This window comes from Streptomyces sp. CB02056, assembly GCF_001905545.1.
Lineage (GTDB): Bacteria > Actinomycetota > Actinomycetes > Streptomycetales > Streptomycetaceae > Kitasatospora.
Map to the genome: position 1 here is coordinate 1 of NZ_LIPD01000014.1, position 54,935 is coordinate 54,935.

At 74.4% G+C, this 54,935-nt stretch carries 55 protein-coding genes and 1 riboswitch (1 of these 56 running past the window's edge); of the genes, 31 read left to right on the plus strand and 24 right to left on the minus strand.

Annotation, left to right across the window (positions count from 1 at the left end; translation table 11 throughout):
- Window positions 1-1,073 precede the first annotated feature (1,073 nt).
- Complete coding sequence (locus tag AMK13_RS31810) at window positions 1,074-2,537, minus strand: MFS transporter (RefSeq protein ID WP_074005159.1); 1,464 nt, start codon at window positions 2,535-2,537, stop codon at window positions 1,074-1,076.
- Between the two features lie 122 nt (window positions 2,538-2,659).
- On the opposite strand from AMK13_RS31810, the gene AMK13_RS31815 reads away from it, so the two are divergent.
- Entirely contained in the window at window positions 2,660-3,205 is a 546-nt protein-coding gene (locus AMK13_RS31815; protein ID WP_074005160.1) for a winged helix-turn-helix transcriptional regulator, read from the plus strand.
- Between the two features lie 106 nt (window positions 3,206-3,311).
- On the opposite strand, the gene AMK13_RS31820 is transcribed toward AMK13_RS31815, so the two are convergent.
- The 4 genes from AMK13_RS31820 to AMK13_RS31840 all read right to left on the minus strand — a co-directional run bounded on the left by AMK13_RS31820 (window position 3,312) and on the right by AMK13_RS31840 (window position 7,556).
- Entirely contained in the window at window positions 3,312-4,502 is a 1,191-nt protein-coding gene (locus AMK13_RS31820; RefSeq protein WP_074005161.1) for an alpha/beta hydrolase family protein, read from the minus strand.
- A gap of 159 nt (window positions 4,503-4,661) precedes the next feature.
- Window positions 4,662-5,402, minus strand: coding sequence for a hypothetical protein (locus AMK13_RS31825; RefSeq protein ID WP_198959478.1), 741 nt, complete (start codon window positions 5,400-5,402; stop codon window positions 4,662-4,664).
- A gap of 498 nt (window positions 5,403-5,900) precedes the next feature.
- On the minus strand, window positions 5,901-6,965 hold the full coding sequence (locus tag AMK13_RS31835) for a serine hydrolase domain-containing protein (protein ID WP_074005164.1): 1,065 nt from the start codon (window positions 6,963-6,965) through the stop codon (window positions 5,901-5,903).
- Between the two features lie 177 nt (window positions 6,966-7,142).
- A complete protein-coding gene (locus tag AMK13_RS31840; protein ID WP_074005165.1) occupies window positions 7,143-7,556 on the minus strand; it encodes an HIT family protein in 414 nt (137 codons plus the stop codon).
- Window positions 7,557-7,739: 183 nt separating this feature from the next.
- Here AMK13_RS31840 and AMK13_RS31845 point away from each other — a divergent pair, with 183 nt between their 5' ends.
- Complete coding sequence (locus AMK13_RS31845) at window positions 7,740-7,928, plus strand: YegP family protein (RefSeq protein WP_049651337.1); 189 nt, start codon at window positions 7,740-7,742, stop codon at window positions 7,926-7,928.
- A 234-nt stretch (window positions 7,929-8,162) separates the two neighbouring features.
- Here AMK13_RS31845 and AMK13_RS31850 read toward each other — a convergent pair whose 3' ends face one another.
- Entirely contained in the window at window positions 8,163-8,867 is a 705-nt protein-coding gene (locus AMK13_RS31850; RefSeq protein WP_079272680.1) for an MSMEG_1061 family FMN-dependent PPOX-type flavoprotein, read from the minus strand.
- Between the two features lie 195 nt (window positions 8,868-9,062).
- On the opposite strand from AMK13_RS31850, the gene AMK13_RS31855 reads away from it, so the two are divergent.
- The 11 genes from AMK13_RS31855 (at window position 9,063) to AMK13_RS31905 (ending at window position 18,832) form a co-directional block, all read left to right on the plus strand.
- On the plus strand, window positions 9,063-9,410 hold the full coding sequence (locus AMK13_RS31855; RefSeq protein ID WP_049651338.1) for an antibiotic biosynthesis monooxygenase family protein: 348 nt from the start codon (window positions 9,063-9,065) through the stop codon (window positions 9,408-9,410).
- Between the two features lie 202 nt (window positions 9,411-9,612).
- Window positions 9,613-9,740, plus strand: a riboswitch (FMN riboswitch).
- A gap of 222 nt (window positions 9,741-9,962) precedes the next feature.
- The gene (locus AMK13_RS31860; RefSeq protein WP_079272681.1) at window positions 9,963-10,709 is read left to right on the plus strand and encodes a riboflavin synthase; all 747 of its coding nucleotides are present in this window, start codon (window positions 9,963-9,965) and stop codon (window positions 10,707-10,709) included.
- Window positions 10,706-11,353: a nicotinamide mononucleotide transporter family protein gene (locus AMK13_RS31865; protein ID WP_049651339.1), complete on the plus strand. Its 648-nt coding sequence runs from the start codon at window positions 10,706-10,708 to the stop codon at window positions 11,351-11,353. Before AMK13_RS31860 ends, AMK13_RS31865 begins: the two co-directional genes overlap by 4 nt.
- Before the next feature lie 5 nt (window positions 11,354-11,358).
- Window positions 11,359-12,642, plus strand: a complete 1,284-nt coding sequence (locus AMK13_RS31870; protein ID WP_049651350.1) for a bifunctional 3,4-dihydroxy-2-butanone-4-phosphate synthase/GTP cyclohydrolase II — start codon at window positions 11,359-11,361, stop codon at window positions 12,640-12,642.
- Between the two features lie 48 nt (window positions 12,643-12,690).
- Window positions 12,691-13,164 (plus strand): 6,7-dimethyl-8-ribityllumazine synthase, encoded by a 474-nt coding sequence (gene ribH, locus AMK13_RS31875; RefSeq protein ID WP_049651340.1) that lies wholly within the window; start codon window positions 12,691-12,693, stop codon window positions 13,162-13,164.
- A 112-nt stretch (window positions 13,165-13,276) separates the two neighbouring features.
- The gene (locus AMK13_RS31880; protein ID WP_049651341.1) at window positions 13,277-13,549 is read left to right on the plus strand and encodes a phosphoribosyl-ATP diphosphatase; all 273 of its coding nucleotides are present in this window, start codon (window positions 13,277-13,279) and stop codon (window positions 13,547-13,549) included.
- A gap of 57 nt (window positions 13,550-13,606) precedes the next feature.
- Window positions 13,607-14,455: an ATP phosphoribosyltransferase gene (gene hisG / locus AMK13_RS31885; RefSeq protein ID WP_049651342.1), complete on the plus strand. Its 849-nt coding sequence runs from the start codon at window positions 13,607-13,609 to the stop codon at window positions 14,453-14,455.
- A gap of 108 nt (window positions 14,456-14,563) precedes the next feature.
- Window positions 14,564-15,004, plus strand: a complete 441-nt coding sequence (locus AMK13_RS31890) for a PH domain-containing protein (protein ID WP_049651343.1) — start codon at window positions 14,564-14,566, stop codon at window positions 15,002-15,004.
- 321 nt (window positions 15,005-15,325) lie between these two features.
- Window positions 15,326-16,669: a hemolysin family protein gene (locus tag AMK13_RS31895; protein WP_049651344.1), complete on the plus strand. Its 1,344-nt coding sequence runs from the start codon at window positions 15,326-15,328 to the stop codon at window positions 16,667-16,669.
- Window positions 16,666-17,712, plus strand: a complete 1,047-nt coding sequence (locus AMK13_RS31900) for a hemolysin family protein (protein WP_049651345.1) — start codon at window positions 16,666-16,668, stop codon at window positions 17,710-17,712. The genes AMK13_RS31895 and AMK13_RS31900 overlap by 4 nt, the downstream gene beginning before the upstream one ends.
- Before the next feature lie 133 nt (window positions 17,713-17,845).
- On the plus strand, window positions 17,846-18,832 hold the full coding sequence (locus AMK13_RS31905; protein WP_074005166.1) for an NAD-dependent epimerase/dehydratase family protein: 987 nt from the start codon (window positions 17,846-17,848) through the stop codon (window positions 18,830-18,832).
- A 20-nt stretch (window positions 18,833-18,852) separates the two neighbouring features.
- Here the strand turns inward: AMK13_RS31905 and AMK13_RS31910 are convergent, their stop codons facing one another.
- Both AMK13_RS31910 and AMK13_RS31915 read right to left on the minus strand, forming a co-directional pair.
- On the minus strand, window positions 18,853-20,964 hold the full coding sequence (locus AMK13_RS31910; RefSeq protein WP_079272700.1) for an AAA family ATPase: 2,112 nt from the start codon (window positions 20,962-20,964) through the stop codon (window positions 18,853-18,855).
- 389 nt (window positions 20,965-21,353) lie between these two features.
- Window positions 21,354-22,010 (minus strand): uridine kinase family protein, encoded by a 657-nt coding sequence (locus AMK13_RS31915; protein ID WP_074005168.1) that lies wholly within the window; start codon window positions 22,008-22,010, stop codon window positions 21,354-21,356.
- A gap of 212 nt (window positions 22,011-22,222) precedes the next feature.
- Between AMK13_RS31915 and AMK13_RS31920 the strand changes: the two genes are divergently transcribed.
- On the plus strand, window positions 22,223-23,386 hold the full coding sequence (locus AMK13_RS31920; RefSeq protein ID WP_074005169.1) for an acyl-CoA dehydrogenase family protein: 1,164 nt from the start codon (window positions 22,223-22,225) through the stop codon (window positions 23,384-23,386).
- A 76-nt stretch (window positions 23,387-23,462) separates the two neighbouring features.
- Here AMK13_RS31920 and AMK13_RS44300 read toward each other — a convergent pair whose 3' ends face one another.
- Window positions 23,463-23,984, minus strand: a complete 522-nt coding sequence (locus AMK13_RS44300; RefSeq protein ID WP_181970507.1) for a hypothetical protein — start codon at window positions 23,982-23,984, stop codon at window positions 23,463-23,465.
- 229 nt (window positions 23,985-24,213) lie between these two features.
- Between AMK13_RS44300 and AMK13_RS31930 the strand changes: the two genes are divergently transcribed.
- From AMK13_RS31930 to fxsA, 5 genes are all read left to right on the plus strand, one after another.
- The gene (locus AMK13_RS31930; RefSeq protein ID WP_045694655.1) at window positions 24,214-24,654 is read left to right on the plus strand and encodes an Lrp/AsnC family transcriptional regulator; all 441 of its coding nucleotides are present in this window, start codon (window positions 24,214-24,216) and stop codon (window positions 24,652-24,654) included.
- Between the two features lie 31 nt (window positions 24,655-24,685).
- Window positions 24,686-26,293 (plus strand): amidohydrolase, encoded by a 1,608-nt coding sequence (locus AMK13_RS31935; protein WP_074005171.1) that lies wholly within the window; start codon window positions 24,686-24,688, stop codon window positions 26,291-26,293.
- A 42-nt stretch (window positions 26,294-26,335) separates the two neighbouring features.
- Complete coding sequence (locus AMK13_RS46110; protein ID WP_074005172.1) at window positions 26,336-26,788, plus strand: twin-arginine translocation pathway signal protein; 453 nt, start codon at window positions 26,336-26,338, stop codon at window positions 26,786-26,788.
- Window positions 26,789-26,883: 95 nt separating this feature from the next.
- Window positions 26,884-28,530, plus strand: coding sequence for an apolipoprotein N-acyltransferase (gene lnt, locus AMK13_RS31945; protein ID WP_074005173.1), 1,647 nt, complete (start codon window positions 26,884-26,886; stop codon window positions 28,528-28,530).
- Between the two features lie 55 nt (window positions 28,531-28,585).
- Window positions 28,586-29,164: an FxsA family membrane protein gene (fxsA, locus tag AMK13_RS31950; protein ID WP_074005174.1), complete on the plus strand. Its 579-nt coding sequence runs from the start codon at window positions 28,586-28,588 to the stop codon at window positions 29,162-29,164.
- 162 nt (window positions 29,165-29,326) lie between these two features.
- Here fxsA and AMK13_RS31955 read toward each other — a convergent pair whose 3' ends face one another.
- The 3 genes from AMK13_RS31955 to AMK13_RS31965 form a co-directional block, all read right to left on the minus strand.
- Window positions 29,327-29,701 (minus strand): RNA polymerase-binding protein RbpA, encoded by a 375-nt coding sequence (locus tag AMK13_RS31955; protein ID WP_049655293.1) that lies wholly within the window; start codon window positions 29,699-29,701, stop codon window positions 29,327-29,329.
- Between the two features lie 311 nt (window positions 29,702-30,012).
- Window positions 30,013-31,629 carry a hypothetical protein gene (locus tag AMK13_RS31960; protein ID WP_074005175.1) on the minus strand — a complete coding sequence of 539 codons (1,617 nt, stop codon included), beginning with the start codon at window positions 31,627-31,629 and terminating at the stop codon, window positions 30,013-30,015.
- Between the two features lie 114 nt (window positions 31,630-31,743).
- Window positions 31,744-31,938 (minus strand): hypothetical protein, encoded by a 195-nt coding sequence (locus AMK13_RS31965; RefSeq protein ID WP_049660046.1) that lies wholly within the window; start codon window positions 31,936-31,938, stop codon window positions 31,744-31,746.
- A gap of 398 nt (window positions 31,939-32,336) precedes the next feature.
- Between AMK13_RS31965 and AMK13_RS31970 the strand changes: the two genes are divergently transcribed.
- From AMK13_RS31970 to AMK13_RS31985, 4 genes are all read left to right on the plus strand, one after another.
- The gene (locus AMK13_RS31970) at window positions 32,337-32,753 is read left to right on the plus strand and encodes an ankyrin repeat domain-containing protein (protein ID WP_049660049.1); all 417 of its coding nucleotides are present in this window, start codon (window positions 32,337-32,339) and stop codon (window positions 32,751-32,753) included.
- Window positions 32,754-32,777: 24 nt separating this feature from the next.
- Complete coding sequence (locus AMK13_RS42430; RefSeq protein WP_049660050.1) at window positions 32,778-33,293, plus strand: GNAT family N-acetyltransferase; 516 nt, start codon at window positions 32,778-32,780, stop codon at window positions 33,291-33,293.
- 48 nt (window positions 33,294-33,341) lie between these two features.
- On the plus strand, window positions 33,342-34,430 hold the full coding sequence (locus tag AMK13_RS41380) for a serine hydrolase domain-containing protein (protein ID WP_107418912.1): 1,089 nt from the start codon (window positions 33,342-33,344) through the stop codon (window positions 34,428-34,430).
- Between the two features lie 106 nt (window positions 34,431-34,536).
- Window positions 34,537-35,037: an NUDIX domain-containing protein gene (locus AMK13_RS31985; RefSeq protein WP_074005176.1), complete on the plus strand. Its 501-nt coding sequence runs from the start codon at window positions 34,537-34,539 to the stop codon at window positions 35,035-35,037.
- A 7-nt stretch (window positions 35,038-35,044) separates the two neighbouring features.
- Here the strand turns inward: AMK13_RS31985 and AMK13_RS31990 are convergent, their stop codons facing one another.
- The 3 genes from AMK13_RS31990 to AMK13_RS32000 all read right to left on the minus strand — a co-directional run bounded on the left by AMK13_RS31990 (window position 35,045) and on the right by AMK13_RS32000 (window position 37,439).
- Entirely contained in the window at window positions 35,045-35,701 is a 657-nt protein-coding gene (locus tag AMK13_RS31990; RefSeq protein ID WP_074005177.1) for a vitamin K epoxide reductase family protein, read from the minus strand.
- A 106-nt stretch (window positions 35,702-35,807) separates the two neighbouring features.
- The gene (locus AMK13_RS31995) at window positions 35,808-36,611 is read right to left on the minus strand and encodes a DsbA family protein (protein ID WP_049659252.1); all 804 of its coding nucleotides are present in this window, start codon (window positions 36,609-36,611) and stop codon (window positions 35,808-35,810) included.
- Window positions 36,612-36,764: 153 nt separating this feature from the next.
- Window positions 36,765-37,439 (minus strand): hypothetical protein, encoded by a 675-nt coding sequence (locus AMK13_RS32000; protein WP_074005178.1) that lies wholly within the window; start codon window positions 37,437-37,439, stop codon window positions 36,765-36,767.
- A 167-nt stretch (window positions 37,440-37,606) separates the two neighbouring features.
- Between AMK13_RS32000 and AMK13_RS32005 the strand changes: the two genes are divergently transcribed.
- Window positions 37,607-38,485 (plus strand): CHAD domain-containing protein, encoded by an 879-nt coding sequence (locus AMK13_RS32005; protein ID WP_074005179.1) that lies wholly within the window; start codon window positions 37,607-37,609, stop codon window positions 38,483-38,485.
- 111 nt (window positions 38,486-38,596) lie between these two features.
- Here AMK13_RS32005 and AMK13_RS32010 read toward each other — a convergent pair whose 3' ends face one another.
- A complete protein-coding gene (locus tag AMK13_RS32010; protein ID WP_079272682.1) occupies window positions 38,597-39,433 on the minus strand; it encodes a uracil-DNA glycosylase in 837 nt (278 codons plus the stop codon).
- Window positions 39,434-39,588: 155 nt separating this feature from the next.
- Between AMK13_RS32010 and AMK13_RS32015 the strand changes: the two genes are divergently transcribed.
- Window positions 39,589-40,581: a slipin family protein gene (locus AMK13_RS32015; RefSeq protein WP_079272701.1), complete on the plus strand. Its 993-nt coding sequence runs from the start codon at window positions 39,589-39,591 to the stop codon at window positions 40,579-40,581.
- An 82-nt stretch (window positions 40,582-40,663) separates the two neighbouring features.
- The gene (locus tag AMK13_RS32020) at window positions 40,664-41,113 is read left to right on the plus strand and encodes a CBS domain-containing protein (RefSeq protein ID WP_074005180.1); all 450 of its coding nucleotides are present in this window, start codon (window positions 40,664-40,666) and stop codon (window positions 41,111-41,113) included.
- A 178-nt stretch (window positions 41,114-41,291) separates the two neighbouring features.
- Here the strand turns inward: AMK13_RS32020 and AMK13_RS32025 are convergent, their stop codons facing one another.
- Entirely contained in the window at window positions 41,292-41,921 is a 630-nt protein-coding gene (locus AMK13_RS32025) for a TetR/AcrR family transcriptional regulator (protein WP_074005181.1), read from the minus strand.
- A 74-nt stretch (window positions 41,922-41,995) separates the two neighbouring features.
- Here AMK13_RS32025 and AMK13_RS32030 point away from each other — a divergent pair, with 74 nt between their 5' ends.
- Complete coding sequence (locus AMK13_RS32030) at window positions 41,996-42,499, plus strand: DUF1453 domain-containing protein (RefSeq protein ID WP_074005182.1); 504 nt, start codon at window positions 41,996-41,998, stop codon at window positions 42,497-42,499.
- 42 nt (window positions 42,500-42,541) lie between these two features.
- Complete coding sequence (locus tag AMK13_RS32035) at window positions 42,542-43,054, plus strand: hypothetical protein (protein ID WP_074005183.1); 513 nt, start codon at window positions 42,542-42,544, stop codon at window positions 43,052-43,054.
- Here AMK13_RS32035 and AMK13_RS32040 read toward each other — a convergent pair.
- The 3 genes from AMK13_RS32040 to AMK13_RS32050 form a co-directional block, all read right to left on the minus strand.
- Entirely contained in the window at window positions 43,045-45,951 is a 2,907-nt protein-coding gene (locus tag AMK13_RS32040) for an FAD-binding and (Fe-S)-binding domain-containing protein (protein WP_074005184.1), read from the minus strand. The genes AMK13_RS32035 and AMK13_RS32040 overlap by 10 nt on opposite strands.
- A 99-nt stretch (window positions 45,952-46,050) precedes the next feature.
- Window positions 46,051-47,055, minus strand: a complete 1,005-nt coding sequence (locus AMK13_RS32045; RefSeq protein ID WP_074005185.1) for a glycosyltransferase family 2 protein — start codon at window positions 47,053-47,055, stop codon at window positions 46,051-46,053.
- 221 nt (window positions 47,056-47,276) lie between these two features.
- Window positions 47,277-47,927, minus strand: coding sequence for a transglycosylase SLT domain-containing protein (locus AMK13_RS32050; protein WP_053112595.1), 651 nt, complete (start codon window positions 47,925-47,927; stop codon window positions 47,277-47,279).
- 730 nt (window positions 47,928-48,657) lie between these two features.
- On the opposite strand from AMK13_RS32050, the gene AMK13_RS32055 reads away from it, so the two are divergent.
- Window positions 48,658-49,446, plus strand: a complete 789-nt coding sequence (locus AMK13_RS32055) for a S1 family peptidase (protein ID WP_074005186.1) — start codon at window positions 48,658-48,660, stop codon at window positions 49,444-49,446.
- 156 nt (window positions 49,447-49,602) lie between these two features.
- On the opposite strand, the gene AMK13_RS44305 is transcribed toward AMK13_RS32055, so the two are convergent.
- The 3 genes from AMK13_RS44305 to AMK13_RS32070 all read right to left on the minus strand — a co-directional run bounded on the left by AMK13_RS44305 (window position 49,603) and on the right by AMK13_RS32070 (window position 53,014).
- Complete coding sequence (locus AMK13_RS44305; protein WP_074005187.1) at window positions 49,603-50,826, minus strand: helix-turn-helix domain-containing protein; 1,224 nt, start codon at window positions 50,824-50,826, stop codon at window positions 49,603-49,605.
- 223 nt (window positions 50,827-51,049) lie between these two features.
- Window positions 51,050-52,495 (minus strand): amino acid permease, encoded by a 1,446-nt coding sequence (locus AMK13_RS32065; protein WP_049658990.1) that lies wholly within the window; start codon window positions 52,493-52,495, stop codon window positions 51,050-51,052.
- Between the two features lie 264 nt (window positions 52,496-52,759).
- A complete protein-coding gene (locus tag AMK13_RS32070) occupies window positions 52,760-53,014 on the minus strand; it encodes a hypothetical protein (protein WP_074005188.1) in 255 nt (84 codons plus the stop codon).
- A gap of 146 nt (window positions 53,015-53,160) precedes the next feature.
- Between AMK13_RS32070 and ku the strand changes: the two genes are divergently transcribed.
- Window positions 53,161-54,156: a non-homologous end joining protein Ku gene (gene ku / locus AMK13_RS32075; protein ID WP_074005189.1), complete on the plus strand. Its 996-nt coding sequence runs from the start codon at window positions 53,161-53,163 to the stop codon at window positions 54,154-54,156.
- Between the two features lie 57 nt (window positions 54,157-54,213).
- A complete protein-coding gene (locus tag AMK13_RS32080; protein WP_049658984.1) occupies window positions 54,214-54,519 on the plus strand; it encodes a hypothetical protein in 306 nt (101 codons plus the stop codon).
- A gap of 48 nt (window positions 54,520-54,567) precedes the next feature.
- Here the strand turns inward: AMK13_RS32080 and AMK13_RS32085 are convergent, their stop codons facing one another.
- Window positions 54,568-54,935 carry the 3' portion of an NADP-dependent succinic semialdehyde dehydrogenase gene (locus AMK13_RS32085; protein WP_074005190.1) on the minus strand. Its footprint extends 1,021 nt past the window's final position, so the window shows 368 of its 1,389 coding nt (coding positions 1,022-1,389); the start codon falls outside the window, past its right edge; its stop codon occupies window positions 54,568-54,570.

Below are 54,935 nucleotides of genomic sequence, written 5' to 3' on the forward strand. Positions count from 1 at the left end.
ACCCCCACAGACAGCCAACCCGCCCCGACCGGCACACACTTACTGTCCCACGCCCAACCCAACCGACTTCGCCAGCAGAGTCATCCAGCCGACTTTCCGTGCTTCGAGTCCGAGTGCGGTTCCTGCCGGCGAGGCTTCCAGCACGCCCCCCAAGCGGTGCCCGCGCAGGAAGTCGGCCTGGCTGACTTCTCATGTCCTGCTCCAGTGACCCTGCTCGCCAGGCAGCGTATTGCCAGGGCTTGCTTCGCTTGTGCCGCGCTATCTGTTTGGCCTCGGCGCGAGCGTCCGGAAGCAGCCCACCCCGGCTGCGCGCAGGAAGTCGACCGCGCCGACTTCCTGCACCCCATTCCCAGGTGTTGTCCATGGCGGTGTGGCCCCCGCTGCCGCGACGAACCGGCGAGTAGCGCGCGGGAAGTCGATCCAGCCGACTTTCCGTGCTTCCTGCCCGAGCGCGGTTCCTGTCGTTCCGGCCTCCGCCAGGGCACCGAGCCGGTGTGTGCGCGAGAAGTCGGCCCAGTCGACTTCTTGCGCCTCGCCCAGTGACGCTATTCAGTACGGGGCGTTTGGTTGGGGGCCCGCTTCGCTGGTGTCCGGCTCGCACTTCAGGCGGGCGAGCCCCGGTTGATGTCGGCGGAGCCGGGGAGGGTCCTTCCGCCTGGGTGTGCGTGGGAAGTCGATTGAGCCGACTTCTCGTGCGCTTGGAGGGTGGGATTTCCGTGTGTGGGCTCCCGGTCTGCTCGCGAATTGTCCGTCGGCCTCGGCGCGGTCGTCCGGAGGCCTGCCGCGTATGCCTTGGGGTGGTGGTTCGGGCGGACCGGTTGCGCGGTGCTGGCGCCTGGATCGGCCCCGGCGGCTCCGGGGTTCGCTGCTTCAGGCCACATGTTGCGGCAAATGGCATCGGCAGCGGCTCAATTTGGGTTCTGGGTCACGGAAAGTCGTCCAGAACCTCAACCGTTGGCCGACAAAACCGGTGCCTGTGTTGCCACAGGTGGGGAGCCGTTTCAGCTGCCGCGGCGGAAGTCGGCTGGCCCGACTTCTGGTGTCTCGCGGGGGTGGGAGGGGGTCGCTGCGGCTCACGGGACGGGGGTGGGGTCCGGGGCTGGTGTGGGGTGGGTGGTGCGGGATTCGGTGGTGTGGGCGGCGAGGGCGAGGAGGGCGCCGAGGAGGCAGAGGGCGGCGGCGGTGAGGGTGGCCCGGTCGGTGCCTGCGGCGAGGGTGTGGGCGGTGGGGTGGGGGGAGCCGGTGACGGTGACGGTGAGGGCCACGCCGAGGGCCGAACCCAGGTAGCGGGAGGTGTTGTTGGCGCCGGAGCCCATGGCGGCCCGGTGTGCGGGGACGCTGCTGACCGCGAGCCGGGCGAGCGCCGCGTTGAGGATGCCGCTGCCGATGCCCGCGACGGCGAGCCCCGGGGCCAGTCGCAGCCAGGACGAGCCGGGGGTGAGCCCGTACAGCGCGGCCTCGCCGGTGCCGCAGACGAGCAGGCCGAGGGCGACCTGGGCGGTGGCGGGCAGGCGGGTGGCCAGGTGGCGGGCCTGGAGCGCGGAGACCACCGAGAGGCCCGACCACAGGGCCAGCACGCCGGCCGCGGCCGGGCCGGACAGGCCGAGCACGCCCTGGAGCAGGGTGGGCAGGTAGCTCATGAAGCCGACCAGGGCCAGCCCGGTGAACAGCGCCCCGCCGGTGGCCGCGATGAAGCCGGGGCTGCGGAACAGGGCGAGGTCCAGCATCGGCTCCCGGACCTTCGCCTCGACCACGGCGAACGCCGCCAGCAGCAGCACCCCGCCCGCCAGCAGCGCCACCACGGCGGGCTGTCCCCAGCCGCCGCGGCCTTCGGCCAGTCCGGCGATCAGGCAGGAGGTGCCGGCGGCGAGGGTGAGCACCCCGTACGGGTCGAGGGCACGCGGGCGTTCGGCCCGTGACTCGGTGAGGACCCCGGCGGCGCAGCCGGCCACCACGGCGGCGGCCACCGCGATCCCGCCGCTGACCGCGCGCCATCCGGCCCACTGCTGGACCAGGGCGCCGTACACCGGCCCGATCGCGATGCCCAGCCCGACCGCCGCGCCCCAGATGCCGAGCGCCCGGATCCGGCCGGGACCGGGCGGGTGGGCGTGGCTGATCAGGCCGAGCGCGGGGGCCAGGACGGCGGCCGAGGCGGCGCCGAGGAGTACCCGGGAGGCCAGGTAGACGGCGCCGCCGGGGGCGAGGGCGGCCAGCGCCTCGGCGGCGGCGAACAGCAGCACGCCGAAGGTGAAGACCCGCTTGCGGCCGTGGTCGTCGGCGGCGCTCCCGGCGGTGAGCAGCAGCGCCGAGATGCCGACCAGGGTGCCGGTGAGGATCCAGGTGCGGCCGGAGGCGCCCAGGTGGGCGGCCTGGGCGGTGGCGGCGAGCGAGGCGGTGGGGGCGGTGTACGCGACGGTGGTCAGGGCGGTCGCCGCCGCGGTGGTCGCCAGCGTGGCCCCGGGCCGGACGCGCGGGCCTGGGGTGGTGGGGGTGGTGGGGGAGGAGGCGGGTGAGGAGCCAGGTGGTGCGGGGGGCATGGGTGTTCCCTCCGAGGGCCGGACCCTAATGGTCTGGTGAATGAACCTTCGTCTCGGACGGCACGCTACCACCGCTGGTCTGTTCATTGAACCCACAAGGGGGGTGGACTAGGCTGACGCCCATGGCCCTGGGAACCGACTACGAACTGCAGGAGTGCGCGCTGGCCCGCGCCCTGGAGGTGGTCGGCGAGCGCTGGAGCCTGCTGATCGTGCGCGACGCGTTCTACGGTGTGCAGCGCTTCAACGACTTCCTCGCCCACCTCGGCATCCCGCGCGCCGTCCTCACCTCGCGCCTCAACGCCCTGGTCGCGGCCGGGGTGCTGCGCAAGGAGCCGTACCAGCGGGCGCCGCTGCGCCACGGCTACCTGCTGACCAGTGCCGGCCTCGAACTCTGGGGCCCGCTCTACCAGTTGAGTCGCTGGGGCGGCCGGCACGCCACCGAGGGGGGTCCGTACCACCTCTTCGCGCACGCCGTCTGCGGCACCGACCTCGACCTCGTCGGCGTCTGCCCGGCCTGCGGCGGCGGGCCCGTCCCGCCGACCGCGGTCGTCATGCGCCCCAACCCCGCCCGGGCCGGCGGCCACCGCGAGGACCGGGTCTCCCGCGCCCTGGTCCGCCCCCACCCGCTGCTCGAACCGATCGCCTCGGCGGCGGTGCTGCCCGGCTGACTGTAGGCAGAGCGCCCGTACGCCGACGGGGCCGCCGGCGCGCTGCCGACGGCCCCGCCCCGGGAACCGCTGTCACTCGGAAATCGCTGTCATTCGGGGACGGCCGTCAGGGGGTGAACCGCACCTCCGGGTTGGCGGCGCTCGGCCCGTCGAGCAGCGGCTGCGGGACGCCCTTCAGCTGGAGGTCGAAGAACGCCCCGACGTACTGCCGGGTGAGGGCGACGGCCCGCTGGCTGCCGATGGTGGTGTCCGGGCCCTTGGGGAGGCCGAGCCCGTCGAAGAAGAGCGGGAAGTCGGTGAAGCTGCCGTGGTCGGTGCCGTCGACGGTCAGCCAGCGCTTCCAGCCGTCCAGCCGGGGCCAGCTCCTGAGCCAGCTCTCGTCCTCGCCGCCGCCGGGCAGCGGGTGGCCGATCATCAGGTACGGCTTGCCCTTGATGCCGGACTCGGGCACCAGGTAGTCCATGGTGCCGTCCAGGTCGACCCCGGCCCGGAGCCGGTCGTCGGTGAGCAGGGCCGGGACGGTGGCGGCGCCACCGGCGGAGTGTCCGGCCATGGCGATCCGGTCGCGATCGATCAGCCGGGCGTAGCGCCAGGCCGGGTGCGGGCGGTCGGTCAACTGGTCGATGACGAAGGAGACGTCCTTCGCCCGGCTCGCGTCCAGGGCCTCCCAGGCCTCCTGGGTCCTCAGCGTCCCGCACACCTCGCAGGGGAGCGTCCGGCCGTCGGGGAAGGTGGTCCCGGTGTTCTCGTAGGTGTGGTCGACCAGCGCGACGACGTAGCCGCGGCTGGTCAGGTCCTCGGCGAGGCTGCTGAGTGTGGCACGCGGCATGGTGAAGCCGGGCGACAGGACCACCAGCGGGTAGTGGCCGCCCTGGGGGCGGGCCCCGGACTCCGCCCACGTCCGGGTGCCGGACACCGCCTCGGTCGGGATGGTGTTGCCCGGCAGCTTCCCGTCCAGCAGCGCGCGGGCCGCGGCGGGCGTCATGTACGGGGCGGGGGTGCCCGTCCCGGCGTGCGCGGGGTAGTACATCGAGACCATCAGCTGGCGCGGACCGGCGGCGGGCACCCACGGGTCCGGACGGTTCTGGTCCACGAGGTGCAGGACCTCCTGCCCGACCGCGTACGGCCCGGTCGGGCGGGGGAGTTCGACCTGGGCGGCGGCCCGGGTGGTCGGGTTCGCGGGAGCGGTGGCGGAGTCGGCGGGCGCGGCCGCCAGGGCCGGCGCGGCGGCGGCGACGGACAGCGGCAGCGCGAGCAGCAGGGCCGCAGCGGCGGCGGTCGTACGGAGTCGGCTCATGTCAGCGACCGTAGGCCGCCCGCCACGGAACTGACGTCCACTCAGCGGCGTACTGATCCCTTCCGGAAGGCACTGTGGCGCCCCCTAGGGGGCGGGCCCGGGCGGGCCTGTGCGAACCTGCGGGAACCTGCACCGGGGCTGCTCGGCCCGGGCGGGCCGTCAGCCGGTGGAGGCCGTCCGGAGGTCCTCCAGGAAGCCTGCGGCCGCACGGGCGTTGGGCACCGGGAAGGTGAGCGGGAGACCGGCCGAGTGCGTCCGGACCTCCAGCTCGCCGAGGGCGGAGGCCCGGGCCGAGTGCACCTCCGGCCACCGGTAGGCCTCCGTCGCGGCGAGCGGGTGCGGCGGCCGGTGCACCAGCCCGCCGGCCGTCACCGTCAGTCGCCCCCGGACGAAGCGGACGCTCCCCTCCGCGCGCAGCGTCTCGTGCAGGGCGGCCCGGAGCCCGGGGGAGAGACGCTCCTCCAGCTCCCGGAACAGCCTGCCCAGCCCGCCCAGGTGTGCCAGCACCAGCGGCTCGTCCGCGCCCGCCGGCCATATTCGCCCGTGCTCGTACTCCCCGTGCGGCCCTCCCGGGGAGTACTCGGTGGCCTCCATCGCGCGCCAGGGCAGCGGCTCCTCGCCGCCGCCGGCCGAGACCAGCACCAGCCCGCCCTCGTGGACCCGTACGGAGCGCAGCCCAGGTGTGGGCCGCAGCCGCTCGTACCCGCTCACCGCCACCACCGCGGCGGCGGCCAGTACGGGCGCGGGCCACCACTCGCCGAGCGCCAGACAGACCACCACGGAGACGGCCACCCCGCAGGAGTGCAGCCACACCCGCGCCGGCCAGGACAGCGGCCGGAACCGTCTGTGCACCCGCAGCACCGGGCCCAGTCGACCGGCAGCGCCGGCCACATCGGCCACGCCGGCCGCACCAGCCACGCCGGCCGCACCGGCAGAAGCGGCCAGGTCGGCAGAACCGGTCGCACCCGCCGACCGCACCCGCGTCGGCGACCACGTCACCGCCACGTCGGCCCCCTTTCACTCGGCTCAGTCGGAGGGCTCCCCCAACGGAACCGCGACTTCCAGAACCCCAGCATCGACCGCGCGCCGCCCCCGGCGACAGTGCCAATCAGCACCTTTTGGCCTGGTTCGGCCCCGCCATCATCGCGCCCCGGCCCAAGCCGCCCGCCATGGGGGTGGGGACGAACGGCCCAGGTGCCCCCGGGCGGGGCCGCAACGCCCGCCCGGGCGCCCGCACCACCGTCATGCCGAGCTCCCTCCGCTCCGCGGCAACCCCTCGGGAGGGCCGCAACCATCGGATGCCCAGGATCGACTCCTCACCGCGCCCGCCGACAGTGCCGATCGGCACATTCCGATCGAAATCCCCCCCCGTCACCGCCGGAACCCCCGTCACCGCCCTCACCCCGTCGTCGCGAACCCGATCTGCAGCCCGCGCAGCAGCGCCGTGCCCGCCGGATCGACCGACCGGCGGGTGTTGGCCAGCACCACGGCGCCGACCCGCTTCTCCGGGTCGAAGGCCACGAACGAACGGAACCCGCCGGTGCCCCCGTTGTGCCAGATCTGGAGGTGCCCGCCCTGCTGGGTGTGCAGCCGGTGCCCGAGCCAGCCCAGGTGCGTCCAGGCGAAGGGGTTGACCCGGTGGCGGGTCTCCCGGGTGAGGGCGATCGCGGCCGACAGCGGCGCCTCCGGCTCGCGCCCGGCGGCGAGTTGGGCCCGCAGGAACACCACCAGGTCGGCGGCGGTCGACCGGAGCCCGCCCATGCCGGGCACGGCCCCGAAGCTCCAGTGCGGCACCGGGCGGCCGCCCGGCGTGTGCCCGTGCGCCAGCCGCGCGGACTGCTCCTCGTCCGACCGCACGCAGGTGTCCACCAGGCCCAGCGGTGCGCAGACCTCGCGCGCCACCAACTCCTCGTACCCGACGCCGGACCGCTGCGCGAGGGCCAGGCCGAGCAGCCCCGCGCCGAGGTTGGAGTAGCGGAAGCCGCGCCCGGGCGCGGTCCGCAGCCGCGTCCGCGCGAGCCCGTCGAGCACCCGCTCGGTGGTGCAACCGGCGTACGGATCGGGCTTGTTGGGGGACAGCAGTGACTGCGCCAGCATGCCCCGGGGCAGCCGGGGGAGCCCCGAGGTGTGAGTGGCGAGGTGCCGCAGGGTGATCGGCTGCGCGCCCCTGGCCGGGACGACGGCCCGACCGCCCGAGGCCCCCGTGAGCACCTCGGCGAGCGGCTCGTCCAGCCGGACCGCGCCGTCGAGCGCCAGCCGTGCGAGCACGAGCGAGGTGAACACCTTGGTGACGGAGCCTATGTCGAACAGCGTGTGCGGCCCGGGTATCCCACCGCCCGGACCGGTCCGCCCGGCACCCCGGATCTCCACGTCGTCGCCGGCCAGCCCGGCGACCACCGCGCCGACGTGTCGGCCCGCGAGCCGGTCGGCCGTCTGCTGCACGAGACAGGCGAGTTCGTTCATGCTCGCGAGCCTAGGCGCCCCGTTCGGCCGGATCGTCCGCCCGGAAAACGATATCGACCCCGCCGATGCTCCTGCGGAGGTACGACCCCAATCGGCCCCCAGCCGACCTCCGCCGACCCCCAACCGACCCCCCGCGCGATCCCCACGGCAGGGCACGGAGCCGGAGCCCCGCCCCCGTCACTCCTCCAGCGCCTCCCGCAGCCGGGCCGCGACCTCCGCCGCCCCCGCCTCGTCCGGATACCGCCGCCGGGGCCAGAAGAACCCGCGCAGCCCGTCCTTCGGATTGCGCGGCACCACGTGGACGTGCAGGTGCGGCACCGACTGGCTGATCCGGTTGTTCGCCGCCACGAAACTGCCCGCCGCGCCCAGCCCGCGCTCGACGGCCCCCGCCACCCGCTGCACCCGCAGGAAGAACGGCCCGACCTCGGCGGCGGGCAGGTCGGCCAGCGTCGGGTGGTGGGCGCGCGGCACGACCAGGACGTGCCCGGGGAACAGCGGTCGGCGGTCCAGGAAGGCCACCGCCACCTCGTCGTCCAGCACCCGGTGCGCCGGCTCCTCGCCCGCCACCACCGCACAGAAGACGCAGTCCATCCGTCCATTCAAACCACCGGCCCGCCGCCCCGGCACCTCCGCAAACCCCGGTGGGCCCGGCATCACCCGTCCGGCTGCCGCCCGGGTGCGGCCGGGGCGGTGCCGGGCGCACGGTGGCGCCGGGGGCCGGACAGCGGGCGCATCGAGCGCTCCACGAGGAGGCCCCGCGAGGAGGTGGCCCCGATGTCGGGCAAGTTCGAGGTCTATCAGGACGCCGGTGGCAAGTACCGGTTCCGGCTCAAGGCGGGCAACGGCGAGATCGTCGCCACCGGCCAGGGCTACGCCAGCAAGGACGCGGCCCACAAGGGCGTCGAGGCGGTCCAGCGGGCCGCCGACGGCGCGCCCGTGGTGGACCTTCCCAAGGCGGCCTGAGCCCACCGCCGCCCGAACCCGAGGCGGCCTGAGCCAACCGCCGCCCGAACCCGAGGCGGCTTGAGCCACGGGGCAGCCGGAGCCCCGAGGCTCAGGCCGGGGGCGCGGCCCGGCGCCCGACCCACCGGGCCGGCCGCCGGGCACCTCGCCGAGCATCTCGCCGGGCACCCGCCAAACCGACCGCCGGACACTCACAGCGAGACGGGGACCCCGAGCGGAGAAGTCCCCGCTGCCTCACTCGTACCGGTACAGCAGCGCCTCCCGCTCGATTTGCTCGATCATCTCCACGGTCAGCGACTCGTCCCGCAGGTGCGAGAGCGTGACCTCCGCCGAGCTCGGCTGCTCGTCCTTGGCGAGCCAGTTCTCCGGCTTCCACGCCGAGGAGCGCAGGAAGGCCTTCGGGCAGTGCCCGTACACCTCCTCGACGGCGACCACGATGGCGCTGCGCGGCGGCTTGCCGACGGCGGTCAGCTGCCGCAGCAGCTCCGGGTCGGTCGAGACGCAGGCCCGCCCGTTGACCCGCAGGGTGGCGTCCCGGCCGGGGACGACGAAGAGCAGCCCGACCCGGCCGGTCTCCAGGATGTTGTGCAGGGTGTCCAAGCGCTTGTTGCCGGTGGCGTCCGGAATGGCCAGGGTGTACTCGTCGAGCACCGAGACCAGCCCGGCCGGCCCGCCGCGCGGGGAGACGTCGCAGCGCCCGGCGGCGTCCGCGCTGGCCACGAAGACCAGCGGGGAGCAGGCGATCAGGCGCTGGGCGACCTCGTGCAGGTGGTCGACCTGCTTGCGGCGCGCCTGGTCGCCGGGCTGCTCGTAGATCTCGCGCAGCTGGGCGGGATCGCTGAGCGCGCCCGCGTGGAGGGCGTCGAACAGGCTGCCCGGCCGGTTCGGCGCGGTGGTTGCGGTGGTTGACGAAACGACAGATTCCGGTGTGGTCGTCATACCGGGAATGTAGCCGAGGCCGCTCGGCGCACCCCGTTCCCCGGGCCCCGGCAACCCTCCGTGAAATTCCGGCTCCACCCCTCCCCACCAGCGGTTTTCCGCTCATAATGGGGGCCAGGGACCACTGGCTCGGGGCTCGCCGGGCGGGGACCGCCGGGTCAGTGGTCAGCGCGCCCGGGCGAGGGATGCCCGGGCGTGGGACGCCAGCCGCAGCCGGAGGTGGTGGTCGTGATCGTCAGGATCTGGGCCGGGCAGGTCTCGGCCGGTCGCATCGAGGAGTTCTGCGCGCACCTGGCCGCCCAGGTGATCCCGCAGCTCGGGCGGACCGACGGCTGCCTCGGCGGCGAGCTGCTGCGCTCGGTGTCCGAGGACGGGCACCGGGTGCTGGTGCTGAGCCGCTGGCGCGACGAGGAGGCGCTGCGCGGGTACGCGGGGCCGATGTGGCGGATCCGGCCGGTCTGGTCGGAGGGCGAGCTGAGCTACCTCGCCCACCCGCCGGAGGTCACCCACTTCACGTCGATCACCGCCCCCGCGGCCCTCTGAGCCGCGGCCCTCCGAGCGCATGGCCCGCCGAACACGCGCACCCCCGCGCACATGGCCCTCCAACGTACGCTCGCCCCCCGGCGGAGCCGCGGTAGCACCCCGCCGCGCATTCCCCGCAAGCCCGTGAAACAGACCACAGCCGGAGGCCCTCCCTGCCCTTGCGCCGACCGTGGCACAATGACGGCATCAAGCAGTGACGTTCAGCGCACTCCGGGGTCGGTGAAAATCCGAACCGGCGGTTACAGTCCGCGACCCGTCCGCAGCCAGCGGCCGGTTGACCAGGTGAAATTCCTGGACCGACGGTTAAAGTCCGGATGGGAGGCGTGCGCGGGCGGACGAAGAGCAGTACCCGTGGGTCCACTGGCAGGAGACTGCCTCCCGGCCCCGGTCAGGTGAACGACGGGAGCGGTGTCTCCCGTGCCGGGCGAGCGATCTCCCGGTGGCCTCGACATCCCCGGCGACGGGTGTGTCCCGGGTCCGTGCGCCGGTGCCCGTCCGTGTCATCTCCCATGCCGCCCCGGAGTCCGCGCCCCAAGCGCGAGGAGAACCCGGGTGTTCACCGGCATCATCGAAGAGCTCGGCGAGGTCGTGTCGATCGAGGAGATCGGCGACTCCTCGCGGATCCGCCTGCGCGGCCCGGTGGTCTGTACGGGTGCTCGGCACGGCGACTCCATCGCGGTCAACGGCGTGTGCCTGACCGTCGTCGACAGCCCGGAGGAACTGGCCGCCGGCACCGGTGAGTTCAGCGCCGACGTGATGGCCGAGACGCTGCACCGCTCCAGCCTCGGCGAGCTGGCGCCCGGCTCGCGGGTCAATCTGGAGCGCGCCATGGCGCTCGGCGCCCGGCTGGGCGGCCACCTCGTCCAGGGCCATGTCGACGCCACCGGGCGGCTGTTGAGCCGCGAGCCGGGCGAGCGCGACGCGGCGGGCGAGCTGCGCTGGGAGGTGCTGCGGTTCTCGCTGCCCGGCACGATCTCCCGCTACCTGGTGGAGAAGGGCTCGATCACGGTCGACGGCGTCAGCCTCACCGTGGTGGAGGCGGCTGCGGACAGCTTCACCGTCAGTCTCATCCCGACCACCCTCGCGCTGACCACGCTCGGCGCCAAGGCCGTCGGGGAGGGCGTCAACCTCGAGGTGGACGTGCTCGCGAAGTACGTCGAGCGCCTCCTGGAGTCCCGCACCCTGCCCGACTTCCCGAACCTGCCGAACCTTTCCAACCCGCCCCACCCGTCCGACCTTTCCAGCCTGTCCACCCCGTCCGGCCTGCCGGTCGACGGAACCCCGGGGGAGTCCGAGTGAGCTGGCTCAGCGGCGAGGCGTTCACCGTCCTCGGCGAACACGTCAAGTGGGCCGACATGTTCGGCAACATCCTCGGCCTCGGCGGGCTCGCGCTCGGCTGGCGCCGCTCGGTCTGGAGCTGGCCGGTCCAGCTGCTGTCCGGCGCGGTGCTGATCGCGGCCTACCTCGGCGGCCACGTCCCCGGCCTGATCGGCAAGCAGCTGATCGTGATCGTCACCGCCGCCTGGGGCTGGGCGCAGTGGCAGCGGGGCCGCCGCGAGGGCGGCACGATCGCCGTACGGTTCGCGAGTTGGCGCGAGCGGATCGCGCTGGCGGCGGGTACGGCGGCCGGCACGGTCGCGCTCGCCCTGCTCTTCACGTCCTACCCCAGCCTGTCCTGGAGCCCCTGGTCGGACGCCTACGTCTTCGTCGGCACGCTGGCCGCGATGGTCGCCCAGGCCCGCGGCTGGGTGGAGTTCTGGTTCGCCTGGATCGCGGTCGACGCGGTCGGCGTGCCGTTCGCCTTCAACAGCGGCTACACCTTCTCCGGCCTCACCTACTCCGTCTACTTCGTCCTGGTGCTGCTCGGCCTGCGGTCCTGGTGGCTGAGCACCCGTGAGCCGCGCGCCAAGTCCGCCACCGTCCCGCAGGGAGCCACGGTATGACCGAGATGACCGAGAACCAGTCCAGCAACGGGGCCACCGGGCCCGACTCCGACCCCGAGCTCGTCCTCGACCCGGTCGAGCGGGCGATCGCCGACATCGCGCTCGGCCGCGCCGTGGTCGTGGTCGACGACGAGGACCGCGAGAACGAGGGCGACATCGTCTTCGCCGCGTCCGCCGCGACCGCCGAGCTGATGGCCTTCACCGTCCGCTACAGCTCCGGCGTGATCTGCGCCCCGATGACCGGCGAGGAGCTGGACCGCCTCAAGCTCCCGCCGATGACCCAGGTCAACGAGGACCGCAAGGGCACCGCGTACACCGTCTCGGTGGACGCCCGGGAGGGGGTCGACACCGGCATCTCCGCCGCCGACCGCGCCCGCACCGTGCGGCTGCTCTCCTCGCCCGGCACCGAGCCCGGCGACCTCACCCGCCCCGGGCACGTCTTCCCGCTGCGCGCCGTCGAGGGCGGCGTGCTGGTCCGCCCCGGCCACACCGAGGCCGCCGTCGACCTGGCCCGGCTCGCCGGGCTGCCGCCGGCCGGCGCGATCGCCGAGGTGGTCAACGACGACGGCACCATGGCCCGGCTGCCCGAGCTGGTCGCCTTCGCCCGCGAGCACGGCCTGGCGATCATCTCCATCGAGGACCTGATCGCCTACCGCCGCCGTACCGAGCTGCACGTCGACCGGGCCGCCGCCACCGGCCTGCCCACCGTGCACGGGGAGTTCACCGCCGTCGGCTACCGGGGGACCATCGACGGCGTCGAGCACCTCGCGCTGGTGGCCGGCGGCCTGGACGCGGAGGGGCGGCTGCCGGACGGCGAGGACGTCCTGGTGCGGGTCCACTCCGAGTGCCTGACCGGTGACGTCTTCGGCTCGCTGCGCTGCGACTGCGGCCCGCAGCTGGAGGCCTCGCTGCGGCGGGTCGCCGAGGCCGGGCGCGGCGTGGTGCTGTACCTGCGCGGCCACGAGGGGCGGGGGATCGGCCTGGCCCACAAGCTGCGCGCGTACGAGCTGCAGGAGCGGGGGCGGGACACCGTCGACGCCAACCTGGACCTCGGCCTGCCCGCCGACGCCCGCGACTACAGCATCGCGGCCCAGATGCTGGTGGACCTCGGCGTCCGCTCGCTCACCCTGCTCACCAACAACCCGCAGAAGCTGACCGCGCTCACCGAGCACGGGCTCAAGGTCAAGGGGCGCGAAGCGGTCGAGATCGCGCCCGGCGAGCACAACCTGCGCTACCTGCGCACCAAGCGCGACCGGATGGGCCACGACCTGCCCGGCCTCGGCTCCTGAAGCCGCACACCTCAGAACCAGCGACGACACCAGAGAACGGAAGAGAACATGAGCGGTCACGGAGCCCCCGAGCTGACCATCGACGGCGCCGCCGGCCTCAAGGTCGCCGTCGTCGCCGCCCAGTGGCACGACACGGTGATGAACGGCCTGCTGGACGGCGCGCACCGCGCGCTCAAGGAGCTGGGCGTCGCCGAGCCGACCGTGCTGCGGGTGCCCGGCACCTTCGAGCTGCCGGTCGCCGCCAAGCGCCTCGCCGAGCGCGGCTACGACGCCGTGGTGGCCCTCGGCGTGGTGATCCGCGGCGGGACCCCGCACTTCGACTACGTCTGCCAGGCGGCCACCAGCGGCCTCACCCAGGTCAGCGTGGACACCGGCGTCCCGGTCGGCTTCGGCGTGCTGACCTGCGACAACGAGGAGCAGGCGATCGACCGCGCCGGCCTGCCCGGCTCCGCCGAGGACAAGGGCCACGAGGCCGTCACCGCCGCCGTCGCCACCGTCGTGGCGCTGCGCGCCGCGCTCTGACACGGGGCCGCACCCGGTCCGTCCGGTCCCGGAGCGCGGACGTCCAGCCGACTGTCCACGCTCCGGGACCGTTTACCGTCCGTCCGCCCGCACGCCGTAAGGTGGCCCCATCATGGCTTCGAAGACATTCGAGGAGCTCTACGCCGAGCTCCAGCAGAAGGCCGCCACCGGCGACCCCTCGTCCTCCCGTACCGCGCAGCTCGTCCAGCAGGGCGTCCATGCGATCGGCAAGAAGGTCGTCGAGGAGGCCGCCGAGGTCTGGATGGCCGCCGAGTTCCAGACGGACGAGCAGACGGCGGAGGAGATCTCGCAGCTCCTCTACCACCTCCAGGTGATGATGATCGCCCGCGGACTGACGCTCGACGACGTCTACAAGTACCTCTAGACACCCCCGCTCTCCCGAGCACCCCCATCCTCCGAACAGGTAAGGAAGCAACCTCCCATGCTGCGCATCGCCGTCCCCAACAAGGGTTCGCTCTCGGGTCCCGCGGCGGAGATGCTCCATGAGGCCGGCTACCGCCAGCGGAAGGACCCCAAGGAGCTCGTCCTCGTCGACCCGAACAACGAGGTGGAGTTCTTCTTCCTCCGCCCGCGCGACATCGCGGTGTACGTGGGCTCCGGCCGCCTCGACGTCGGGATCACCGGCCGCGACCTGCTGCTGGACTCGCACTCCAACGCCGAGGAGGTGCTCGCCCTCGGCTTCGCCGGGTCGACCTTCCGCTTCGCGCGCCCCGAGGGCGTGGACGTCGAGGACGTCAAGGGCCTGGAGGGCCTGCGGATCGCCACCTCGTACACCGGCCTGGTCGAGCAGCACCTGGCCGACCACGGCGTGAAGGCGACGGTCACCAAGCTGGACGGCGCGGTCGAGACCGCGGTGCAGCTGGGCGTCGCCGACGTGATCGCCGACGTGGTGGAGACCGGCACCAGCCTGCGCAACGCCGGCCTGGAGGTGTTCGGCGAGCCGATCCTGGTCTCCGACTCCGTGGTGATCCGGCCCAAGGGCGCGGGCGAGGACACCCGGGTGGAGCAGTTCCTGCGCCGCCTCCAGGGCGTGCTGGTGGCCCGCCGCTACGTGCTGATGGACTACGACATCCGCGCCGAGAAGGTCGGCGCGGCCGTCGCGCTCACCCCGGGCCTGGAGTCGCCGACCGTCTCGCCGCTGCACACCGAGGGCTGGGTCGCGGTCCGGTCGATGGTGCTCCGCAAGGAGGCCCAGCAGATCATGGACGACCTCTGGGGCATCGGCGCCCGGGCCATCCTGGTCACCAACATCCACGCCTGCCGCCTCTGACCCGCCCGCCCGAGCGCGGGTAAAGAACGGTTCAATGGGGCGGGGACGCCGGTCGGCGTCCCCGCCCCGCCGTGCTGCCGCCCCCAGAACCACCCCCGGAGAACCCACGTGTCCACGCCGTCCGTCCAGTTCCCCGTCACCTGGGCTCCGCGCCGCACCCGCGCCGTACTGCTGCCGGTCTGCGTGCTGATGGTGGTGCTGTTCTCCGCGATGGCCGTGCTGCTCCCGGAGAACTGGCAGCTCAACGACCGGATCATGATGACGGCCAGCGGCCTGCTGTTCGCCGGCGTCGGCCTGATGCTGGCCCGCCCCAAGGTGAGCGCCGACGCGGAGGGCGTGACGGTGGTCAACTTCGTCCGCCGGCGCCGGCTGGCCTGGGCCGAGATCGTCCGGGTCAACTTCCGCCAGGGCGACCCGTGGGCCACCCTCGACCTCGCCGACGGCACCTCGCTCGCCGCGGTCGGCATCCAGTCCGGCGTCGGCAAGGACCAGGCGATCGCGGACGCCCGGGCGCTGCGCGACCTGGTCGAGCACCACGCCCAGGCCTGAGCCCGCTCTAGGGCCTGAAAGCCTGCACCGGGCCTGAGCCCGCTCCCGGGCCTGAAGGCCTGCGCCGGGCCTGAGCCCGCGCCCCGGCCCGCACCCGGGCGGACGTCCCCCCACCTGGGGTTCCCCGCCCCCGGCGGGCCGAACGGGCTTCCTACGCCCATCCGGGTATGGTCTACGCTGGTAAAAGCAGGGCAAAGTTCGCCCTGCCCGAAAATCGAGTGCCCGAACCCGACCAGAGGAGTGACACTCCCCCTCGATGGACGATCCGTCCGGTAGTACCTGCGCCGCCTCGCTTCCGCTCCCCGGAAGGCAGGCGGCACTGTGATCACCGCCTGGCTGCTGTTGCTCGCAGCCGTTCTCCTGATCCTCGCCAACGGCCTCTTCGTGGCTGCCGAGTTCGCCTTCGTGACCGTCGAGCGCGGTGAGGTGGAACGCTCCGCGGAGACGGGCGACGCCAAGTCCCGCCGCGTCGCCGGGGCCCTGCGGCACCTCTCCTTCGAGCTCTCCGGCGCCCAGCTCGGCATCACCGTCACCTCGCTGGTGGTCGGCATGCTCGCCGAGCCGGCCCTGTCGACCCTGCTCGCACCCGTCATGACCGGCATCGGCGTGCCCGACTCGGCCGCCCGCGGCGTCTCCGTGATCGTCGGCATGGTGCTGGCCACCGTCGTCCAGATGGTGATCGGCGAGCTGGTGCCGAAGAACTGGGCGATCTCCCGCCCGCTCCAGGTGGCCCGCGCGGTCGCCGCCCCGCACATGGCCTTCTCCCGGGTCTGCCGCCCGCTGATCAGCTTCCTCAACGGCACCGCCGACCGGACCGTACGGGCCTTCGGCGTCGAGCCGCAGGAGGAGCTGGGGCACGCCCGCACCCCCGACGAGCTGGTCTCGCTGGCCCGTCACTCGGCCAAGGCCGGCGCGATAGACGAGGAGTCGGCGACCCTGTTCGTCCGCACCCTCGCGCTGAGCGAGCTGACCGCCGAGTCCGTGATGACCCCGCGCGTCGACGTGGCCGCGCTCCAGCGCGACGCCACCGCCTCCGACGTCATCAACCTGACCCGGGCCACCGGCCTGTCCCGCTTCCCGGTGCACACCGACAGCCTGGACGAGGTCACCGGCATCGTCACGCTCAAGGACGCCCTGGCCGTCCCGGCCGCCCGGCGCGGCCTGGTGCGGGTCGCCGAGCTGGCCTCGCCGCCGCTGCTGGTGCCCGAGACGCTGCCCGCCGAGCGGCTGCTCGACCAGCTGCGCCGCCTCCAGCCGATGGCCATCGTGGTCGACGAGTACGGCGGCACCGCCGGCGTCGTCACCGTCGAGGACATCGTCGAGGAGATCGTCGGCGAGGTGCAGGACGAGCACGACCCCGACGACCACCCCGAGCTGTTCCCGCTGCCGCCGGTCAACGGCCTGCCGGTCTGGGAGGCCGACGGCCGCGCCCGGATCGACCAGCTGGAGCGGATCGGCCTGAACGCCCCGGACGGTCCGTACGAGACCCTGGCCGGCCTGGTCGCCGACCTGCTCGGCAAGCTCCCCGAGGTGGGCGAGCAGGCCGAGCTGCCCGGTTGGCGGTTCACCGTGACCGGTGTCGACCGCCACCGCACCACCGAGGTCCGGGTGGAGCGCACCACCGCGCCCGCGCGCTTCGACGAGGACCGGGAGGAGGGCCGATGACCGCCCTGCAACTGGCCGTCGCGCTGCTGCTCCTGCTCGGCAACGCCTTCTTCGTCGGCGCCGAGTTCGCCGTGGTGTCGGTGCGCCGCAGCCAGATCGAGCCGCTCGCCGAGGCCGGGCACAAGCGCGCCCGCACCGTGCTGCACGCGCTGTCCAACGTCTCGGCGATGCTGGCCGCCGCCCAGCTCGGCATCACGGTCTGCTCGCTGGGCCTCGGCGCCCTCGCCGAGCCGACCATCGCCTCGCTGCTGGAGGGCCCGTTCCACGCGATCGGCGTCCCGTCCGGCCTGATGCACCCGCTCTCGTTCGGTATCTCGCTCGCCCTCGTGGTCTTCCTGCACATGGTGTTCGGCGAGATGGTGCCGAAGAACATGGCCATGGCGGGCCCGGAGAAGGCCGCGCTCTGGCTCGGCCCGCCGCTGGACCGGCTGGCCCGCTGGCTCGCCCCGGTGATCCGGGCGCTGAACGCCTCCGCCAACGGCATCCTGAAGCTGTTCCGGGTGGACGCCAAGGACGAGGTCGAGTCGGTCTTCACCACCGAGCAGCTGATGTACCTGCTGGCGGACTCCCGGGACGCCGGGCTGCTCGACGAGAGCCGCCAGGAGCGCCTGGAGGACGCCCTGGAGCTGGGCCGCCGCCCGGTCACCGAGGTGCTGCTCAAGCCCGAGCAGCTGGTCACCGTGGACACCAAGGCGACCGCCGCCGAGGTCGAGGAGCTGGCGCTGCGCACCGGCTTCTCGCGCTTCCCGGTCACCGACGGCGACCCGGCCGGCCACGGCTACCTCGGCTACGTCCACCTCAAGGACATCCTCGACGTGGACGACCCCTCGGCACCCGTCCCGGCCCGCCTGTGGCGGCCGATCACGGTGCTGCGCGGCAGCCTCCCGCTGGACGACGCCCTCGGCGCGATGCGCCGGGCCACCTGCCACCTGGCCGCCGTGCTGGACCAGGACGGGCGCACGCTCGGCGTGGTCATGCTGGAGGACGTGCTGGAGGAGCTGGTCGGCGAGATGCACGACCCGGACCACCGCGCCACGGCCTGACGCCCGTCGGCCGGCGCCTCCCCGGAGAGTTCCGGAGTTCCGGCTTTCGCCGACGGCGTGTCCGCTCCTGGCGATTCTGCCCTGAGCATGCACCCGTTCCCATGCCGGCCACCCTGGTAGCAGGGTGGTCGGCATGAGACTTCTCCTGCTGGGTGGAACCGGGTTCGTCGGACGGGTCGTCGCCGAGGAGGCGCTGGCCAGGGGCTGGGAGGTGACGGCCCTCAACCGCGGCACGCAGCCCGCGCCCGGGGGCGTCCGGGTGCTGACGGGCGACCGCACCGCGCCGGACGGCCTCGCGGCGCTCGGCACGGGGGAGTGGGACGCGGTGGTGGACACCTGGTCCTGGGCTCCCGCGGCGGTGCGCGACAGCGCCCGCCTCCTGAACGGCCGGGTCGGCCACTACGCCTACGTCTCCAGCCGGTCGGTGTACGACCACCCGCTGGTGGCCGGGGCCGGCGAGGCCGCGCCGGTGGTCGCCTCCTCCCCGGACCTCACCGGCGAGGTGCCCTACGCCGAGGCCAAGCGCGGCGCGGAGCTGGCGCTGGAGGCGGAGTTCGGCGGGCGGGCGCTACTGGCCCGGGCCGGGCTGATCATCGGCCCGCACGAGGACATCGGCCGGCTGCCCTGGTGGCTCAACCGGATCGCCGAGGGCGGCCCGGTGCTCGCCCCCGGGCCGCGCGACCTGGCCCTCCAGTACATCGACGTGCGCGACCTCGCGGCCTGGCTCCTGGACGCCTCGGCGGCCCGGCTCGGCGGCCCGTACAACCTGGTCGGCCCGTCCGGCCACGCCACCATGGGCGAGCTGCTGGAGGCCTGCGTACGGGCCACCGGCTCGGACGCCGAACTGCGCTGGACGGACCCGGAGCGGATCCTCGCGGCGGGCGTCGAGCCGTGGACCGAGCTGCCGATCTGGCTGGCGCCCGGCGAGCTGTACGACTTCCTGCACACCGGCTCGGTCGAGCGCGTGCTCGGCGCCGGGCTGCGCTGCCGCCCGGTCGCCGAGACCGTCGAGTCCACCTGGGCCTGGCTGCGGTCCATCGGCGGCAGCGCGCCGCAGCGGAGCGACCGGGTCAGGGTCGGGCTGGACCGGGAGCGGGAGGCCGCGCTCCTCAGGGGCTGAGCAGGGGGCCGGTGCGGGGATCAGCTCCGGCCGTCGATCAGCTCCCCGTACGCCTGGACGAGGTCCGGCAGCCGCAGGGTGGCCAGGTCCTCCCGGCCCGGCGGCTCGCGCAGCAGCGTCAGCCGCAGGTCCCGGTAGGCGCAGGACTTCTCGTACAGGGTGCGGATGAACCGGCCGTTGCCCAGCTCGTCGATCCAGCCCTCGCGGACCACGTGGGTGCAGATGCTGGCCAGCTCCTCGGCGGCGTCCTCGTCCCAGCCGTCGCCGTCCCGGCCGGCCAGCGCGGCGCCGATCGCGGTCAGCTCGCCGGGGCGGTAGCTGGGGAAGTCGACCCGGGTGGTGAAGCGGGAGTTGAGGCCGGGGTTGGTGGCGAGCAGCCGGTTCATGCCCTCGGGGTAGCCGGCCAGGATCACCACCAGCCGGTCCCGGTTGTCCTCGGCGCGCTTGAGCAGCACCTGGAGCGCCTCGTCGCCGTACGCGTCGCCCTTGGTGTAGCCGGAGTTGGAGAGGCTGTACGCCTCGTCGATGAACAGCACGCCGTCCAGCGCGGAGTCGATCAGCTCGTTCGCCTTCACGGCCGTCTGGCCGAGGAACTCGCCCACCAGGTCGGCGCGTTGGGCCTCCACGAGGTGGTCGCCGGAGAGCAGGCCGAGGGCGTGGAAGACCCGGCCGAGGATCCGGGCCACGGTGGTCTTGCCGGTGCCCGAGGGGCCGGAGAAGACGAAGTGGCGCTTCGGCGGCTGGACGGGCAGGCCCTGCTCGGCCCGCAGCCGCGACATTCTCAACTGGGCGGACAGCGCCCGCACCTGGCGCTTGACCGGCTCCAGGCCGACCATCAGGGAGAGTTCGGCCAAGGCCGCGTCCAACTCCCGTTCGTCGCCGGCGGACCGGAGCTCCGGCACGGCGGCGGTCCGGGGCTGCACCCGGCCGAGGGCGGGCAGCGGCGGTACGGCGGGGCCGGTCGGGGCGCCCGAGCCGGAGCGCTCCCCGGCGGCCTGCGGAGCGCCGTCGGCCGGGGCGCCGTCCAGCCGGGCGCCGCCGGTCGCGGTCCCGTCCAGCAGGGCGCCGCCGGCCAGGGCCCCGTCCGCCGGGGGGCCGTCCACCAGTCCGGCGTCCACCGAGGGTCCGCCGCCGTTCGACGCCAAGCCGTTCGACAGCAGGCCGTTCGACAGCCCGCCAGGCACTCCGTCGCTCGACAGCCCGTCGCCGGGGACGGGCGCGCCGCCAGGCCCGCCCGCGTCCGCGAACTCCTCCCCGTACCCGGGCAGTTCGGGGTATCCGGCGTCGTCCGGGTAGCCGGGATCGGCACCCGGCCCGCCCGGTGCGGCGGCGTCGGCCGCGCCCGGGCTCCCGCCCGCCGTCAGCCCGTCCGCGAGCCCGTTGGCGAGCCCGTCCGCGATGGCGTCCACGAGGCCGTCGGCGAGCGCGTCCTCGGCCGAGATGGCCGTCAGCCGGGTCGCGGTGTCCATGAACGCCGGGTCCGCCCGGTGCACCGCCCGGTAGAGCGGCAGCGCCGCGGCGCTGCGCCCGGCCCCCTCGTACGCCCGGGCCAGCCAGTACCGCAGCTCCTTGCGCTGCGGCTGCTCGGAGCGGCAGCGGGCCAGCGAGGCGGCCAGCGGGGCCTGCGCCTGGGCGCACATGTCGAGGCGCACCCGCGCCATGCCGGCGAACAGCCCGGCCTCGATGCCGAGCAGGGGGTCGTCCAGCAGGCGGTCGGTGTCCCGGATCAGCTGCTCCCAGTCCTTGAGCAGGTAGGACCGGCAGGCGTACAGGAAGCGGGCGGACGGGTCCTCGCTGGGCGCCGGACACTGCTCCAACGCCCGGTCCAGCTCGGCGAGGTGGCGCCCGTCCAGCCAGTGCGAGGCGTGCGCCAGCGCGAGGTCGCGGGCGTCCTCCAGCACCGGCTGCACCCACCAGCCCAGCCAGTACCAGGAACTGAGCGGCCGTCGGTGCAGTCGCCGCTGCTCGCCGAACCGCTTCTGGTTGCGGTACATGGCCAGCAGCGCGGCCGAGGTGTCGCTGCGCAGCGCGTGCAGTCCGAGCCAGGCGTCGGCCATGCCCGGGTCCAGTCGGACGGCGGCCCGGAACTCCTCCTCGGCCCGGGTGTACGCACCGGCCGTGTACGCGTCCATGGCGCGCAGCCAGGCGCGGTCGGCGAGCCGGTCGGGCCCGCCCGCCGTGCTGTCGGAACTGTCCACCGTCGTCACTCACGCCCCCCGCGGTGCGGCCCGGGGCTCGGCCGGCGGGTTGCCTGCGCCTAGCCTGGCCGGTGGTCGTCGACCCCCTGTGGCGCAACTGCGCCTGCCAGGAATCGTACCGGCGCGGCGCTGATCCGGAAGGGTGCCGCACAGGGGCAAATGCGATCGCACGAGCGGCCGTTGAGCGGCCGGGCGACGAAACGGGCGGCGGGGGAGCGGGTTTCGGAAGGGGACCGGACGGCGTCCCCGGCTCACGGGGGAACAAGCCGGGGGCGCCGGGTCCGAGGCAACCGGAATCTGTTCTTCCGGTGGCTGAGGAGAACCTAGATCCTGGCGATGTCGCAGGTCAAGGCGTTGGTTGAAGATTCACCGACGGTGTCCGGGGCGATCCGGCCGGTCACCCCGTCGACCCGCGTCACGGCGTGCGGACGGCTCGGATCGGCGGCGAAATGCGCCGATTCGGCCCGGGCCCAGCCCGCCCAGAACTCGGCCAGTTCCGGCCCGTCCCGCTCCTCCCCGCGCCGCCGGGCCGAGACGGCGTCCAGCTCCATCCAGATCACCCGGGCCAGCCACGGCCGCACCGCCCGTCGCCCGGCGCCGACCCCCTCCACCAGCACCACCGGGGCGGCCGGCACCGCGGCCGTGCCCGCGAAGCGGCGCAGCGTCCAGTCGTACACCCGGTACTCGGCGTCCCGCCCGGCCGCCAGCGGCTCCAGCACCTGCTCGCGCAGCCGCCCGGTCCACCCGAAGGGCTCGCGGTGGGTGGCCAGGTCGTCGAGGTGGACCACCGGGGCCCCGCCGAGCGCCGCCGCCAGCCGTCCGGCGAAGGTGGTCTTGCCGGAGCCCGCGTGGCCGTCCACCGCGACCAGCCGCACCGGCCCGCAGGAGGGCGGCAGCGCTCGCAACTCGGCCGCGAGCGCGGTCAGCCGGTCGTCCGGAGCGGGCCGGAATCGGGTCGGGAGGGGTTCGGATACAGCCACAACGTCAACCCTACGGTGCCGTAGCCCGCCACTGCGTCCAGTTCATATGTGCAGGTCGTGACGGCAGCGCGGGTTTCGGGCATACTCGCCTTCGCCACGACTGTGAACGGCCGTTCACCGCAACCCGGTGCCGGTCGGTCCGACCAGCCACACCCACGCCGGACCGGCCGACACCTCGGTCCCGCGCCCCGATCGAGGAGGCGACCACCGCCATGACCCCCTCCCCTGTGAAAGCCGTGGAGCGCCAGCTGCCCACCGAGGAGGCCCGCGAGCTGCTGGGCCTCACCCGGGACCTGGTCCAGCGCGAGCTCCAGCCGCGCGCGGCGGAGGACGAGGCCGCCGGCCGCTTCCCGCGGGAGGTCTTCCGCACCCTCGGCGAAGCCGGCCTGCTCTCCCTCCCGTACGACGAGAAGTACGGCGGCGGCGACCAGCCCTACGAGGTGTACCTGCAGGTGCTGGAGGAGCTCGCGGCCGGCTGGCTGGCCGTCGGCCTCGGCGTCAGCGTGCACACCCTGTCCTGCCACGCGCTGGCCACCTTCGGCACCGACGAGCAGCGCGAGACGTGGCTGCCCGCCATGCTCTCCGGCGAGCAGCTCGGCGCCTACTGCCTCTCCGAGCCGCAGTCCGGCTCCGACGCGGCCGCGCTGCGCACCCGCGCCGACCTCGACGGCGACACGTACGTGGTGAACGGCACCAAGGCCTGGATCACCCACGGCGGCCAGGCCGACTTCTACAGCGCCCTGGTGCGCACCGGCGTCGACGGCCCCAAGGGCATCAGCTGCCTGCTGGTCCCCGGCACCCAGCAGGGACTGTCCGCGGCCCCGCCGGAGCGCAAGATGGGCATGTGGTCCTCGCCGACCGCGCAGCTGCACTTCGACGGCGCCCGGGTGCCCCGCGAGCGGCTGGTCGGCGAGGAGGGGCAGGGCTTCCAGATCGCGCTCGCCGCGCTGGACTCCGGCCGCCTCGGCATCGCCGCCTGTGCGATAGGGGTGGCCCAGGCCGCGCTCGACCTCGCGGTCGACTACGCCCGCACCCGGCGCCAGTTCGGCCGCCCGATCGCCGAGTTCCAGGGCCTGTCCTTCATGCTCGCCGACATGGCCACCCAGATCGAGGCCGGCCGCTCGCTCTACCTCTCCGCCGCCCGGCTGCGGGACGCCGGCCGCCCGTTCTCCAAGGAGGCGGCGATGGCCAAGCTGTTCTGCACCGACGCGGTGATGCGGGTGACCACCGACGCCGTCCAGGTGCTCGGCGGCTACGGCTACACCCAGGACTTCCCGGCCGAGCGCTACATGCGCGAGGCCAAGGTGCTGCAGATCGTCGAGGGCACCAACCAGATCCAGCGCCTGGTGATCGGCCGCCACCTCACGAAGGCCTGACGGCCTTCCCTCTCCACGGCCTCCGGCCGTCACTCCAGGGTGCGGAGTGACGGCCGGAGGCGTTCCCGGCGGAGCGTCAGCTCGCCTTGGCGGTACGGGCGGTCAGCGCCGGACGACGGCGGCGCTGCTCGGGGATGGCGGCCCGCATCGTCGCGACCGTCGGGGCGGCGGGCGCGGTCGGAGCGGCCTGGCCGACCGCGGCGAGCCGCACCGGGCGGTGCGCGACGGCGTGCGAGAACGGCTGGGTGCGCCAGTCCAGCCCGGTCGGGAGCTTGAACAGCGCGTCGATCCGGGCCGGTTCGGCGTCCTCCGGGGCCTCGACCTCGGCCAGGTCGTCCGTCGGGGTGCCCGAGCCCGGGCAGATCGCGGGGGCGAAGGGGTTCCAGGCGGTCGGCAGCAGCGCGTGCTGCGGCAGCCGGTCCTCGTCCGCCACCAGGGCGATCGGGCGGCGGCACTCGGGGCAGTCGACCCGGAAGATGTCCCAGTTCTCCGCCTCGCCGGGGTCGGTGCCCGGCATGTAATCGACCGCGAGGTCCTCGCGGTCGGTCATATCGTCGGTCTCGTCGGCGCCCAGCACACGCTGGTCAGTAGCAGGCATGAGGATCCCCCTAGGATCGGGCCCGGCGTGGTCGTCCAGGGCCACAACCAGCACTTCCCTGTGATCAGGACTCATAACCCTGCGGTCCCGTGCACCGTGATGCACCGGGTGTGTCCTTGGCCACACCGGACGCCACATTCGCCCGGCATGTGCCCGCCCGGTACCTGCGATCCCTCCCCGTGCCACCGCGTGCGCCCCCCGTGCTCCCGACCGGGTAGGTTTGCGCACTGTGGAGGATCTCGACCAACGCATTGTCCAGCTGCTCCTCGAAGACGGCCGGATGAGCTACACGGACCTGGGCAAGGCCACCGGCCTGTCCACCTCGGCGGTGCACCAGCGGGTGCGCCGCCTCGAACAGCGCGGGGTGATCCGCGGCTACACCGCGATCATCGACCCCGACGCCGTCGACCTGGCGCTGACCGCGTTCATCTCGGTCAAACCCTTCGACCCGAGCGCCCCGGACGACACCCCCGAACGGCTGGCCGGCCTGCCCGAGATCGAGGCCTGCCACAGCGTCGCCGGGGACGAGAACTACATACTCAAGGTCCGCGTCGGCGCCCCCGGCGACCTGGAGGACCTGCTCGCCCGCATCCGCAGCGCCGCCGGCGTCTCCACCCGCACCACCGTCGTCCTGTCCACCCCGTACGAGGCACGACCCCCGAAGCTCTGACCGCGAACGGGCGGGGTGCAGACTAGGCCGCATGACCGAACGCACTCCCCGGACCGTCCTGCTGCGCGGCGGCGCCGTCTACAGCCCCGCCGACCCCTTCGCCACCGCGATGCTCGTGGAGGGCGGGCACGTCGCCTGGGTCGGCAGCGACGGCGCCGCCGAGGCGTACGCCGCGACCGCCGACGAGATCGTCGAGCTGGACGGCGCCCTGGTCACCCCCGCCTTCGTGGACGCCCACGTGCACGCCACCGCCACCGGCCTGGCGCTCACCGGCCTCGACCTCACCGGCAGCCCCTCGCTGGCCGCCGCCCTGGCCGCCGTCACCGCCTTCGTCGACGCCCGGCCCGAGCCCGGCGGGGTGCTGATCGGCCACGGTTGGGACGAGAGCGGCTGGCCCGAGGGCCGCCCGCCCACGCTCGCCGAGCTCGACGCCGCCGCCCGCGGCGCCGCCCTCTACCTCTCCCGCACCGACGTGCACTCCGCCCTCGCCACCACGGCGCTGCGCGACCTCACCGAGGGCCTGGCCGAGGCGCCCGGCTTCGACCCCGAGGGCCCGCTCACCAGGGACGCCCACCACATCGTGCGGCGGACCGCGCTGGCCCGGCTGACCCCCGAGCAGCGCCGCCGCGCCCAGCGGGCCACCCTGGCCCGCGCCGCCGAGCTCGGCATCGGCGCCCTGCACGAGTGCGCCGGCCCGGAGATCTCCTCGGAGGCCGACCTGGCCGCCCTGCTGGCTCTCGCCGCCGCTGGCGAGGGGCCCGAAGTCTTCGGCTACTGGGGCGAGTTGGGCGGTGTCGAGACCGCCCGCCGGCTCGGTGCGGTGGGCGCCGGCGGCGACCTCTTCGTGGACGGCGCGCTCGGCTCCCACACCGCCTGCCTGCACGCCCCGTACGCGGACGCCGGGCACACCGGCACCGCCTACCTGACCGCCGGGCAGGTCGCCGACCACGTCGCCGCCTGCACCGGGGCCGGGCTCCAGGCCGGGTTCCACGCGATCGGCGACGCGGCCGTGGCCGCCGTGATCGAGGGCGTCCGGGAGGCCGGCGCCCGGGTCGGCGCCGACCGGGTCAAGGCCCTGCGCCACCGTGTCGAGCACGCCGAGGCCCTGGACGACGAGGCCGTCGCCGCCTTCGCCGAACTCGGCCTGACCGCCTCCGTCCAGCCCGCCTTCGACGCCGCCTGGGGCGGGCCCGAGGGCATGTACGTCCAGCGTCTGGGCGCCGAGCGGGCGGCCGCCCTCAACCCCTTCGCCGCGCTGCTGCGGGCCGGCGTCCCGCTGGCCTTCGGCTCGGACGCCCCGGTCACCCCGCTCGACCCCTGGGGCACCGTCCGCGCGGCGGCCTTCCACCGGACCCTGGACCACCGGATCTCGGTGCGGGCCGCCTTCACCGCCCACACCCGGGGCGGCTGGCGCGCCGTCGGCCGGGACCAGGACGGCGTGCTGGTCCCCGGCGCGGTCGCCAGCTACGCGATCTGGGCGGCCGGCGAGCTGGTCGTCCAGGCCCCCGACTCCCGGGTGGCCGGCTGGTCCACCGACCCGCGCTCCGGCACCCCCGGCCTGCCCGACCTCACCCCGGGCCACCCGCTGCCGACCTGCCTGCGCACCGTCGTCCGCGGCCGCACGGTGTACCAGCGGTAAACCCCGTGGATCGGCGGGCCGTCGCCTCCTAGGTTGATCACCATGACCGACCTGGTACCCGCCGACTTCACCGTCCCGCGCGAGCTGCTCGCCCCGGAGTTCCGCCTGGAACCCCTGGGCGAGCGGCACAACGCCTCCGACCACGCCGCCTGGACGGGCTCCATCGCCCACATCCGCGCCACCCCCGGCTGGGCCGGCCGCGGCTGGCCGCCCGCCGACGGGATGCCGCCGGAGCGGAACCTCGACGACCTGCGCCGGCACGCCGCCGACTTCGAGGCCCGCACCGGCTTCACCTACACCGTCCTGGAGCCGGACCGCGACGAGGTGATCGGCTGCGTCTACATCTACCCGGACCGCGAGGACCCGTCCGCGGTCTCGGTCAGCTCCTGGGTCCGGGCCGACCGCGCCCACCTGGACGCCCCGCTGTACCGCGCCGTCTCCGACTGGCTCACCGGGCACTGGCCGCTGCGGGAGGTCCGCTACACCCCGCGCTGACCCCGCTACCACCCTGACCTCACGGGCCTCCGGCCTTCCGGGGTACCTTCTTCGCACAGCGTCCGAACAGCAAGCCCCAGGAAGATGGTGCGCCGGTGGCCACTCCCGTCACCCAGGAACGGCCCGAGGCCGTCCCCGAGCCGCAGGAGCCGGCGCCCCGGGCGAGCCGCGGAGCCCGTGCGCTCGCCAAGGTCCGCGCCGGCCTCCCGCGCACCGGCCTCGCCGCCCTGGCCGGCCTGCTGCTGGCCCTCGCCTTCCCGCCGTACGACCTGTGGCCGCTGTCGCTGCTCGGCGTCGCCGCGCTGTCGCTGCTCACCCGGGGCCGCACCTTCCGCCAGGGCCTGTGGACGGGCTTCGCGTTCGGCCTGCCGTTCTTCCTGATGCTGCTCAGCTGGCTGCGGGTGGTCGGCTGGGACGCCACGATCGGCCTGTCGGTCGTGGAGGCGCTGTTCCTGGCCGTGCTCGGCGGCGCCCTGGCCGTCACCTCCCGGCTGCCCGGCTGGCCGCTCTGGACGGCCTGCCTGTGGATCACCCAGGAGTGGGCCCGCGACCGGCTGCCGCTCGGCGGCTTCCCCTGGGGCCGGCTCGCCTTCGCCAACACCGCCACCCCGTACACCCCGCTGGCCGCGCTCGGCGGCGCGCCGCTGGTCACCTTCGCGGTCGCCCTGTCCGGCGCCCTGCTGGCCTGGGCCGCCCTGCGGCTGCGCGGGCCCGGCAGGGCCCCGAAGGCGGCCGCGCTGGCGGCGCTCGGGGCGGTGGCCGCGCTGCTGGCCGGCTACCTCGTCCCGGTGCCCACGGCCGCCGACGACACCGTCAAGGTCGCCATCGTCCAGGGCAACGTGCCCAACCCGGGGATGGACTTCCTGGGCCGCCCGATGATGGTCCTCAACAACCACGCCGCGGCCACCGAGCGGCTCGCCGCCGACATCAGGGCCGGCAAGGTCGAGCGCCCCGACATCGTGATCTGGCCGGAGAACTCCTCCGACCTCGACCCGTTCAGCGACCCGCTGGCCCGCCAGCGGATCGACGAGGCCGTGAAGGCGATCGGCGTGCCCACCCTGGTCGGCACCCTGGTGGACGGCCCGGACGCGCAGCACGTCCAGAACGAGGGCATCGTCTGGGACCCGGTCACCGGCCCCGGCGCCTCCTACACCAAGCAGCACCCCGTCCCGTTCGGCGAGTACGTGCCCTTCCGCGCCCAGCTGATGAAGGTGATCACCCGCCTCCAGCGGGTCGCCCGGGACTTCTACCCCGGCGACCACAACGGCGTGATGCAGCTCGGCCCGGCCCGGATCGGCGACGTGATCTGCTTCGAGGTCGCGTACGACGAGATCGTCCGCGACACCGTGGACAGCGGCGCCCGGGTCCTGGTCGTCCAGACCAACAACGCGACCTACGCCAAGACCGGCCAGCCCGAGCAGCAGCTGGCGATGAGCCGGCTGCGGGCCGTCGAGCACGGCCGGGCGGTGCTGATCGCCGCCACCAGCGGCATCAGCGCGGTGATCGGCCCGGACGGCAGTGTCCGGCAGCGCACCGAGGAGCTGACCGCGGCCGAGCTGTCGGCCACCGTCCCGCTGCGCGACGGCACCACGGTGGCCGACCGGGTCGGCGCCGCCCCCGAGTGGACGCTGGCCGTCGGCGGCCTGCTGGCCTGCGGTGCGGCGGTGCTGGTCGGCCGCCGCCGGAAGGCCCCGTCCGGAACACCGGCCGGGCAGGAATCGTTGGACCAGGTGGTGCCGTAGCCGGCCCGGACCTCCCGTGCGGCGCGCAGAGCACCGCTTGGAGTGGATTCGTACCGTGACCCAGCAAGCTACCCCCACCCGTCCGGCCCCGCGTAGCAGGCTCCGCCGGGTGCTGCCGCTGCTGATCACCGCCTGGCTGGTGCTGGAGATCTGGCTGCTGGTCCAGGTCGGCTCGTGGCTGGGCGGCCTCACCGTCGTGCTGCTGCTCGTCGCGGGCGTCCTGATCGGCGGCTCGCTGATCAAGCGGGCCGGGCTGAAGGCGCTGTCGGCGGCGATCGAGCAGAGCAAGAACCCGCAGTCCCAGCAGCCGCAGACCGGCACCAGCATGACCGTGCTGGCCGGCCTGCTGCTGATCGTCCCCGGCTTCCTGACGGACCTGGTGGCCCTGACCCTGCTCTTCCCGCCCACCCGGGCGCTGTGGCGGGCGGTCGGGCGCCGGGCCGCGGACAAGGCGCTGCGCAGCACCTCCGCCGCCGGCGCGGACCCGTTCGCGGACGCGATGCGGCTCCAGGAGCAGCTGCGCATCCACCGCCCGGACGGCAAGGTGGTCCAGGGCGAGGTCGTGGACCCGGAGGACGGCCCGCGCGGCCCGCAGGGCCCGGACACCACCTACCGCCCGCCGATCGCCGGCTGACCGGACCGGCGCGACGTACGAGCCCCCGAGAGGCGGACACCCCGCCCCTCGGGGGCTCGTCGCGCGGACGACACCTGGTTGCCCGTCCATGGGCAACGCGAAAGGGACCCTGGTGACCAGGGTCCCTTTTCGCGTCCTCCCGCACGGGGCGGGAGCGAGGTGTCAGGCGCTCTTACGGGTGTCTCGCGGGTGTACCGCGAGGTTCATCCCGCCGGAGCGGAGCACGGCCAGCCGTTCGGCCAGCACCTCCTCCAGCTCCTCGCGCGTCCGGCGCTCCATCAGCATGTCCCAATGGGTGCGCGTCGGCTTGATCTTCTTCTCTTCCGGCTCGTCGCCGTCGAGAAGCGCCGCCTCCTGTCCACAGAAGCGGCATTCCCAGGTCGCGGGGATCTCGGCCTCGACCGAGAAAGGAACCTCGAAACGGTGTCCGTTCTGACATGCGTACTCGACGGTCTGGCGGGGAGCCAGATCGATACCACGGTCGGTCTCGTAGCTAGTGGCCCCGAGTCGCGTGCCGCGGAGAGCTCGCTCGCTCATGAATCGTGCCTCCCGGGCTTATGGCCCACAGGACTAGTGGTCGCTGTTCTTCGTCGTTCGGTCAACGCTCGGCTTCCGACGAAGATTCCCGTCCCGGGACATGCGTCGTCTGTAGTGCCGCCCCTGTTTGTACCCACCTGCGCCCGATTTGTCACATCTGGCCGGTGATATCACCCCAGGTGTCACGTATTTCACATCTGGTGATCGTGCGGACTTTCCGTGACGAGCGTACCGGGACGGGATTCGGCGGTGGTCGCCGCCCCCGGTCGAGGGCCGGGGAACCGGCCCGCGAGACGGGCCCGGCCCGGCCGTCAGGAGATCGGCCGTGAACGGATCATCGGCTCGCCCTTGGCCAGGTCGACGGGACGGGCCGGCGCGGCCGGATCGGCGGCGGGGACCACCGGCGGGCGGTCCGGGCGGGGCGGTGTGGCGGCGGCCGCCTCGGTGCGGCTGTCCCGGTGCGGCAGCAGGGCGATCACCGCGTCCCGCAGCGGGGCCGGGGCCTCGTCGTCCAGCGGGTCGACGGTGGCGGGCACCTGGAGGCGGAGCGGGGCGCCGTTGCCGATCCGGGCGTAGCCGCGGCCGACCGGGGCGTGGGAGGCGGGCACGATGTCCAGCGGCGCGCCGAGCGCGTCGCGCCCCTCGTCGGGGCCGGCCGGGCCGAGCACCACCCGGGCCCGGGTGGTGGTGCGGACGGTGGCGGTGAGCCGGTCCCGGGCGGCGAGGTCGTCGGCGACCACCACGGTGACCCGGGCGGCCCGGCCGTGCCGCAGCGGGAGCTCCAGCAGGTCCTGCGGGTCGGGGCGGCCCTCGGCCTGGGCGAGCTCGCTCAGCTCGGTCGGGTGGTCCAGCAGCAGCCACAGCGGCCGGGTGACGTCCTCGGGCGGGGCGGTGCCGGCGTGCCGGGCGGCGTTGAGCGCGGCGAGCCGGCGCTCGGTCTCGCCGACGGCCCAGTCCAGGGCGGCCAGCGCGCCGTGCAGGCTGGTCTCCACGGTGTGCACGCCGGGCCGGTTCACCAGGCAGGCGTGCTCGCCGGTGCCCGCGCCGTCGACCACCACCAGGTCCGCGTACGGGAGCGCCTGGAGGGCGACCGAGCGCAGCAGGCTGGAGGTGCCGTAGCCGGTGACGCCGAGCACCAGCAGGTGCGGCTCGGAGGAGCGCGGGCCGGTGCGCCAGACCACCGGCGGCTGCTGGACGGTGGTGCCGCCCCGGGTGACCGGGATGGTGCGGGCGGTGCCGTCCTCGTCGGTGAAGCCCAGCACGATCTCGCCGGGGGCGGCCACGAAGCGCTGGGCGGCGATGTCGGTGGGCAGCGGGGCGAGCGCGGTGATCCGCAGCCGGTTGGACTCCTCGTCCCAGTCGAAGCGGTACTCGCGGGCCCGGCCGGCCTTGCCCTGGACCACCTGCTCGATCCGGGCCCGGGAGGACGGCTCGGTGTCGGTGAAGTAGGCCGGGTAGCTCATCTCCAGCCGGGAGAGCCGGCCCTCGCGGTCGAACTCCCACGCGCTGAAGGCGCTCTTGTAGGCGCCCTCGAAGTGGTACAGCGGGTTGGCGTCCTCGGGGCCGCACAGGTACGGGGTGAGCGCCGCGTAGAGGGCGGCGAGCTTGACGTCGGAGGCGTCCGGCGCGGGCGGTGCGGGCGCCGCCTTGGGGGCCCGGCCGGCCCAGGCGGCGCTGGCCATCAGGGCGATCAGGGCGAACAGCAGGCCGTGCGGCAGCAGGTAGACGCCGATCAGCAGGGCGGCGGTCAGGAACAGCGTCGGGCCGCGGCGCTCCTTGGGGGTCTCCTGCCAGCGGGACCTGGCCCAGTCGACGTGGTGGCGCAGGCCGCGGCCGATGACGGAGAGCGGGGCGAACATGTCGGAGGCGTGGTCCCCGGCGGTCCGGGCGATCGTGCGGCCCTTGCTGAGGTGGCGGTGGAGCGGCATTCCTTGACTCCCCGGGCGGTGGGACGGGTGGGGTGGGCGCGGTGGGGAACGACGGGGCCCGGGGGCGGTGTGGGATCCGCGCCCGGGCCGGTACGGCGGGGGAGGAGGTGGCGGCTAGAACCTGATGCCGCTGAGCAGGCTGGCGAGGCTCGCGCCGCCCGCGGTGATGCTCGGCGCGATCGAGGAGCCGGCGATGTAGAAGCCGAAGAGGGCGCAGACGATGGCGTGGGAGACCTTTAGTCCGTCCCGGCGGAAGAAGAGAAAGGCGATGGTGCCGAACAGGACGATGCCGGAAATCGAGAGGATCACGTTCCGCTCCTCAGGAAGTGGGGACAAGCAGGGGTGTTACGGAAAGTGCACTAATCGTGACAAAAAGTAATAGATGATGGAACGGTGCAAATGGGTGGTTCTGCCGTTCAATACCGTTCCGGCGGCCGGGTGGCGGTATGCGCACCGGCCGGGGTGGGGGCCGGGCCGCGCGGGGATTCGGTGCGCCCAGGCATTCCCGGGCGGCGGGTGGGAAGTTTCCGGGGGGTCCCGGAAGTTCGCTCGAATGGCTGCGCAACGCGTGCGGTCGCGTGTCGTGGCGGGAGCGGGCCGTCATCCGGATCCCGGACGTCCGCTGGCCCGTCGCGGCACCGGCCGCTACCGTGCCCTGGGCGCAGCCCCGAGACCGCCCGACGACCCGACCGGAAAGGCCGCCCGCCATGACCGACGCCGCCAGCCAGCAGCCCGCCGACGCCCCCGACGCCGAGGTGATCGCGCTCGCCGGGAAGCTCTTCGACGCCGCCCGGGCCGGGGAGACGGACACCCTGTCCGCCTACCTGGGGGCCGGCGCCCCGGCCGACCTCACCAACGACCGCGGCGACACCCTGGTGATGCTCGCCGCCTACCACGGCCACGCCGCCACTGTCGCGGAGCTGCTCCGGTACGGCGCCGACCCGAACCGCGCCAACGACCGCGGCCAGACCCCGCTGGCCGGCGCCGTCTTCAAGGGCGCCACGGACGTGCTCGACGTGCTGCTGGCCGGCGGCGCCGACCCCCGGGCCGGCGTCCCGAGCGCCGTGGACACCGCCCGGATGTTCGGCAAGGACGAGCTGGTCGCCCGGTTCGAGGTCCGCTGAGCGGGGATCGTAGGCTTTTTCACCATGAGCACCAGCACCGCCCAGGACACCGGCACCGTCGAGTTCCGTGTCACCGGCTACGCCCACCCCGACGCCCAGGCCCTGTCGGCGGAGGTGCAGCAGGAGTACGTGCGCCGCTACGGCGACCCGGACGAGACCGTCCTGCACCCCGAGGACTTCGAGGCGCCGGCCGGCCTGTTCATGATCGCCTACCTGGACGGCCGGCCGGTCGGCTGCGGCGGCTGGCGGGCCAAGCAGGCCGGCCCGGACGGCCTGCGCGACGGTGACGCCGAGCTGAAGCGGATGTTCGTGGTCCCCGACGCCCGCGGCCGCGGCCTGGCCCGCGCGGTGCTGCGCCGCCTGGAGCGGACCGCGGTCGAGGCCGGGCGTACCCGCTTCATCCTGGAGACCGGCACCGAGCAGCCCGAGGCGATCGCGCTGTACCAGTCCGAGGGCTACGCCGCGATCCGGAAGTTCGGCATCTACAAGGACCACCCGCAGAGCGTCTGCCTCGGCAAGGAACTCGCTCCGGCGGTCTGAGCCGCGGCTGCGCGGGGAAGGCTCCCGTCGGCCCGAGGAGGGGGACGGATGAGCCAGCGAGCGACTGGACCCGACGCACCCGGAGCCGACCGGCTCCCCGGCCTGGCCGCGCCCGGCGGGGAGCTGGACCGGCTGGTCGAGGGCGGCGCGCGCACCGTCGGGGCGGGCGCCGTCTGGGCCGTCGGCGACGCCGGCGGTGCGCTCGGCGGCGGCGGGCACGGCGCGCTCGGGCAGGGGCCGTACGCGCGGCTGAGGCCCGGGCCGGACACCCTGTACGACCTCGCCAGCCTCACCAAGGTGGTCGCGCTCTGGCCCTGCGCCGGGGTGCTGCGGCAGTCCGGACGGCTGCCGCTGGACGAGCCGCTCGGCGCCTGGTGGCCGCCCGCCGCCGGGCACCCCGCCGGAGCGGTGACGGTCCGTCAACTCCTGGCCCACACCGCCGGGATACTCCCGTACACCCGCTTCGAGCAGCTCTACGGGCGCGACCCGGCGGCGATCCGGGCCGGGGTCCTCGCCGCCCCGTCGCACCGGCCGCCGGGCGCGGCCGTCGAGTACACCGACCGGGCCGCCGTGCTGCTCACCTACCTGGTCGAGGACCTCGGCGGGGCGCCGCTGGACCGGCTCGCCGAGCAGTGGGCCTGGCGGCCGCTCGGGATGGCCGACACCCGCTACGGTCCGCTCGGCGCCGCGCTCGCCGCCCGCACCGCGCCCACCGAGTACGAGGAGGGCGCCGGCGCCCACCTGCGCGGCGTCGTCCACGACCCCTCGGCCCGGCTGCTCGGCGGGGTCTCCGGCAACGCCGGGGCCTTCTCCACCGCCCGCGACCTCGCCCGCTTCCTCACCGCGCTGCTCGCCCCGCCGCCCGGGCTGCCCTGGGGCGGGGCGTGGATCGAGGAGTCGCTGCGCGAGCAGACCGGCGGCCTCGCCCCCGCCCGCGGCCTGTCCTGGCTGTACGCCCCCGGCACCGGACCGGCCGAGGGCACCTTCGTCCACTACGGCTTCACCGGCACCGGCTTCTGGGTCTCCCGGCGGCTCGGCCGCTGGGCCCTGCTGCTCACCAACAAGGTGCACTACGACCGGGACATCCAGCGGCTCACCGAGCTGCGCAACGCCTTCCGGCGGGCCGTCTTCGGCTGAGGCCGGATCCGGCACTCATTCGGGTGGATTCGGCGCGAACAGCCGTTTGGCGGGCGGGGATCGCGGCAGATTGTCCCCGACGGCGGCGGTCGGCGGAGGAGGCGCGATGACGGACACCTGGGCACTCTCGGAGGAGGAGTGGCTCGCCGGGATGGTGCGCGCCTACGTCGGGTGCAGCGTGCTGCTCACCGACGAGGCGGGCAAGGTCCTGCTGCTGAAGGCCAGTTACCGCGACCAGTGGCAGTTCCCCGGCGGCGGGATGGACCCGGGGGAGGGGCCCGCCGAGTGCGCCGCCCGCGAACTGTACGAGGAGACGGGGCTGTTGGCCGGGCCGCTGCGGCTGCTCGTCGTGGAGTGGCGCGACGCCATCCCCGACCAGGGCGAACACGCCCACCCCGCCGTGCAGTTCATGTTCGACGGCGGGACGGTCGCGGCCGGGTCGGCGGTCCGGGCGCAGGTCGAGGAGATCGCCGACCACGGGTACTTCACCCCGGCCCAGGCGGCCGTCCTGCTGCAGCCCGGTGCGGCGCGCCGGCTCACCGGGGCCCTGGAGGCCCGGCGGACGGGCGCCGCCACGCTGCTGCACTCGGACGGGTACGTGGGGTGACGGACGGTCAGAGGAGCGTGCTCCAGTAGTACCAGAACCGGTTGAGGACCAGCAGCGCGATCACCGCCGCCCACAGCACCGGCAGCGCCCAGTGGTAGCGCGCCGCCTCCCGGACGACCACGCCCAGCCGCGGGCCCACCGGGATCACGCCCGAGCGCAGGTTGTGCAGCGTGGTGTACCAGAACAGCACCACCACCGTCGCCCACACCACCATGCAGTACGGGCAGAGCGCGCCGATGTCGTACAGCGCCTGGTAGATCAGCCAGTGCGCGAACCCCACGCCCACCGCGGTGCCCGCGTTCAGCCCCAGCCAGAACCAGCGCCGGTACGCCGCCCCGGCGAGCAGCCCCGCACCGATCGCCGCCAGCGCGCCGAAGGCGGCCAGCCCGAGCAGCGGGTTCGGGAAGCCGAAGACCTCCGCCTGCTCGGTGCGCATCACCGAACCGCAGCTGATCACCGGGTTGATGTTGCAGTTGGGGACGTAGGAGGGGTTCTCCAGGATGCGGAGCTTGTCGAAGGTCAGGACCGCCGAGGCGGCCAGCCCGACCAGACCGCCGAGGAACAGCAGGAAGGCGTAGGCCCGGCTCGCGCCGATCGGGGCCCGGGCCCGGGCGGCGTCGTCGGGAGCGGAGCGGGACGGGGGCACGGTGGTAGCAGCGGACATGGCAGCACACTCCGGTGGCTGGCTGGGAGGAGCCGGCCCGGCCGGGAGTTCGGCCGGGCCGGGTGGTGCCGTACGGTGCGGTGGTGCGCGGGGGCGGGGGCGCGGCCTACTGGAGGCCGGCGGCCTGCTTCACCTGCGCGGTGAACTGCTCCGGCGGGACCACGGCGTTCCCGGCGAACAGGGTGATCTGCTTGCCGTCCACCTTGACGGTCGGGGTGCCGGTCACGCCGCTGTCGTTGAACGCGTCGGCGACCTTGGCCGCCCACGGGGCGTAGGTCTTGTCGGTCACCGCCTTCACGAAGGCGTCCGTCTTCAGCCCGGGCACCTGGCCGGCCAGGTCCAGGATGTGGTTGACGTCGCCGAAGCCGTCCTCGCGCTCGTCCGGCTGGTTGGCGTACAGCACGTCGTGGAACGCCTTGAACTGGTCCACGCCCTCGTTCAGCGCGGCGCCGACGGCGGCCAGCGCGGTGCGCGAGCCCTTGCCGCCGAGGCTCTTGTCCAGGAAGGCCGCCAGGTGGAACTCCACCTTGATCTGGCCGTCCTCGGTGAGCTTCTTGACGGTCTCGCCGTTCGCCGCCTCGAAGTGCTTGCAGACCGGGCAGCGGAAGTCCTCGTAGACCGCCATGGTGTGCGGGGCGTCGGCCTTGCCGTAGGTGATCACCGTGCCGTTCGGGCCGGAGGCGTTGGCCGGGGTGACCAGCGGCGCCGACGCGGCGGCGGAGGACTTGTCGTTCTTGTCCGAGGCCGAGTTGACCGCGACGGCGACACCGCCCGCGAGGGCCAGCACGACGACGGCGGAGACCGTCACGACGATCCGCTGACGGCGCTTGGCGGCCTGCTGCTCGCGGCGCTGCGCCTCCTGGATCCGCTCGCGGGCACTGATGCGCTTCTTGTTCTTGTCCTGGGACACGGGGGAGTCAACTCCTGTACGCGGCGCGCGGGTGCGCGCGGGAAGCCGCAGCTGCTGCGGCGGGGTCGGTGAACGCGGGAGTCGTGCGCACTGCCTGCGGGCGTACCGGGCCCGTTTCGGGCGGGTACGGGGATGATCAGATGAGGCCGGAGATCAGCAGGCAGGCGCGAAGGCGGGCGGGCCGCGCCGGGGCGCCGGGCTCAGCACCACGTCCTCGCGGCGCGGCCGCGGGCGGTCCGACACCGGCAGCGGCACCCGCAGCACCGGACGGACCGGGGCCGGGAGCAGCAGGACGACCAGGGCGCGCAGCGGGCCGGCCAGCGACTCGCTCAGCGCGCGCAGCGCCCGGGCCAGGCCGGACAGGGCGGCGTCGCCCATCCGCAGCCAGGCGGAGGCCGCCAGCGCGATCACCAGGTGCACCAGCAGGAGCAGCAGCTGGGTCGCGGCGGGCGCCAACTGGGCGGTGTGCCCCAGCGGGCCGCTCAGCAGCGAGCCGTCCACCGAACCGCCGCCACAGACCAGCAGGTTCACCCCGCGTGCGGGCACCTGACCGGCCAGCACCGGCGAACAGCCGGCCTGGCCCAGGTTGAACGTGGTGTTGAGCAGCAGCTCGACCGGCACCATCACGCCGGAGATGTGCAGCAACCGCCGCTCCCCGCCGGCCAGCACGGTCGCGACCAGGAAGACGACGGCACCGGCCGTGGCCACCAGCGACAGCGGCAGCGGACGGCCCGTGATGACCACCTGGCCCAACGCGGCCATCGGCACGGCGAGCGCGGTGAACACCGCGGCCCGCAGGGCCCTGGTCGCGTGGGAGGAGGTCGTCACGCTCCGGAGTATGCCATGGCCTCCGCGTCCGGCACGAGGGCCCGTAGGTCCCTGGTCCGGCTGACGCGCGCTCAGTAGCCTGCGAGGTCGCCCGTCGGGTCGACAGCAGCCGTGGCCGCATTAGCCTGGAAGGCGTTCCCGCTGACCCGACGAGGGGGCGAGCGCGCATGGTGAAACCCGAGACCACGGTGGGACAGGTGCTGCTGGCCCGCATCGAGGCGCAGGCCGTGGTGCTGGCCGGCCTGGACGAGGCCGTCCGGGCCGACGAACCGGACGCCGTGCACCGGATGCGGGTCGCCTGCCGGCGGCTGCGCAGCGCCCTGCGGACCTTCCGGCGGCTGTTCGCGCCCGGCACCACCGACGAGCTGGTCGCCGAGCTGCGCTGGCTCGCCGCCGCGCTCGGCGGGGCGCGGGACCGCGAGGTGCTGGCCGCACGGCTCGCCGCCGAGGCCCGCGAGCTGCCCGCCGAATGCGGGCCGCAGCGGGTCGCCGCCGCGCTGGAGCGGTGGGGCGAGGCCGAGTACCGGCAGATCTGGCCGGAGGTCGTCGCCGCCCTCGACAGCCCCCGCCGCCGGGCCCTCGGCGAGGCCCTCGCCACCCTCCTCGCCGACCCGCCGCTGCTCCCGCGCGCCGCCCGCGGCGCCGTCCCGGAGCTCTCCCGGATCGCCGCCCGCGAACAGGACCGCACCGCCGAACGCGTCCGCGCCGCCCTCGCCGCCGCCCCCGGGGAACGGGACCTCGCCCTCCACGCGGCCCGCAAGGCGGCCAAGCGCGCCCGCTACGCCGGCGAGACCGCCGCCCCGGCCGTCGGCGCCCGGGCCGAGCGCTACGCCCAGCGGATGAAGGCCGTCCAGGAGGTGCTGGGCGAGCACCAGGACGCGGTGGTCGCCGCGAGCACCCTCGCCGCCCACGCGGCGAGCGGCGGCGAGCCCTTCGGCTACGGCGTCCTCTACGGCCGCCAGCTGGCCGCGGAGGAGGCCGCCCGGCGCCGGCTGCCGGAGGTCTGGCGGGCGGCGGGCAGGCGGAAGCTGGCCCGCTTCGGGTAGCGGCGGCCTGGCCGCTGAGCGACCGGGCCTCGTACGTCGCGGGCGTCACGCTGCCGGTGGACGGCGGGATCACGGCCACCCGCCGGTTCGACCGGCCCGCTCCGCCGCGCCCTACCGGGGGTCGAGCCCCGCCGAGCGGGCGGCTTCGCGCAGCAGGTCCCGGAGCATCGCGGTGGTCAGCCGGCCGGTGTTCGTGTTGCGCGGGCTCACGTGGTAGCAGCCGTACATCCGCAGGTCCGGGCCGCCGTCGCGGGCCGGGAAGGCGGCCACGGCGGCGTGGCCGAAGGCGGGGCGGGGGCGGGGGAGCCGCCAGCCGGCGTCCGCGATCACCGGCAGCATCGCCTGCCAGGCGAAGCCGCCGAGGGCGACGACGGTGCGCACGGTGGGGCGCATCAGCTCCAGCTCCCGGGTGATCCAGGGCCGGCAGGTGTCGCGTTCCGCGGTGCTGGGCTTGTTGTCCGGCGGGGCGCAGCGGACCGGGTCGGTGATCCGGACGCCGGACAGTTCCAGGCCGTCGCCGTAGCGGACGGACTCGGGGCGGTTGGCGAGCCCGAGCTCGTACAGGGCGGCGTAGAGCAGGTCGCCGGAGGGGTCGCCGGTGAAGATCCGGCCGGTGCGGTTGGCGCCGTGGGCGGCGGGGGCGAGGCCGACCAGGACGAGCGGGGCGTCCGGCGGGCCGAAGCCGGGGATCGGGCGGGCCCAGTAGTCCTGGTCCTGGTAGGCGCGGCGCTTGGTGCGGGCGGTCTCCTCGCGCCACGCGACCAGGCGCGGGCAGGCCCGGCAGCCGGTGACGACGCGGTCCAGCGCGGCGAGTCCGGCGGCCCGGGCGGCCGCCTCGGCGGGGTGCCGGGGGTGCTCGGGGTCGTCGGCGGCCTGGTCGGAGGCCGGATCGGCCGCCAGGTGGGAGGGCTCGTCGGCGGGGGAGGAGGGTGCGGCCTCGGTCGGCATGGTCAGGATCCTAGGGGGAGCGGGACGTTCGTACCGGCGTCCTCCGGGCAGGCGTAGCGTGGAATCAGTTGCTCCGGCGGTCCCCGGCCGGTCCGGGTCGGCGGCGGCCGGAGACGCCGGTGTGCGCGCAGCGCGCCGGTCGCGAGGAGGCCGCGATGATCGTCGATGCGGTGCTGGGTGCGCTCGGGGGGCTGGCCGGGCTCGGGGTGATCTGTGCGGGCCTGAGCATCAGGGTCGTCCAGCAGTTCCAGAAGGGCGTGGTGTTCCGCTTCGGGAAGGTGCGCGACGAGGTGCGCGAGCCCGGGCTGGTCGCGCTGATGCCGGTCGCGGACCGGCTGCGCAGGGTCAACGTGCAGATCGTGACGATGCCGATCCCGGCGCAGGAGGGCATCACCCGGGACAACGTGACCGTACGGGTGGACGCGGTGGTCTACTACCGGGTGGTGGACCCGGTGAAGGCCACCGTCAACGTGCAGGACTACAACTTCGCGATCTCCCAGGTCGCGCAGACCTCGCTGCGCTCGATCATCGGCAAGAGCGAGCTGGACGACCTGCTGGCCAACCGGGAACCGATCAACCAGGGGCTGGAGTTGATGATCGACAGCCCGGCGCTGGGCTGGGGCATCGAGATCGACCGGGTGGAGATCAAGGACGTCGCGCTGCCGGAGTCGATGAAGCGCTCGATCGCCCGGCAGGCGGAGGCCGAGCGGGAGCGGCGGGCCCGGATCATCACGGCGGACGGCGAGTACCAGGCCTCGCAGCGGCTGTCGGATGCCGCAGCCGTGATGAGCGCGACTCCGGCCGCGCTGCAACTGCGGCTGTTGCAGACCGTGGTGGAGGTGGCGGCGGAGAAGAACTCGACGCTGGTGCTGCCCTTCCCGGTGGAGCTGCTGCGCTTCCTGGACAGTGCCACGGAGGTCCAGCAGCGGAATCTGCTGACGGCGGCGGCGGTCGCGGCCGGGGCGAAGGCCGTGGAGGAGGCGGTGGAGAGCGGCGAGATCCCGGAGGAGGGGTTGGAGCCGGAGCCTCCCAGGCATGAACTCCCTCCCCTGGAAGAGGTGTTGGAGCAGTCGCCGCTGGACCGACCGGAGTCGCCGGACGGCCGGGTCGGGCGCGGCGGCCCCGCCGGGTCGGACGGAGCGGAGTGAGCGGGTCGGCCCCGGTGGCGTCGGCCATCCGCCCGGACCACGATGGACGAGGGGAACGGGAAGCCAGGTCAGGAGGCGGACCATGACCAGAGCCAGCGACATCATGCACCCGGGCGCGGAGTGCATCCGTGAGCACGAGACGCTCGCGGCCGCAGCCCGGATCATGCGGGAACGCCATGTGGGCGCCCTGCCGATCTGCGGGCCGGGCGACAGGCTGCTGGGGATCGTGACCGACCGCGACATCGTGCTGCGCTGCGTCGCCGAGGACCGCGACCCGGCATCGGTGACGGCGGGCGAGCTGGCGCAGGGGCGGCCGATGACGGTGGAGGCGGACGAGGACTGCGAGCAGGTGCTGCGGGTGATGGAGCAGTACCAGGTGCGCCGGCTGCCGGTGATCAACCACCCGGAGCACAAGCTGGTCGGCATGATCAGCGAGGCGGACATCGCGCGCGGGCTGCCGCAGGCGCGGGTCGCCGAGTTCGTCTCGGCGGTCTGTGCGGAGGAGGCTCCCGCGGGGGCGGCCCAGGGCTGACGCCTGCCGCGCGTACGCGGGCTGCGGCCCCCGCCGACGGACGGGCGGGGGCCGCAGTCGTGCCGCTCCGGTCATCCCAGGGCGTAGACGGAGGTGGCGTGGGCGGCGGGGGCCCGGTGCCGTCGGTGCTCTCCGTGCCCTCGGCGACCTCGGCGTTCTCGGGGGTGTTGGCGCGGTCTCAGGAGGCGGGGGCGGCCAGGGTGTCGAGGTGGCGGCGCAGCACCGCGCGCAGCTCGTCGGGGCCGACCAGGTCGGGGTGCTGGACGGCCTGGAGGGTGAGGCCGTCCAGCAGGGCGGAGAGCCGGCGGGTCTCGAGGTCGAGGTCGAGGTCGAGGCCGGGGGCCAGGCCGCCGGCGCGTCGGGACTCGGCGAGGACGCGTCGGACCAGGTCGTCGAGTCCGGTCTGCATCTCGACGGCGCGGGGCCGCAGGTCGGGCCGGGTGCGGGCGGCGGTGACGAAGGAGAGCCAGAGCGCGGACTCCTCCCGGCGCCCGGCGTCCAGCGGGAGGGTCTCGGCGAGCAGTCGGACGGTCCGTTCGCGCCGGTCGGTGCCGGCGGCGGCCGGGTCGAGCAGGGCGGCGGCGTGGGCGCGGATGCGGGCCTCGATCCGCCGGGCCAGCTCGCGCATCGCGAAGATCATCAGCTCGGAGCTGCCGGCGAAGTAGTGCCGCACCGAGCCGACGGCCAGTCCGGCCTCCTCGGCGACGTTGCGCAGGGAGGCGTGCTCCAGTCCCTCCCGGGCCGCGACGCGCAGGACGGCGTCGGCGACGGCCTGGCGGCGTTCGGCGGGGTCGACGATCTTCGGCATGTTGCCATTATAGCACGAGCGAGCTAAATTGCTGATTTAGCACGGTCGAGCTACAAAAATTCGGGGAGGCAGGAATGAACGGCTGGGTGCACGCGGGGCTGATCGCCGTCGTGGTCGTCGTGGTGGTGATCCGGCGGCTGCGCGGCGAACCGCTCAACGCCCGGGACCTCTTCGCGCCGCCGGTGGTGCTCACCGCCCTCGGCGTGTGGGCGCTCGCCCAGAAGCACGGGCTCGGCGCGGCCGACTACGGCTGGATCGCGGCGGGCGCCGGGCTCGGCGTCGCGCTGGGGGCGGTGCGCGGCGCCACCATCCGGGTCTACGAGCGGGAGGGCGTGTTGTGGCAGCGCTACACCGGGCGGACCTTCCTGGTCGCGGCGGTGTCGCTGGCCCTGATGGCCGGTTTCGCCGCGCTCGCCGCGCACTTCGGCCTGGCCGCGGACGCCCGTCCGATCCAGCTGTCGATCGGGGTGGGCTTCCTGGGGGAGGCGCTGGTGGTGGGCTTCCGGGCGCTCTCCTCGGGCACGCCGTTCGCGCCGGAGAAGCGGGGTGCGAGCCCGCTGGACCGGTTCGGCCGGTAACTATGGTTGTCGTGGACGAGTTCGTTAACTACAGTTGTCATCATGACGACCGTGGAGATCACTCCGGAGGAGCGGGCCGCGCTGGCCAAGGCCCTCCTCGACGCGCTCGACCCCCTCGCCGCCGCCGTGCGCGCCCGCGCGACGGGCCTGCCCGCGGAACGGATATGGAACGCCGAGCCGGTCGAGGTCGCGCTCTCCGTCCTGTCCGCCTGGAAGCTGGTGGACGCCGAGGTCAAGCTGCTCACCGCGGGCGCGGCCGCCACCGCGGGTTCCTATGGCGCCAGTTACGAGCAGCTCGGTGCTGCCTGGGGCATCACCCGGCAGGGCGCCCGGAAGAAGTGGCCGGAGGCCGTCAGTCGTCCGGCGGCGCGGCCCGGGCTGCTCGAACTGTTCGGCGGAACCGCCGAGTTGGCGGAGGACGAGGCCTCCGGCGGCTGGCGCTGGACGGCCACCGGTGCGGACGGCGCCACCGGTGGGGCGGCGGCCGGCCCCCGGACCAGGGAGGAGGCCGCGGCCCACGCCGGGGCCTTCCTCGCGGCGCACCGTCAGGACTGATCCCGCAGCTCCCGGGCGATCAGCTCCGCGAGGTGCAGGGCCCGCCGCCCGTCCGCGAGTTGGGCGATCTGGGTGCGGCAGCTGAAGCCGTCCGCCAGGACCACCGCCTGCGGCCCGGCGGCCCGGAGCCCCGGCAGCAGCACCCGCTCCGCGATGGCCTCGGACACCTCGAAGTGGCCCCGCTCGAAGCCGAAGTTGCCCGCCAGGCCGCAGCAACCGGCCTCCAGTACCCGGTTGTTCAGGCCGAGGCGGGCCTCCAGCCGGCGGTCGGCGGCACTGCCGAGCACCGCGTGCTGGTGGCAGTGGGTCTGGGTGACGGCGTCCAGCGGGATTCGGGGGAGCGGGGCGTCCGGGGCGAACTCGTCGAGGAACTCGGCGAAGGTGCGGGTGCGGTCGGCGAGCGGGCGGCCCTCCGCGCCGAGCAGCCGGGGCAGCTCCTCGCGCAGGGTCGCGGTGCAGCTGGGGTCCAGGCCGATCACGGGGGTGTCGGCCTGGACCCCGCCCGCTCCCGTTTCGGCCGCTTCCAGCGCCCGCAGGCTGCGCCGCAGCACCCGTCGTGCGGTGCCGAGTTGGCCGGTGGAGTACCAGGTGAGGCCGCAGCAGACCGGGCCCGAGGGCAGCCGGACGTCGAAGCCCAGGTGCTCCAGCACCTCGACGGCCGAGCGCGGCACGCTCGGCTGGAGGCGGTCGGAGAAGGTGTCCGGCCACAGCAGCACCGGCCGGGCGCCCGCCGGGGCCGGGCGGGTGGCGCGGTGCCGCCGGTACCACGCGGTGAAGGTCTCCGGTGGGAGGACCGGCAGCACCCGGCGCCGGTCGATCCCGCCGAGCCGCTTGAGCAGCCCCCCGGCCCGGGAACGGGCGAGGGTGTTGGCGGCCCCGGGCGCGAGCGAGGCGGCCCGCAGCCAGAGCGGCAGCCAGCCCATCGAGTAGTGCGCGAGCGGGCGCGGCCGGTGCCGGTAGTGCTGGTACAGGAATTCGGACTTGTAGGTCGCCATGTCGACGTGGACGGGGCAGTCGCTCGCGCAGCCCTTGCAGCTCAGGCAGAGGTCCAGCGCCTCCCGCACCTCCTCCGAGCGCCAGCCGTCCGGGATCGCGTCCCCCCGCAGCATCTCGGCGAGCAGCCGGGCCCGCCCCCGGGTGGAGTGCCGCTCCTCGCCGGTGGCCAGGTAGCTCGGGCACATCACCCCGCTGCCCGGGGCCACGCACTTGGCGACGCCCACGCAGCGGTGCACCGCCTTCACCAGGCTGCCGCCGTCCTGCTCGTACGGCAGGGCCAGCGGCAGCGTGCGGCGCGGGGCCGTGACGAAGCGCAGGTCGGCGTCGAGCGGGCGCGGGTCGACCAGCGCGCCCGGGTTGAGCAGGTTCTCCGGGTCCCAGATCCGCTTGAACTCCCCGAACAAGCCGATGATTTCGGGCGGGTACATGCGCGGCAGCAGCTCCGAGCGGGCCTGCCCGTCGCCGTGCTCACCGGAGAGCGAACCGCCGTACGAGACCGCCAGATCGGCCGCCTGCTCCAGGAACTCCCGGAAGACCAGCACCCCTTGGGGCTCGTCCAGCGGGAAGTCGATCCGCAGGTGCACGCAGCCGTCGCCGAAGTGCCCGTACGGGACGCCGTGCAGGCTGTGCCGGCGCAGCAGGGCGCGCAGGGCCCGCAGGTAGTCGCCGAGCCGCTCGGGCGGGACGGCGGAGTCCTCCCAGCCGGGCCAGGCCTCGCCGCCGCCGGGCAGCCGGGTGACGATCCCCGCGCCGGCCTCCCGGACGGCCCACAGCTGGCGCTGCTCGACCGGGTCGGTGACCAGGGCGACAGTGGCCGAGCGCTCGCGCTTCACCGCGTCGGCGAGCCGACGGGCGGCCTGATAGGCGGCCCGCGGGGTGTCGCCGCCGGTCTCCAGGAACAGCCAGCACTTGCCGGCGGGCAGCCGGTCCAGCGCGGGCGGGCGGGGCCCGGCGGCGAGCAGCGCGGCGATCAGGTCGGCCGCCATGCCCTCGGCGGTCAGCGGGCCGTACGGCAGCAGCGCCGGGACGGCGTCGGCGGCGGCGCCCTCGTCGGGGTAGCCGGCCACCACCAGGGCCCGGGCCGGCGGGTCCTCGACCAGGCGGACGGTGGCGCCGAGCAGCAGCGCGCAGGTGCCCTCGGTGCCGGTGAGCGCCCGGGCCAGGTCGTGGCCCTGCTCGGGCAGCAGCGCGTCCAGCGGGTAGCCGGAGGTGCGGCGGGGCAGCCGCGGCATGCCCTGCCGGATGGCGGCGAGGTTGCGGTCGGTGAACTCCTGCAGCCCGGTGTGGAGTTGGCCGACCCGCCCGGGCAGCGCGGCCAGCGCGGCGCGCTCCGCGGGGGTGAGCCGCCCGCCGACGGTCAGCTCGGTGCCGTCCGCGAGCAGCAGCTCCAGCCGCTCGACGTTGTCGGCGGTGCGCCCCCAGGCGAGCGAGTGGGAGCCGCAGGAGTCGTTGCCGATCATGCCGCCGAGGGTGCACCGGCTGTGCGTGGACGGGTCGGGCCCGAAGCGCAGCCCGTACGGCCTGGCGGCGCGCTGGAGGTCGTCCAGCACGGTGCCGGGCTGGACGCGCGCGGTGCGGGCCCCCGGGTCGACCTCCAGCACCGCGCCGAGGTGGCGGCGGAAGTCCAGCACCACCGCGCCCGGGCCGATCGCCTGCCCGCCGATGCTCGTCCCGGCCCCGCGCGCCACCACCGGCACCCGGTGGGCGCGGCAGAGCGCCAGCGCGGTGCGCACGTCGTCGAGGTCGGCCGGCTTGACCACGCCGAGCGGCAACTGCCGGTAGTTGGAGGCGTCCTGGCTGTAGACGGTGCGCTCGGCGGCGCCGAAGCGGACCTCGCCGCGCAGCACGGCGGTCAGCTCACGGGCCAACTCGGCCCCGGGGACGGCGGACGGACGGCTCACCAGGACCTCCCAGGAGTACGGCTCCGCCGATGATCGCAGCCGCGCCGCCGCACCGGTACCGGGCGCGGCGCCCGGCTCACCCGGGTGGGGGTGCCCCGGCTACTTCCGCCCGGTGAGCGTGCCGCGCGCGATGTGGGAGAGCTTGGCCACCTCGAAGGCCGGGTACGCGCCGCCCGCCAGCAGCGAGAACTTGATCCCCTCGCGGCCGCCCGGCCGGCGGTGGCCGGGCGGCTGGAAGCGGCGGTGGTGCTCGGCGGCGCGGTGGAAGAACTGCGGCCGCTCGGCGCGGGTGACGCAGCCGGCCAGGTCGAAGACGAACAGGTAGTGCCGGATCATCCGGACGAACAGCGCCTCGCGCACCGCGTACAGGTGCGGCTGGTCCTCCAGCAGGGCGAAGCTGCGCTCGTACTGCTCGAACAGGTCGAAGACGCTGCTGCCCGGGCCGCCCGCCGGGTGGACGGTCTCCCGGCGGCGGAGCTGGACGCACTCGCGGGCCAGCACGGCGGCCGTCCGGGCGCCGAGCAGCGCCGCGTGCGCCACCGGGACCTCCTCGTAGCGGCCGGGCGGGAAGGCCAGGCCCAGCTCGGCCCAGTGGCCGCGGCGGACCAGCCGGTCCCAGGCCAGCGGCGGCGCGCCGAACAGCGCGGGCCGGTCGAAGGGCGCGAACGGCTCGGGGCCGGCCTCGGCGAGCAGCGCCTCGGCGCCGCCCGGCCAGTCCCGGTCCTGGTGCCGGCGGGAGTGGCCGAACAGCAGCACGTCCACCGGGCCGGTCTGCCGGAGCCGGTCGGCGAGCGTGCGCAGCGCGTCCCGGGGCAGCAGGTGGTCGGCGTCCAGGAACAGCAGGTACTCGCCGGTGGCCCGCGCCGCGCCCGCGTTCCGGCTCGCCCCGACCCCGACCGCGGCGTTCAGGTGCAGCACCGACACCTGCGGGTGCCGGGCGGCGTACGCGTCGGCGAGCCCGCCCGCGGTCTCGGGGGAGCGGTCGGCGACCACGATCACCTCGACGTCGGCCAGGGACTGGGCGAGCAGCGAGTCCAGGCAGTCGGCGAGCTGTTCGTGCTGGTCGTAGGCGGGGAGCACGACGCTGATCAGGGGTGAGGGCATGACGCCGGAGCGTAAGAGGGCTCGCGAACCGTGGCAAAGCCCTGACGGTCCGTAATTCCGATCAATCAGTGGCAAACCGTACGAGTGTGCGCCAGATCTTCACGCCGCCTTCCGGACGTGTCCACGCCCGGCCCGGGTCCCGGCCCGGCTTCCGACCTGGGGTGATGCGCGCCGGGGCCCGCGACGCGCGGTGCGTCGCGGGCCCCGGGTGGCCGATCGGCCTAGTACCAGTGGTGGGACTGCCAGAACGACCAGGCGGCGCAGGGGCTGCCGTAGCGGGTGTTCATGTAGTTCAGGCCCCACTTGATCTGGGTGGCCGGGTTGGTGCGCCAGTCGGCGCCCGCGGAGGCCATCTTGGAGCCGGGCAGGGCCTGGACCAGGCCGTAGGCGCCGGAGGAGGCGTTCACCGCGAGGGGGTTCCAGCTGCTCTCGCGGAACACGATGTTGCTGAAGCACTGGAGCTGGCCGGCCGGGACGATCTGCGCGGCGATCTGCTGCGGGGTGCCGGAGTAGGCGGCCGGGGCGCTGTTCAGGTCCTGGCGCTCCTGGGAGCGGGAGGCGGCGGCCTCGGCGTCGGCCTTGGCCTTGGCGTCCGCCTGGGCCTGCGCCTCGGCCTGGGCCTGGGCGGCGGCGTCCGCCTCGGCCTTGGCCTGGGCCTCCTGGGCGGCCTGCTCGGCGGCGCCGGCGGCAGCGGTGTCGGCCTGGCCCTGCTCGGCGACCAGCGTGCCGTCCACCGACACGGCGGCCACGGGGGCGGCCTCGGTGCCGTTCCCGGCCTGCGGGATGGCGAGGGCCGCGGTGGCGGCGCTCGCGACCACGAGGGTGGCGACGCCGGTGATCAGGGAGTTGCGGCGGGCATGGCTGAGCTGCATGGGGCGGACGATCCTTCTCCGTCGGGGGCCGTGCCGGTGGCACCGGGGGCGGGGCATCGCGTGGGCTCCGGGTGAGCGGGGCCCGTGCGGCCGCCCTGGACGGCCGTGGCGCCCCGGCGGAAACGGCGGGGCGGGCGGGCTGCGCGGCGGCGGGGGGTGGTCGGCTGCGCTGTCTGGCGACGGGCCATTCTTGGCAGGGCCGGGGACGGGTGGCAAAGGCGTTCGCTACTACGCAGGGTCGTGGCTGAGGGGTGGCCGGAGCGGGGTCCGGCGGCTTATTTGGGCATATTTGTCCGAATCCTCCATCCGGAGGTGGCAGCCCGGGGGTGGTGAAGGATCGCATTGCCAGCAGGTGCGGTGGCCTGTGTTCTTCAGGCGGATCGCGGTCGCGGGCGGCCCGGTCGGGGCGGCTCGACGGCGCCGGGGGCGGTGCCGCGGGGAGCGCGTCCACTATCGGGGATCGTGGATGGCGATCCCGCTGTGGGCGGGCTCACACGCCGGCGGGCGCGGCTTCGACGCGGAGTGAGCGACCGGTGACGGCGCCGGGGGGTCGCGCACGGGATTCCCCGGAGCGGGCCGTGAGGTTCGGTGCGCGATCGTCCCGGGCCCCCCGCACCCGGAACCCCTCATTGCCGTGTTCCTGCCAGATCCGACCGGCAAGGGCGGACCCCTCCTATCGCGCCGCCCGCCGGGCCACTCTCGGTCTTCCCCCACCTGCAAGGAGGATCTGATGAAGCGTCAACTCGGCAGGTTCGTCTGCCTGCTGGCCGGCCTGGTGCTCGGCGCCGGAGCGCTCGTGCTGCCCGCCGCCGCCTCACCCGAGCCGTCGCCGAGCGTGGTCGGCGGCACGCGGGCGGCGCAGGGCGAGTTCCCGTTCGTGGTGCGGCTCTCGATGGGCTGCGGCGGCGCGCTCTACACCTCGCAGATCGTGCTCACCGCCGCCCACTGCGTCGACGGCACCGGCGCCGACAGCAGCATCACCGCCACCGCGGGGGCGGTCGACCTGAACAGCGGCAGCGCGGTCAAGGTCCGCTCCTCGTACGTGTACCAGTCGCCCGCCTTCACCGGCGCCGAGAACGGCGACGACTGGGCGCTGATCAAGCTGGCCTCGCCGGTGAGCGGCGGCCAGGTCAGCACCCTGCCGATCGCCACCTCCACCGCCTACGACAGCGGCACCTTCACCATCATGGGGTGGGGCGCCGCGCGAGAGGGCGGCGGCCAGCAGCGGTACCTGCTCAAGGCGACCGTGCCGTTCGTCGACGACGCCACCTGCGCCCGCGCCTACCCGGGACTGAACGCGGCCGGCTCGCTCTGCGCGGGCTACGTCTCCCAGGGCGGCGTCGACACCTGCCAGGGTGACTCCGGCGGCCCGATGGTCCGGCAGGACGCGGCGGGCCGCTGGGTCCAGGTCGGCATCGTCAGCTGGGGCAACGGCTGCGCCCGCGCGGGCTACCCGGGCGTCTACACCCAGGTGAGCACCTACGCGGCCGACATCGCCGCGGCGGCGGCCGGCCTCTGATCCGACCCGGCGGGTCCCCGGGCTGACCCGGAAGGTCACTGATCCGACCCGGCAGGGCCGGTCGAAGCGGTACGGCAGGGCCGGTCACCACACCCGCAGGTGGTGGCCGGTCCTGCCGTTCCGTGACGGACCGGGGGCGGCCGTGTCCGGGGAGCCTCACCCGCGCAGCCACTCCTCGGCCCGCCGTCGCTCCCGGGCGATGCGGCCGGCGGTGTGCGGGGGCAGCCGGGTGAGCAGGGCGACGGCGGCGTCGGTGCGGCCGGCGAGGGCGTGGGCGCCGGCGAGGCGGGCGGTGACCAGGGCGTGGTCGCGCGGGCGGGCGGCCGGGTCGAGGAGCCGCAGGGCGGCCTCCAGCCAGGCCGCCGCGGTGCGGGCGTGGCCGGCGCGGCCGGTGCGGACGGCGAGGTCCCGGTGGCAGGTGCCGTGCGCGACGGCCAGGACCAGGTCGGCGCGGTCCGCCCAGGGCGTCGGATCGCCGGTGCGCAGCGCGGTGTCGGTCAGCCGCCGGGCCTCCGCCAGCGTCCGGCGCACCAGCGGGGCCCGGCCGGCCAGCGCGTGGGCGTGGGCCTGGGCGACGGCGGTCCAGGCCCGCAGCCCCGGCAGGGGAGGCGCGGTGGTCCGGGCGGCCTCGGCCAGGGCGAGCGCGGTGGCCGGGTCGCCGTGCCACCAGTACAGGGTGCTCTGCCGGGCGAGCAGCGCGGCCGCGGTGATCCGGTCACCGGTCGCGCGTGCCCACTCCAGCCCGGTGGCGTACCAGCTGAGCGCGCGGGCGTGGCGGTCGCCCTCGAAGTGGGCCCAGCCGGCGAGTTCGGCGTACTGGGCGGCGAGCGAGCGGTCGGCGGCGGGGTGGTCGCGCCGGTCGGGGTACTGGTGCGGGTCGGGGTGCGGCCGGCCGAGCAGGGTGTGGGCGTGGTGCTCCAGGACGGTGGCCAGCTCCTCGCCGCCGATCCGGCCCGCGGCGGCGCGGTAGACGGCGAGCAGCTGGGCGAGCACTTCGACGGTGGCGGCGTCCGGCGGGCCGGTGGTGGTGGTGTCGAGCGGTGGCCGGGTGGCGGCGGCGCGTTCGCCGAGGTGTTCGCGCTCCTGCTGGACGGCCTGCCAGAGGTCCGCCAACTCGCCGTCGGCGCGCAGGAGTTCGTCGGCCCGGGCGGGCATTCCGGGTGGTGGCCAGCGGTGGGCGTTCTCCACCCGGCTGATCAGCGAGTCGTGGTAGCCGAGCAGCCGGCCGAACTCGGCCTGGCTGAGGCCCCGGGCCTCGCGCCAGTGGCGCAGTCGGCGGCCGAAGCGCAGGCGCGCGGACCCGGGCCCCGTACGGGGCGGCGGCGGAGGCGGCTGGGGTGGTGGCGGCGGGGGTGGCGTGGGGGCGGGTAGGGACGGCACGGGGTCTCCCGGAGGGGGCGGGGGGAGCGCTCGTGGGGGAGCGCCCGGCCCTGGTATCCCCGTTGACGTGCCTTGGTCAAACTGGACGGGCGGTGGATCGCGGCGCGCTGCGGTGCCGGGCGGTGCACTGCGCCGAGCAAAACGGCGCCGGGCAGAACGGCGCCGGGCCCGGGAGCCTCCGCATCGGCTCCCGGGCCCGGCGTTCCCGCGCGGGGCGGACGGGTCAGGAGCCCGCCGCCGCCACCGCGGCCCGCCGCCGTCGGCCCACCACGGCCGAGGCCGCCAGCACGATGGCTGCGGCGACCAGCGACAGGTACATCTGCTTGCGTCCGTCGGCGTCGGTGAACATGTACGCCATGACGAACCCGATCATGCCCATGGCCGTCCAGGTCAGGTACGGGTACAGCCACATCCGGACGGTGTGCCGCTCGGGCATCTCGCGCTCGATGATCCTGCGCATCCGCAGCTGGGTCGCGCAGATCACCAGCCAGACGAAGAGCGCGACGGCGCCGGAGGAGTTGAGCAGGAAGGCGAACACGGTGTCCGGCGAGGTGTAGTTGAAGAACACCGCGACGAAGCCGAAGACCACCGAGGAGAGGATCGCCACCCGCGGCACGCCGCGCGAGGTCACCGTGGCGAAGGCCTTGGGCGCGTCCCCGCGCTGGCCCAGCGAGAACGCCATCCGGGAGGCCGTGTACATCCCGGAGTTGAGGCAGGACAGCACCGCCGTCAGCACGATCACGTCCATCACCTGGCCGGCGCCCGGGATGCCGATGTGGTCCAGCACCGCCACGTACGGGCTCGCCTTGACGTCGGCGGAGTCCCAGGGCAGCAGGGTGACCACCAGCAGGATCGAGCCCAGGTAGAAGATCCCGATCCGCCAGATCACGCTGTTGGTGGCCTTGGAGACCGCCTTCTCCGGGTTCTCCGACTCGCCGGCGGCCAGGGTCACGATCTCACTGCCCATGAAGGCGAAGACCACGGTGAGCATGCCGGTGAACACCGCCCCCACCCCGTGCGGCAGGAACCCGCCGTGGCCGGTGAGGTTGCTGGCGCCGACCGCGTGGGTGCCCGGCAGCAGGCCGAAGGCGGCGAGGGTGCCGATCACCAGGAACGCGGCGATCGCGACCACCTTGATCCCGGCGAACCAGAACTCGAACTCGCCGTAGGAGGCCACCGAGAAGAGGTTGGTGGCGGTCAGCACCGCCATGACTATCAGGGCCCAGCCCCACTGGGGGACGCCCGGCACCCAGTTGTTGAGGATCTTCGCGCCGGCCGTCGCCTCGACCGCGAGCACCACCACCCAGAAGAACCAGTACAGCCAGCCGATGCTGAACCCGGCCCAGCGGCCGAGCGCCCGGTCCGCGTACGCCGAGAACGAGCCGCTCTGCGGGTCGGCCGCGGCCATCTCGCCGAGCATCCGCATCACCAGGACGACCAGCACGCCGGCCATGGCGTAGGAGAGCAGGATGCCCGGGCCGGTGGTCGCGATGCCCGCGCCGGAGCCGACGAACAGGCCGGCGCCGATCACGCCGCCGATGGCGATCATCGACAGGTGGCGGTTCTTGAGTCCGGCCTTCAGGTGGCCGTCGCCGCCGTGGCCGATCGGCCCGGTCTGGTGGGGGAGCTTGGTGGCCGTGGCCGGGGGCTTGGTGGTGTCCGCACTCATCTGGGTGCCCTGTGCCTTTCCCGCGCGGCGTGTCCCTCGGCTCGTCGCGCCGAGGGTGGGGGACTGACCCGCGCATTGCGTCGCAACCTAACTTCTACGCCCGAGTATCGGAACAATCCTTTGGTAACTGTTCGCTCAACGGACGGAAAAGGCCTGGTCGGGGTGGGTGGAAAGGTGGCATGGAAACCTCAAATCTGACGCATCGTCAGCATTCGGAAAGGTCGCCAAGCTCTGTTGGGGCTCAAATCGCCCGCGGGTGGCCGGTCAGATCGGCCGCACGTCGAGGACGGTGATCGACGCCTCGTCCGCCGGCCGCCCGGTGAGCCGGGCGGCGAGGATCCGGGGGATGTTGTCCTCCTGCGAGTATCCGGGCAGCACCGTGACTTCCGCGCGCCGTGCGCCGGGCTCGCCCCGCACCGCGTACGTCACCAGGTAGCCGTACCGCTCCGGCGGCGGCGCCTGGTCGCGTTCCCGCTGGTCCCGCCGGCCCCGCTGGTGTCCTCGGCTCCGGATGCCCATCCGCGTCGACCTCCTCGGCCCATTGTCGACGCGCTGTGGACGATCGGGGCAAACCAGAGCACAGTGGGACTCTCGGGACATGCCGTAGGAGCATCCCGAGCGTTCTCGGTGCCGGCCGGCTCCCGGCGCCGGTCAGGAGCGACCCCATGCAGACCACCTGGAAGGGGACGATCAGCTTCGGGCTGGTCAGCATCCCCGTCCACCTGTACTCCGCGACCCAGGAGCACGACGTCCCGCTGCACCAGGTGCACGCCAAGGACGGCGGACGGGTGCGGATGAAGCGGTACTGCGAGCGGGAGGAGAAGGAGGTCCCGTACGCGGAGATCGCCAAGGGGTACGAGTCCCCCGACGGGCGGACCGTCACGCTCTCCGACGAGGACCTCGCCGACCTGCCGCTGCCCAGCAAGAAGATCATCGACGTGCTGGCCTTCGTGGACGAGGGCGAGATCGACCCGCTGATGTTCTCCAAGGCCTACTACGTGGGCGTTGCCGACAAGGCCGCCGCCAAGCCGTACGCGCTGCTGCGCGACGCGCTCACCGACTCCGGGCAGATCGCCGTCACCAAGATCGCGCTGCGCACCCGGGAGTCGCCCGCGGTGCTGCGGGTGCACGACAACACCCTGGTGCTGCAGACCTGCATCTGGCCCGACGAGGTCCGCCCGGCGGCCGGCATCGCGCCCGAGGGCGACGTCGCCGTCCGGCCGCAGGAGCTCAAGATGGCGCGGTCGCTGATGGACACCCTCTCCGAGGACTTCGACCTGTCCCAGCTGCACGACGACTACCAGCAGGCGCTGCAGCAGGTGATCACCGCGCGGCTGGAGGGCGTCGAGGTCCCGCACGAGGAGGAGCCGGGCGAGGCGCCGGACAACGTGATCGACCTGATGGAGGCGCTGCGCAGCAGCCTCAAGCAGGCCAGGGGCGGGCGGGGCGGCGGGGCCGGGGAGGCCGCCCCGGAGGAGGCGGAGCCCGCGCCGCGCAAGCGCGCCCCGGTGAAGCGGAGCGCCTCGAAGGCAGCAGCCTCCGGGAAGGCCCCCTCCGAGACGGCCGCCTCCGAGAAGTCCGCCGGGAAGACCTCCGCGAGGAGCCCGGCGGCGAAGAAGACCACCACCCGGAAGCCCTCGGCTCCCCGCAAGGCCTCCTGACCCCACCGGGGCCAGGCACCCCTCCCGTCCAGCCGTCCAGCACTGGAGGCGATCCCGATGGACCTGCTGACCTACAAGGAACTCGACGCCGAACTCGACGCCCGGGCCGAGGCCGACCCCGCAACCCGCAGGGCCCGGGGCTTCGGGCACCGCGTCTGGCACTGGCTGCTCAGCCTCAGCCCCACCGTGGTGACGTTCATGATCGCGCTCTCGATCGGCCTCTGCATGGTCGCGGTCCAGGTGAGCCTGCTGCCCGTGCTGGTGCCGATGGCGGTCTTCTGGGGCCTGACGCTCATCGCGATGGGCGGCGTGGTCGCCCGCTGGATGACCCCGGGGCCGGGCCGGCACCGGATGGCGTCCTGACCCGGTCGGGACGGGCGCGGGGCCGGAGGGGCGCGGGCCCGGGAGGGCTCAGCCGATCCACACCGTGGTGACGTTGCAGAACTCCCGGATCCCGTGCCCGGACAGCTCCCGCCCGAACCCGGAGCGCTTGACGCCGCCGAACGGCAGCGCCGGGTGCGAGGCCGTCATCCCGTTGAAGAACACCCCGCCGGCCTGGATGTCCCGGACGAAGCGCTCCCGCTCGGCCTCGTCGGTGGTCCAGACGTTGGCGCTCAGCCCGAACGGGGTGTCGTTGGCGACCGCCACCGCCTCGTCCAGGTCGGCCACCCGGTAGACGGTGGCGACCGGGCCAAAGGTCTCCTCCAGGTGGATCCGCATCGCCGGGGTGATGCCCGTCAGCACCGTCGGCTCGTAGAACCAGCCGGTGTCCCAGCCCT

Bases quoted from the DNA above. Each gene is read 5' to 3' on its own strand.
- AMK13_RS31835 (WP_074005164.1), bottom strand. From the start codon at position 6,965: ATGAACGAACTCGCCTGTCTCGTGCAGCAGACGGCCGACCGGCTCGCG.
- AMK13_RS32025 (WP_074005181.1), bottom strand. From the start codon at position 41,921: ATGCCGAAGATCGTCGACCCCGCCGAACGCCGCCAGGCCGTCGCCGAC.
- AMK13_RS31870 (WP_049651350.1), top strand. From the start codon at position 11,359: ATGACCGAGAACCAGTCCAGCAACGGGGCCACCGGGCCCGACTCCGAC.
- AMK13_RS32055 (WP_074005186.1), top strand. From the start codon at position 48,658: ATGAAGCGTCAACTCGGCAGGTTCGTCTGCCTGCTGGCCGGCCTGGTG.
- AMK13_RS31900 (WP_049651345.1), top strand. From the start codon at position 16,666: ATGACCGCCCTGCAACTGGCCGTCGCGCTGCTGCTCCTGCTCGGCAAC.
- AMK13_RS32035 (WP_074005183.1), top strand. From the start codon at position 42,542: ATGACGACCGTGGAGATCACTCCGGAGGAGCGGGCCGCGCTGGCCAAG.
- AMK13_RS32080 (WP_049658984.1), top strand. From the start codon at position 54,214: ATGGACCTGCTGACCTACAAGGAACTCGACGCCGAACTCGACGCCCGG.
- AMK13_RS32070 (WP_074005188.1), bottom strand. From the start codon at position 53,014: ATGGGCATCCGGAGCCGAGGACACCAGCGGGGCCGGCGGGACCAGCGG.
- AMK13_RS41380 (WP_107418912.1), top strand. From the start codon at position 33,342: ATGAGCCAGCGAGCGACTGGACCCGACGCACCCGGAGCCGACCGGCTC.
- AMK13_RS31810 (WP_074005159.1), bottom strand. From the start codon at position 2,537: ATGCCCCCCGCACCACCTGGCTCCTCACCCGCCTCCTCCCCCACCACC.
- AMK13_RS32010 (WP_079272682.1), bottom strand. From the start codon at position 39,433: ATGCCGACCGAGGCCGCACCCTCCTCCCCCGCCGACGAGCCCTCCCAC.
- AMK13_RS31820 (WP_074005161.1), bottom strand. From the start codon at position 4,502: ATGAGCCGACTCCGTACGACCGCCGCCGCTGCGGCCCTGCTGCTCGCG.
- AMK13_RS31880 (WP_049651341.1), top strand. From the start codon at position 13,277: ATGGCTTCGAAGACATTCGAGGAGCTCTACGCCGAGCTCCAGCAGAAG.
- AMK13_RS31955 (WP_049655293.1), bottom strand. From the start codon at position 29,701: ATGAGCGAGCGAGCTCTCCGCGGCACGCGACTCGGGGCCACTAGCTAC.
- AMK13_RS32005 (WP_074005179.1), top strand. From the start codon at position 37,607: ATGGTGAAACCCGAGACCACGGTGGGACAGGTGCTGCTGGCCCGCATC.
- AMK13_RS31905 (WP_074005166.1), top strand. From the start codon at position 17,846: ATGAGACTTCTCCTGCTGGGTGGAACCGGGTTCGTCGGACGGGTCGTC.
- AMK13_RS31970 (WP_049660049.1), top strand. From the start codon at position 32,337: ATGACCGACGCCGCCAGCCAGCAGCCCGCCGACGCCCCCGACGCCGAG.
- AMK13_RS32015 (WP_079272701.1), top strand. From the start codon at position 39,589: ATGATCGTCGATGCGGTGCTGGGTGCGCTCGGGGGGCTGGCCGGGCTC.
- AMK13_RS32050 (WP_053112595.1), bottom strand. From the start codon at position 47,927: ATGCAGCTCAGCCATGCCCGCCGCAACTCCCTGATCACCGGCGTCGCC.
- AMK13_RS32065 (WP_049658990.1), bottom strand. From the start codon at position 52,495: ATGAGTGCGGACACCACCAAGCCCCCGGCCACGGCCACCAAGCTCCCC.
- AMK13_RS31910 (WP_079272700.1), bottom strand. From the start codon at position 20,964: ATGGACGCGTACACGGCCGGTGCGTACACCCGGGCCGAGGAGGAGTTC.
- ku (WP_074005189.1), top strand. From the start codon at position 53,161: ATGCAGACCACCTGGAAGGGGACGATCAGCTTCGGGCTGGTCAGCATC.
- AMK13_RS32045 (WP_074005185.1), bottom strand. From the start codon at position 47,055: ATGCCCTCACCCCTGATCAGCGTCGTGCTCCCCGCCTACGACCAGCAC.
- AMK13_RS31960 (WP_074005175.1), bottom strand. From the start codon at position 31,629: ATGCCGCTCCACCGCCACCTCAGCAAGGGCCGCACGATCGCCCGGACC.
- AMK13_RS31985 (WP_074005176.1), top strand. From the start codon at position 34,537: ATGACGGACACCTGGGCACTCTCGGAGGAGGAGTGGCTCGCCGGGATG.
- AMK13_RS31935 (WP_074005171.1), top strand. From the start codon at position 24,686: ATGACCGAACGCACTCCCCGGACCGTCCTGCTGCGCGGCGGCGCCGTC.
- AMK13_RS31850 (WP_079272680.1), bottom strand. From the start codon at position 8,867: ATGACGACCACACCGGAATCTGTCGTTTCGTCAACCACCGCAACCACC.
- AMK13_RS32030 (WP_074005182.1), top strand. From the start codon at position 41,996: ATGAACGGCTGGGTGCACGCGGGGCTGATCGCCGTCGTGGTCGTCGTG.
- AMK13_RS46110 (WP_074005172.1), top strand. From the start codon at position 26,336: ATGACCGACCTGGTACCCGCCGACTTCACCGTCCCGCGCGAGCTGCTC.
- AMK13_RS31815 (WP_074005160.1), top strand. From the start codon at position 2,660: ATGGCCCTGGGAACCGACTACGAACTGCAGGAGTGCGCGCTGGCCCGC.
- ribH (WP_049651340.1), top strand. From the start codon at position 12,691: ATGAGCGGTCACGGAGCCCCCGAGCTGACCATCGACGGCGCCGCCGGC.
- AMK13_RS31845 (WP_049651337.1), top strand. From the start codon at position 7,740: ATGTCGGGCAAGTTCGAGGTCTATCAGGACGCCGGTGGCAAGTACCGG.
- AMK13_RS31920 (WP_074005169.1), top strand. From the start codon at position 22,223: ATGACCCCCTCCCCTGTGAAAGCCGTGGAGCGCCAGCTGCCCACCGAG.
- hisG (WP_049651342.1), top strand. From the start codon at position 13,607: ATGCTGCGCATCGCCGTCCCCAACAAGGGTTCGCTCTCGGGTCCCGCG.
- AMK13_RS31990 (WP_074005177.1), bottom strand. From the start codon at position 35,701: ATGTCCGCTGCTACCACCGTGCCCCCGTCCCGCTCCGCTCCCGACGAC.
- AMK13_RS42430 (WP_049660050.1), top strand. From the start codon at position 32,778: ATGAGCACCAGCACCGCCCAGGACACCGGCACCGTCGAGTTCCGTGTC.
- AMK13_RS31840 (WP_074005165.1), bottom strand. From the start codon at position 7,556: ATGGACTGCGTCTTCTGTGCGGTGGTGGCGGGCGAGGAGCCGGCGCAC.
- AMK13_RS44300 (WP_181970507.1), bottom strand. From the start codon at position 23,984: ATGCCTGCTACTGACCAGCGTGTGCTGGGCGCCGACGAGACCGACGAT.
- AMK13_RS32020 (WP_074005180.1), top strand. From the start codon at position 40,664: ATGACCAGAGCCAGCGACATCATGCACCCGGGCGCGGAGTGCATCCGT.